Source organism: Leeia oryzae DSM 17879, assembly GCF_000376945.1.
GTDB classification, from domain to species: Bacteria; Pseudomonadota; Gammaproteobacteria; order Burkholderiales; family Leeiaceae; genus Leeia; species Leeia oryzae.
The window spans coordinates 1-57671 of the sequence record NZ_AQXU01000012.1 but is presented as its reverse complement, the minus strand read 5'-3'; the positions used below and the strand labels follow the sequence as shown (position 1 = coordinate 57671).

Sequence of the window (57671 nt, the reverse complement as noted above, 5' to 3'; positions counted from 1 at the left end):
CATTGGTGCCAGTGACGTGTCTAATGTTGTGGTGGCTCGACATGGCAAGTCATTGGATGGTCTGGCTGTAGATACTTTTGTGTAACAGATTGCACAATCCACTCGGGATGCGCATTTTTTTCAATCTGAAGCTGGCGATTGACGTTTTTTCCCCTGTTTTTGCTGCGCTGCGTATGTAATAATCGAAAGCTCCCGATGTTAAATTCAGCAGAAGAAGCATACGATTATGACCGCGCAGACGTTGTACGACAAACTCTGGCAAAGCCACGTTGTTCATCAGGAATCTGATGGTACCGCTTTGCTTTACATCGATCGCCACCTTATTCATGAGGTCACAAGCCCGCAGGCATTTGAAGGCCTGAAACTGGCTGGTCGCAAACCTTGGCGAATCAGTTCCATTGTGGCTACCGCTGACCACAATACGCCGACAACAGATTGGGACAAGGGCATTCTTGACCCTGTATCCAAACAGCAAGTAGACACGCTGGATGCCAACATCCGTGAAGTCGGCTCACTTGCCTATTTTCCATTCAAAGATAAAGGCCAGGGCATTGTCCATGTCGTTGGTCCGGAGCAGGGTGCAACATTGCCAGGCATGACCGTGGTATGCGGTGACAGTCATACATCAACGCATGGTGCCTTTGCCTGTCTCGCGCATGGTATCGGTACGTCAGAAGTCGAGCATGTCCTTGCAACACAAACCCTGGTTGCCAAAAAATCCAAAGCGATGCTGGTCAAGGTCGAGGGTGAGCTGCCTGTTGGCGTGACCGCAAAAGATATTGCTTTGGCCGTGATCGGCAAGATTGGTACTGCTGGCGGTACCGGTTATGCCATCGAATTCGGTGGTTCAGCCATCCGGTCACTCTCCATGGAAGGGCGCATGACGCTTTGCAACATGGCGATTGAAGCTGGCGCACGTGCCGGTATGGTGGCGGTGGATGAAAAAACCATCGACTATGTCAAAGGCCGCCCGTTTGCACCAAAGGCCGACCAGTTTGAAGCCGCTGCCGCCTACTGGCGCACACTGGTGTCTGACGAAGGCGCCGTGTTTGATGAGGTTGTTGAGCTGGATGCCGCCGCGATTGTTCCGCAAGTTACCTGGGGTACCTCGCCAGAAATGGTCGTCGGTATTGATGCTGCCGTACCAAACCCTGCTGCAGAGTCAAACAGCGTCAAGCGTGGTTCCATCGAACGTGCCTTGAGCTATATGGGCTTGGCCGCTGATACGCCCATATCCGATATTCCACTGGATATCGTGTTTATCGGCTCCTGTACCAATTCCCGAATTGAAGACTTGCGCGAAGCGGCTGCCATTGCCAAAGGTTACAAGAAGGCCAATAGCGTTAAAGCCGTGCTGGTGGTGCCTGGCTCTGGCCTCGTCAAGGCGCAGGCTGAGTCAGAAGGGCTGCATAAAGTCTTTATTGAAGCCGGGTTTGAATGGCGCGAGCCAGGATGTTCAATGTGTCTGGCCATGAATGCTGACCGCCTCAATCCGGGTGAGCGCTGTGCGTCAACCAGTAACCGTAACTTTGAAGGTCGTCAGGGGCAGGGTGGCCGTACGCATCTGGTGAGTCCGGCAATGGCGGCTGCCGCAGCGATCAAGGGCCATTTTGTTGATGTCCGTGACTGGCAATTCAATGCCTGACAGACAAGCGAGCTAAAGGAGATCTCTGATGAGCACAGTATTGAAATGCCTGATGGTATTGGCTTTGGGTTTCACCCTTTCTGCTTGTAATACCGTCAAAGGTGTTGGTAAGGATATTCAGAAGGGTGGCGAGGCCATCCAGAAAGCAGCAAGTTAATGCAAGCGTTTACGACACTGAATGGTTTGGTTTGCCCGCTGGATCGTGCAAACGTAGATACAGACGCCATTATTCCTAAGCAGTTTCTGAAATCAATCAAGCGTTCCGGTTTTGGCCCGAACCTGTTTGATGAGTGGCGTTATCTGGATCATGGCGAGCCCGGAATGGACAACTCAGTTCGTCCGTTGAATCCTGAGTTTGTTCTGAATTTCCCTCGTTACAAAGGTGCACAGGTTCTGTTGGCACGGGAGAACTTTGGCTGCGGCTCCAGCAGGGAGCATGCACCTTGGGCGCTGGAGGATTACGGTTTCAGGGCGGTGATTGCACCAAGCTTTGCAGACATTTTCTTCAACAACTGTTACAAAAATGGCGTGTTGCCAATCGTGTTGCCAGCCGAAGTAGTGGACAAACTGTTTGCAGCAACTGCGGGTAACGAGGGCTATAAGCTGATGATTGATCTGGCGGCTCAGACGGTTTCAACACCAGATGGTCAATCGTACGCTTTTGACATTACAGAGCATCGCAAGCATTGCATGCTTAATGGGCTGGATGAAATCGGCCTGACACTGGCACATGCAGACAAGATCAAGGCATTTGAAGATCAGCGCCGCCAACAGCAGCCTTGGTTGTTTGCCTGAACGATTCAAGTTTATTAATTACGCATTTTGATGGGTCATAAAGAATGAAGATTTGTGTATTGCCAGGTGATGGCATCGGTCCGGAAATCATTGCACAGGCCATGCGGGTGCTGGAAGTATTGCGCGCAGATGGTTTAAAGATGGAGTTTGAATACGCTCTGCTGGGCGGTGGTGCAGTGGATGAAACCGGGACGCCTTATCCGGAAGCAACACAAAAGCTGGCGCAAGCTGCTGATGCAATTTTGCTTGGCGCAGTAGGTGGCCCAAAATGGGACTCACTGCCGCGCGAGCAACGTCCGGAGCGCGGCCTGTTGGGTATTCGCAAGCAACTGGGTGTCTTTGCAAACTTGCGACCGGCCATTCTTTACCCTGAACTGGCCAATGCATCCACCCTGAAACCAGAAGTGGTTTCAGGTCTGGATATCATTATCATCCGCGAGCTGGTGGGTGACATTTACTTCGGTGAGCCTCGTGGTATCGAGATGCGTGGTGGTGAACGTGTTGGTTACAACACCATGGTTTACAGTGAGTCAGAAATTCGCCGTATTGCCAAAGTGGCTTTCGAAACAGCGCGTCGTCGCAATCGCAAAGTATGTTCAGTCGACAAGATGAACGTACTGGAGTCTACCCAGCTATGGCGTGACGTGGTCACTGAGGTTCATAAAGACTATCAGGACATCGAATTGAGCCATATGCTGGTGGATAACGCCGCCATGCAATTGGTACGTAATCCGAAGCAGTTTGATGTGATGGTGACGGGCAACATGTTTGGTGACATTTTGTCGGATGAGGCTTCCATGCTGACCGGATCTATCGGTATGCTGCCGTCTGCTTCTCTGGACGAAAACAACAAGGGTTTGTATGAGCCTTGCCATGGCTCTGCACCGGATATTGCCGGTAAAGACATGGCCAACCCGCTGGCGACCATCCTGTCTGCGGCCATGATGCTTCGTTACAGCTTTGGTCTGGAAGAGCATGCGCTCCGGATTGAAAACGCAGTCAAGAAAGTATTGGCACAAGGGTATCGTACCGGAGATATTTTCGAGCCGGGCACCAATAAGGTATCTACAACCCAAATGGGGGATGCAGTTTTGGCTGCACTCTAAGAAGTTTTAGGTTATTATCAGGAAAATCATAGATTTATCCTCTTGATCCCATCAAATACGGAAAGCACGATTAACGCGATGAACCGACTACCTGTCACATTGGCCAAACTGCTACGCAAGCATGCCCACAAGGCAGGCATTGTTGCGTCTGTAGTCGCCGTGACAGTGCTTTCCACCACCATTATTACCAAGAAAACCAAGACCACCGTCTTGGTTTAAAGTCATGCACCTTCCGTCTTGGCCCCGCAAGCGGTAGGGGCCAGAAAAGCGGGGCGACACTGACAATGTAGGGGAAAGCAATGCGAGTTGGTTTTGTAGGTTGGCGTGGTATGGTTGGTTCTGTTCTGATGCAGCGCATGCGCGAAGAACAGGATTTTGCCTTGATTGATCCGGTTTTCTTCACGACCAGTAATGTTGGCGGGCAGGCTCCAGATGTGGGCAAGACTGTACCAGTCTTGCAGGATGCACGTTCGATCGATGCCTTGAAAGGTATGGACGCCATCATTTCCTGCCAGGGTGGTGACTATACCACCGAGATTTTTCCACAGTTGCGTGCTGCAGGCTGGACAGGCTACTGGATTGATGCGGCATCTACGTTGCGGATGGATGAAGATAGCCTGATTATTCTTGACCCGGTCAACCTGAACGTAATCAAGGATGGCCTGACAAAAGGCATCAAAAACTTTATCGGTGGCAACTGTACAAATTCCATCATGTTGATGGGCGTTGGGGCTTTGTTCCGTGAAGGTCTGGTTGACTGGGTCAGTTCCATGACTTATCAAGCAGCCTCAGGTGGCGGTGCAAACCACATGCGTGAACTGCTGAAAGGGATGGGCGTTATCCATTCTGCAGTTGCTGAAGAACTGGCAACCCCATCATCTGCCATTCTGGAAATTGATCGCAAAGTTGCTAAAACCATTCGTGAAGATGTACCTCGCGAATTTTTCCCTGCCCCACTGGCCGGCGGCCTGATTCCATGGATCGACAAACAGCTTGATAATGGTCAGTCCAAGGAAGAATGGAAAGGTCAGGCGGAAGTTAACAAGATTCTGGGTAATGAGCAAATTGTCCCAGTGGACGGTTTGTGTGTGCGTATTGGTGCAATGCGCTGCCATAGCTTGGCACTGACGATCAAGCTGAAGAAGGATTTGCCACTGAGCGAGATTGAATCCATTATCAAATCCGGTAATCAATGGGTGAAGTGGGTTCCAAATGATCGCAGTATTACAGAGCAAGAACTGACCCCAGCTTCCATTACAGGTGGATTGCAAGTAGGGGTTGGCCGTGTTCGTAAATTGAACATGGGGCCAGAGTATTTGTCTGCATTTGTGATTGGTGATCAGCTGCTGTGGGGCGCAGCAGAACCACTGCGCCGGATGCTGAGAATTCTGCTGGATAAATAAGATGCAAATCTGGCTATGCTGATAGCTAAGTAACATGCAAAGGGCGCAACTTGAGGCGCCCTTTGTGCTTGTAAACGGGCTTTAAGAGACGCATGCCGGTTTTTGCCGGTAAATACGTTTTTTTGATGATTGAATTAAAGGTGGTTGGTTAATGAATAAAAAAGCTTCTCTTGCGGTAGTTGGTGCAACTGGTGTGGTCGGTGAGTCTGTGCTGGATGCGCTGGCAGACTCGACTCTTGAGTTTGATGAGGTATTTGCAGTTGCATCCGCTGAGTCGTTTGGAGAAACTTTGCACTTTCAGGGGCGGGACTTATCAGTCAGAACGCTGGATGATTTTGACTTCTCGCAAGTGGATATTTCGATTTTTGCTGTGCCGGATATTGTTGCAGATCGGTTTATCCCTCGTGCCGTCGCCAAAGGCAACAAGATTGTACGTGTATCACAGCTGTCTAATGGCGACTCCATGATGCCAGGATGTGAGTGGCCGGAAGATGCCCAAGAGGTCAGGTTTGTGACACCCGCGTTTGCAATTCTTAAACCGTTGTTGCAAGTGTTTGAAGAAGAACATGGTATTGCTGCCGTGGATGCAACTTTACTGCAACCTGCAGCTGCCAGGGGGCGAGCTGGGGTGGAAGAACTGGCGCAGCAAACCATTGGCTTGTTTAATAACCAGGACATAGAAATTGCTGCATTTCCTGTGCGTGCTGCGTTTAATGCCATTCCCCAGGTCGGGTTGTTTAATGATGAAGGTGATACGCAGCTTGAGGCTGGCTTGCTGGCAGATATTCAGCAACATTCTGATGGTAGCGAAATGGCGCTTTCAGCTACAGCCGTTCAAGTACCGGTATTTTATGGAACGGCAATCAAGTTAGTGATTGATCTTTGTTATCCTGTTGATGCCAATACCAAGCTGACGGACCTGATTGATGCTCATGCGTCATTGAAACGAATTGATGAAGCCAAAGCCGGCGGTTATATGACGCCAATTGATGTGATTGGCAAATCCAGTATTTATGTCAGCAGGCTGAAACAAGTATCCGCAACGCGTTTTACCTGCTGGCTGACAGCTGATTCGATTGCGCTAACCGCAAAAAGTGTTGTTAATTTGCTAGATTCAATCAAAGATTGAGATTAAATTTATACGTCATTTTTTCTCGGTGCTAAGCTTGAGCGCTGATTTTTAATGAAATAATGATTAAAAATAGCTTTCTGCGTGATATAACTCATGTTAATGATAAACTTGCAGCGCTAACATCATGATGTTATTTTAAAATATAACGTCTAAAAACATTTTTGCTTGGCCAAGGAGAGGCATCGTGCCCGTGAACGCTAAAACAAAAGCCGGATTAATGGCTGCCGCATTCATCGTACTGCCCTATTCAGTAAATGCTGCAGGTTTGGGTAAGTTGACGGTGCTTTCCGGACTTGGTCAACCGCTGAGTGCGGAAATTGAACTGGCCACGGCCCCGAATGAAGATCCGACAAGTTTCATGATCAGGCTGGCTTCGGCAGAAGCTTTCAAAGATGCAAAGATTGAGTTTCCGTCGCACTTGGCGGCCGCTCGATTTGCGATCGAGAAGCGTGCGAATCGCTCTTATATCCGGGTCACAACCAACCAGCCAATCAACGAACCTTTTATTGACATGCTGGTGGAGCTTTCCTGGCCTTCCGGGAAAATGGTAAAAGAATTCACCGCACTTCTTGATCCTGCTGACTATACGGCTAACACTGCAACAAGTCAGGCACAGCAACCTGTTATGGTTGATTTGCCAAAGACTACCAGCAAATCAACAGCCAAACGCAAAACCAAAGTGGTTAGCAAGCCGGCCAAAATCTCCTCAGAAGCACAGCCAAAGCCTGAAGAAAATCCGGCTGACAGTCAGTCATCGCAAACATCCGACTACAAAGTAAAACGTGGTGATACGCTTGCGGCGATTGCTGCCCGGAATAAAGCAACGGACGTGACCCTTGACCAGATGCTGGTTGGACTATACAAGGCCAATCCGACAGCATTTGATCGCCAGAACATGAACTTGCTCAAAGTGGGTAGCATCATCAAGATGCCTGACGCGAATGAAGTGAAATCTCTAAGCGCGGAAGATGCACACAAGGAAATCAAGGTTCAGGCTGAAAACTGGCAAGCGTACAAACAGAAGCTTGCAGGCGCTGTTGCTGCTAATACGCAACCTGCCGCCGCTAGCAGTAACGTTGCATCGGGCAAGGTAACGGCAAAAGTAGAAGACAAATCTGCTCCTGCACAAGCTGCCAGCAAAGACATTGTCAAACTGTCTCAGGCTGAATTGGGCAAAGCGACAAAAGACGGGCAGCAGATCAAATCCCTGCAAGATAAAATTAATGCGTTGCAGGATGAGGCCGTCGCCAAAGACCGGACAGTCAAAGAAACTGCTGCGCGGCTTGCTGAACTTGAAAGCATGAACAAAAAGCTCAAGCAATTGCTGGAGTTGAAAAGTAGTACCGGTGCAAAAGTTGAACAACAGGCTGTGAAAGAGGCTGCTGCTTCCAAGCCTGAAGGTGTTGCATCCAAACCTGTAGAACAGATTGCATCCAAGCCCGCTGAAGTAGTTGCATCGGTGCCTGTGGAAGTGGTGGCTTCTCAGCCGGCCAAGAAAAACAAAAAGCCAAAAGTTGTCTTCATGCCGGAAGAACCAGAGCCTACGCTCATGGATCAAGTGATGCAGAATTTGCCATTGGTAGGTGGTGGTGCAGGGGTAATTGCATTGCTTGGTGGCCTGCTGATATGGCGCAGACGGCGTAATGTTGCTTTTTCTGACAGCATCATCACGGGTAGCGATTTGCGCGCTAATACCAATATTGGCAGCACTGGTGGTGCAATTATCAATACCGGTGTGACTGAAAATTCGTTCCTGACGGACTTTAGTCGGGAAGGCCTTGGCGCGATTGATACAGATGAAGTGGATCCAATCGCCGAGGCAGAGGTGTATCTCGCTTACGGCAGAGATCCACAGGCAGAAGAGATTCTGAAAGATGCATTGGCAAAAGATGCGACAAGGCAGGAAGTGCGCTTGAAATTGATGGAAATTTATTTCAATCGCAAAGACGTTGGCAACTTTGAAACCCATGCCAACGAATTGCATGATCAGACCAAGGCGCAAGGCGTACATTGGGCTAAGGCTGCAGAAATGGGACGCATCCTGGATCCCGGTAATGTGATGTATGGAACCGATGCCGGAGCCGAGGCTGAACAACCTTCTTCTGGTCTTGAGGGAAGTCAGCACCAGGCTGAGGATGTGCTGGGTGTTGCGGAAGAAATTTCGCCTCTAGCATCAGCTGCGCAAGAAGAAGAGAAGCCCGTAGCGGATGATAACTCCCTGGATTTTGGCGGTTTGCCTGTATTTGATCTTCCTGTCGAGACGCAAGTACCTTCTGTAAATGAAGATGTGCCTGAACTTACTCAGGAAGAACCTGCAGTGGCGCCTGAGGTGCCTGCATCTGACAGTAGCGGCATGCTGGATTTTGATATCGGTGATCTCGGGTTTGATACGGTTGAAGAGCATACTGCTGCACCGACGCTTGAGCCAGTACCAGAATTGACGACCGAAGAAGATTCTCTGGCGTTATCAGAAGTTGAGGATGAGCCACTAGAAGATCTCGGCGGGATTGAGTTGAATACGGATGACGCGCCAGGTGAAGCTGCTGAAGAATTGTCTGCTTCACCAGCTGATGCCAATTTGCTCGACTTTGACTTTGACTTGGGTAGTGATTTTGGCGAGCCATCAAAACCAGAAGTACCTTCTTCTGAAGCTGTGGCAGTGCAAGAAGCACCACCGTCATTAGCGGTTGAAGAACCAGCGACCCCTTCCGGTGATGACTTCTCTCTGGACTTGGATAGTTTGAGTCTCGATCTGGGAGATGTGCCTGATATGGAGGAACCAAGTCTTGACGCAACTAATGCAGATGATCCTGCTGCGACCAAGCTTGACCTTGCAAAGGCTTATATCGAGATGGGGGATAATGAGGGTGCCAAAGAGATTCTGGAGGAAGTATTGACTGAGGGCTCTGCTCAGCAGCAAGCGGAAGCTAACAGGCTACTGAATACTTTAAGCTGACGATTCGGTAACAAGACGTTACAATCCAGTCTTTGCTGGATAACAAAAAAACACAGCAATTGTTTACCAATTGCTGTGTTTTTTTGTGTACGAACAGATTGGCTTCAGGTTTGAAAGACGACGGACATTCAATGCGTTGGGCTCTTGGGGTAGAATACAGAGGGAATCGTTTTGCCGGTTGGCAACGACAGCCCGATTGCCAGACAGTTCAGTCGCATCTTGAAAAGGCGATTGAAGCTATTGCTGGCCATCCGGTGGCTGTGCATGCAGCGGGTAGAACAGATCGGGGTGTGCACGCATCCATGCAGGTTGTGCATGTGGATGTTGAGGTGCATCGACCTGAAATGGCTTGGGTCCGCGGGGTTAACAGTTTTATGTCGGACGATGTGGCTGTCATGTGGGCTCGCCCTGTTGATGAACGTTTTCATGCCCGTTTCTCCGCTATCAAACGGCATTATCGTTATTTCATCTACTCTCATCCTGTTCGCCCAACGCTGCTGGCAGGGCAGGTTGGCTGGTTACATCAAAAACTGGATTTGTCTCTCATGCAGGAGGCCGCTGGTTTGCTTTTGGGTGAGCATGATTTCAGCGCATTCCGGTCTAGCGAGTGTCAGGCGAAGTCCCCCGTTAAAAATCTTGAATTATTAAATGTGGCTTTGGCTAGTACGCAGCCTTCGAATGGCGTCTTAGTAGAAGTGCAGGCAACCGCAAATGCATTTCTTCATCATATGGTCAGAAATCTGGTGGGCGCATTGATCCATGTGGGCACGCAGAAAGTACAACCAGGCTGGGTGAAAGAGGTGCTCGACGGCAAAGATCGCCACAAGGCAGCGCCTATGTTTGCAGCCGAAGGCCTGTATCTTGCCGGGGTGCTTTATCCGGATGAGTATGCCCTGCCAACCTGGAATACAACAGGCAGGCTGGCGTGGTAGCGAAGGAAACATATGTCTCTTAAACAGGCTAGGGTTCGGGTAAAAATCTGCGGGTTAACCAGAGCTCAGGATGTTCAGTCAGCGGTCAATGCCGGCGCTGATGCGCTCGGCTTTGTGTTTTATTCGCCAAGCCCGCGTGCGGTATCCGTGGATAAGGCGTGCGACCTTGTAAGGCTTGTCCCTGCGTTTGTAACCCGCGTTGGCCTGTTTGTAGATGCGGATGATGCCGATGTCTACCACACCATGGAAGAGACCGGTCTGGACCTGTTACAGTTTCATGGTGATGAGTCGCCTGCTTACTGCAGGCAATTTAAGCGACCATATATCAAAGCAGTTAGGGTCAAACCGGGGCTGGATTTGGTACAATACGCAGAAATGTATTCTGATGCTGCCGGTTTGCTGCTGGATGCTTATGTGCCCGGTGTGCCGGGTGGTACGGGTGAGCAGTTTGATTGGCAGCTTATTCCCGAGCGATTGGCCCTGCCCGTGATTTTGGCCGGTGGGCTGGACGCTGGAAATGTTGGCCGTGCAATAGCACGGGTCAGACCATGGGCAGTCGATGTGTCTGGCGGGGTTGAGGCCTCAAAAGGCGTCAAGGACGATCTCAAAATCAGTGCATTTATTAATGCAGTCATGAAAAGTGAATTAACGGAGCAAGCATGAGTCAGCCAGATTACTACAGTGTTCCTGATGCGCGTGGTCATTTCGGTACGTATGGCGGTATTTACGTCGCTGAAACCTTGATGTCCGCGTTGGACGAATTGCGTGAACGTTATGCTTTTTTTAAGAATGATGCCGAGTTCGTGCGTGAATTCGAATATGAGCTCAAGCATTTTGTCGGTCGCCCAAACCCTGTTTACCATGCGGCGCGCTGGTCAGAGCAAATTGGTGGCGCACAGATTTTTCTTAAGCGCGAAGACCTGAACCACACAGGTGCACACAAGATTACGAATGCATTGGGTCAGGCTTTGCTGGCCAAGCGCATGGGGAAAAAGCGTGTAATTGCAGAGACAGGCGCTGGTCAGCACGGTGTCGCAACAGCGACCGTTGCAGCTCGCTATGGCATGGAGTGCGTTGTTTATATGGGTGAAGAGGACGTGCAACGTCAGGCACCCAATGTATTTCGCATGAAATTACTGGGCGCAACTGTCGTGCCGGTATCCAGCGGCTCCAAGACCCTGAAAGATGCCTTGAATGAAGCCATGAGGGATTGGGTCACCAATGTGGATAATACCTTCTACATTCTGGGTACTGCCGCGGGTCCGCATCCTTATCCGATGATGGTCAGAGACTTCCTGTCCGTGATTGGTCGTGAAGCCAAAGCCCAGATGCGGGAGCTGACAGGTCATTTGCCGGATTATGTGGTGGCATGTGTGGGTGGCGGGTCTAACGCAATCGGCATGTTCCATGATTTTCTTAAGGATGAGTCTGTCAAGCTGGTGGGCGTTGAAGCGGGTGGCTTGGGACTTGAAAGCGGCAAGCATGCTGCACCGTTGTCAGCGGGGATTCCCGGGGTCCTGCATGGCGCACGCTCTTATCTGATGCAAGATGAAAACGGGCAGATCATTGAAACCCATTCAATCTCTGCAGGCCTTGATTATCCGGGGGTCGGACCTGAGCACAGCTGGCTCAAAGACATGGGGCGTGCACAGTACACGGCGGTGACGGATGATGAAGCAATGGATGCTTTCCATGATCTTTGCCGTTTTGAGGGTATAATCCCAGCTTTGGAGTCTAGTCATGCGTTAGCCTATGCCAAGAAACTGGCGCCGACGCTGGCGAAGGATCAACGGATTCTGGTGAACCTGTCTGGCCGTGGTGATAAGGATATTAATACGGTTGCGCGGATTGACGGCATTACTTTGTGATTAGAAAAAGCCCATACTCATATGTCTCGAATTGATAATGTATTCAAAAGTCAGCTAAGCCAGCGCAAGAAGGTGTTGATCCCATTCATTACTGCTGGGGATCCGTCACCTGCACATACTGTTTCGCTTATGCATGCACTGGTTGCTGGTGGTGCTGATCTAATCGAACTGGGCATCCCGTTTTCTGACCCGATGGCCGATGGCCCTGTGATTCAGCGGGCTAGTGAACGTGCCTTGAAGCATGGCGTTGGTCTGAAAGACGTTTTGGGTATGGTCCGGCAATTCCGTGAAACCAACCCGTCAACCCCTGTGGTACTGATGGGGTATGCCAATCCGATTGAGCGGATGGGGTATGAGGCATTTGCCGAGAATGCGGCGGCTTCGGGTGTGGATGGTGTCTTGATTGTAGATTTGCCACCTGAAGAAAGTGATGGACTGGTTTCTGCGTTGGTGAAAAAAGACCTGGCGCCGATCTATCTGCTTGCACCTACTACCCCGGATTTTCGTGTCAAAGCAATTTCCGAGCGCGCCAGAGGTTATGTTTACTATGTCTCCCTCAAGGGGGTCACAGGCGCCGCACACGTTGATTACAGTGCGGTAGGCCAGCGTTTGCCTGGTTTGCGCGAGAATTTGCAAGTACCTATCGGTGTGGGTTTTGGCATCAGTGATGGCGCAGGTGCAGCGGCGGTCGCAAAAGTCGCAGATGCTGTGATTGTCGGTTCACGGCTAGTGAAAGAAATTGAAAACAGCCCGGCAGATGCAATGGCGACCAATCTGGAGTCTTTGGTGCGTTCATTGCGTACGGCCATGGATGAAGCCACGGTTGTTGGCTGAAATATTAGAAATTTTGAAGTGAGGAATACCGGATGAGCTGGTTACAAAAATTGTTACCCCCAAAGATCAAAAGCAAGCCAGCGGGGAGCAAAACGGTTGTGCCGGAAGGTCTGTGGAGCAAGTGTTCTGCTTGTGAGGCGGTGCTTTACCGTACGGACCTGGAAAATAATCACCACGTATGCCCGAAGTGTAACCATCACAATCCGTTGTCAGCCAGACAACGTCTGGATTTGTTGCTGGACACGGAAGGACGCTTCGAGATTGGTGCGGAAGTGGCTCCAGTCGACAGTCTAAAGTTCAAGGATAGTCGTAAATATCCGGATCGTTTGTCTGCAGCCCAAAATGACACTGGTGAGACTGATGCGCTGGTGGTCATGCAAGGTGCAGTGCTGCGTCAGCCAATCGTGATTGCAGCTTTTGAATTCAAGTTCATTGGTGGCTCCATGGGGTCCGTGGTGGGCGAGCGGTTTGTACGTGGCGTGAATGCCGCTGTTGAACAAGGCGTGCCCTTCATGTGTGTCTCCGCATCTGGTGGTGCGCGTATGCAGGAAGGCCTTTCCTCATTGATGCAGATGTCAAAGACCAGCGCTGCGCTGACAAGATTGTCTGCTAAAGGTTTGCCATTTATCTCCTTGTTGACCGACCCGACCATGGGTGGTGTATCGGCCAGTTTTGCCTTTTTGGGTGATGTTGTCATTGCCGAGCCTGGTGCCTTGATCGGTTTTGCCGGCCCGCGCGTGATTGAGCAGACGGTTCGTGAAACCTTGCCTGAAGGTTTCCAGCGATCAGAGTTTCTGCTGGAACATGGTGCCATTGACATGATCGTGGATCGTCGTGATCTGCGTAGACAGGTTGCCGAGCTGGTTGCCTTGTTGCAACGCAATCCGGTTCTGGATGCCTGATGCCGGATACCAAGGAATTAGCCAGTTATTCGGTAGATGACTGGCTTCATCATTTGGAAGCATTGCATGCTCATGTGATTGAGCTTGGTCTGGACCGTGTGCATGCAGTGATCAGCCAAATGGGTCTAACCCCGTCAGTACCCGTGATTACGGTTGCAGGTACGAACGGTAAAGGATCCGTTTGTGCCATGATGGAACGTATATACAGCGCTGCCGGATTTAGCGTTGGTGTTTACAGTTCTCCTCATCTGATCCGCTATCATGAGCGAGTGCGGATCAACTTGGCTCCGATTACTGATCTGGCCTTGTGCCAATCGTTCCAGGCCGTCGAAGCCGGTAGAGGTGAGGTTGCCTTAACGTACTTCGAATTCGGTACGCTGGCGGCTATGGCTGCTTTTATGCAAGCCAAGGTGGATGTCATCATTCTTGAAGTTGGTCTGGGTGGGCGTCTTGATGCCGTCAATGCATTCGAGCCTTCATGCACCGTTATTACCAGCATTGATCTTGATCATCAGGCGTTTCTTGGTAATACAAGAGAGGCGATCGGGTTTGAAAAGGCTGGCATCTTCCGCAAAGACATTCCTGCCATTTGCGCCGATCCGTTACCACCTGCAACGGTAGAGGCGCATGCCCGGGCAATCGGGGCGCACTGGTTGCCGCTGGCGCAGGATGAACATGGCTTCGGGTATCGCAGAGTCGAAAACCAATGGAATGCATGGTGCGGGCAAAAGCATTACCGATCTCTGCCAATACCGGCCTTGAGGGGCAGTTACCAACTGAATAATGCTGCTGCTGCATTGGCGGCTATTGCCTGCTTGCAAACAACTTTGCCTGTGAGCATGGGGGCGATACGCAGAGGACTCTTGGAAGTTGAACTGCCTGGACGTTTTCAGGTATTGCCCGGGCAGCCGCAAGTTATTCTGGATGTCGGACATAACCCTCATGCAGCCAAAGCATTGGCAAGTAATTTGTCGCAACTGGGTTATGCAGAACGCACGTTTGCCGTGTGTGGCATGATGGCCGACAAGGATGTGGATTCTGTCATTGCACTGTTAGATGGACACATTGATGTCTGGATGCTGGCCAGCCTGCCGCCGCCCCGTGGCGCCAATGCCATTGAACTTGCAGAAAAAATAATTGCCAGAGGTGGGGTAGCCCATAGTTATGACACACCGGAACTAGCCTGGAATGCAGCATTTAAGCAAGCCGGAGAGCGAGACAGGATACTGGTGTTCGGTTCTTTTATCACTGTTGGCGAAGTGTTGCCACTGGCCCAGAAACGACATGCATCTCATTAATTCTCACATGAGGTGTTCAGGAAATATCGTCTATGAATGATAAGGTTTCAAAGATTCAGAGCTTGAATGAAGAGCAGCAGTTATTAAAGCGGCGTGCAAGAAGGCGTTTAGTTGGTGCCATCGCATTGGTTCTGCTGATGGTGATTGTACTGCCGATGGTGCTGGATACTCAGCCTAAAGCCAACAATCAGGACGTCAAGATTGAAATCCCTGATCAAAATGCAAATTCACTGCCTGCGCTGGCCACCCCTGCAAATGAAGCACCTGCAAGTAGTGATGATGTTTCAACGGTGGCGGCGGTTTCTGCACCTACACAATCGGTGACGGCAGAAATTCCGAAAGAGACCCAGGATAGCACGGCCTCTGTGCCTGCCGACAAGGCGGCCACCAAAGGCTTGAAAGAAGCTGCAGACAAACAGGCCCAACTGGATGCCGAGAAGCAGCGTCAGCTAAAGCTGGCTCAAGACAAGCAAAAGCAGCAGGATGATGCCAAAAAAGCTGCCGAGCTTAAAAAGCAGCAAGAGGCATTGAATGCATTGGCAGATAAACAGCAGACACCTCCTGCTAAAGCAGATGCGGCTAAGAGTGAGCAGCAGAAAAAGCCTTATGTGGTCCAGTTTGCCGCTTTGAATGATGGCTCCAAGGCCAAGGATTTATTGCAAAAACTGTCTGGCCATGGCATCCGTGCATTTGTTGTGACGGTCCATACCGATAAAGGTGAGTTTAGCAAGGTGAGAGCAGGCCCCTATGCATCCAAAGACGAAGCAGATTACGTCCGCAAGAAGGCAGAAGCCGCTGGCTTGCCAGCAATTATTGTGACCAATTGAGGTTTGACTTGAGCATATTTGCGGGGTTATTTGCATGACAGGTTTTGATTACCTGGCTTTGGGCATTGTTAGTGTATCCGTTGTGCTTGGTGTCATCAGAGGGTTGGTCAAAGAGGTTTTGTCACTACTCACTTGGGTAGCTGCTTACGCATTGGCACAAGCCTTTTATCTGGATGTTATACCCTGGTTGCCTGCGGAAATTCCGGGCCAACCGTTAAAAGTACTGGTTGCATTTGTGTTGCTTATGCTGGCAGGCTGGTTGTTGATGTCTTTTGTCACGATAGCGATTGGCGAGTTGGTGAAATTATCCGGACTGGGCGTAGTGGATCGAGCACTCGGGATATTGTTCGGCCTGATTCGTGGTGTGCTGATCCTGTGCTTGCTGGTCATCATGGCTGGCCTGACCAAGTTGCCTCAATCCAGCTTCTGGCGAGAAGCGGCATTCAGTGCGCCGCTAGAGGTAATTGTTGCAGACATTAAGCCATGGTTGCCTGCACATTTGGGTGCATTGGTAAAATATTGAACGGGCAGTTAGCAGTGCTCACGGAATTTTGCTTTGTGGTGTCATTTAACATGGCATTCAAAGTTTGTTTTTGACTTGAACTAGAGAACGCAAACATGTGTGGTATTTTGGGTGTTGTAGGCAAACAGCCTGTTAACCAGTTACTTTACGATGGCCTGCTGATTTTACAGCACAGGGGTCAGGATGCCGCCGGCATTGTAACTGCTAATGGCAACTCTTTTCATATGCACAAAGGTAATGGCCTCGTTCGGGATGTTTTCCGTACCCGGAATATGCGTTCTCTGATGGGGGCAAGCGGGATTGCACATGTCCGCTATCCTACTGCGGGCTCATCTTCGGTTGCCGAGTCTCAGCCGTTCTATGTGAACTCACCGTTTGGTATTGTGCTGGCGCATAACGGCAACCTGACCAATGCCGAGCAGTTGAAACGCGAGATGTATCAGCTGGATCTGCGTCACATCAACACGAACTCTGACTCAGAGGTTCTGTTGAATGTATTTGCGCACGAGTTGCAACGCCTGACCAAAAATAGCCGTATTGATGCTGATGCCGTCTTTGGTGCCATTGCGGGTGTCCACAAGCGTTGCCGCGGTGCATACGGTGTGGTTGCGATGATTGCCGGGTATGGTCTGGTGGCGTTCCGTGACCCTTACGGTATTCGTCCGCTGGTATACGGCGAGGCGAATACAGCTGCCGGTAAAGAATATCTGGTGGCATCGGAATCGGTCGCACTGGATTCGCTTGGCTTTAAGCTGGTTCGTGACATTGCACCGGGTGAGGCCTTGTTCATCGAATTTGATGGCACGTTCCATAGCCGCCAATGTGCTGAAAATCCAAGCCTGAACACCTGTATCTTCGAATATGTCTATCTTGCCCGACCTGACTCGGTGATTGATGGTGCATCTGTCCACGAAGCCCGTTTGAACATGGGTGAAGGTCTTGCCCGTAAAGTAAAAGAAGTCCTGGGTGATGAACGCATTGATGTGGTGATTCCAATTCCGGATACCAGTCGTCCAAGTGCCTTGCAATTGGCCAATAGCTTGAACTTGCCTTACCGTGACGGTTTTATCAAAAACCGTTATATCGGCCGTACCTTTATCATGCCAGGGCAGGCTATGCGCAAGAAGTCTGTCAGACAGAAGCTCAATGCCATCGGCATCGAGTTCAAAGGCAAGAATGTATTGCTGGTAGATGATTCTATTGTGCGTGGAACAACCAGCCATGAAATCGTACTGATGGCGAGAGAAGCAGGGGCGAATAAAGTGTTCTTCGCTTCTGCGGCGCCTCCTGTACGGTTCCCATATGTTTACGGTATTGATATGCCAAGCAGGCACGAATTGTTGGCTAATGGCAGAACCGATGAGCAGATTGCAGAGGAAATCGGGGCTGATGCCGTGATTTATCAGGATCTGGAATCATTGAAAGAAGCAGTGAAAGCGGCAAATCCGGCCAATGTTTCGTTTGACGCTTCCTGTTTTGATGGTATTTATACGACTGGTGACATCTCGGAAGAGTACCTGGCCCAGATTGAAAATAGCCGCTCGGATGGCAAGCAGGATAGTGCAGATGATGGTCAGACCCGGAATCTGGATTTTAATCTGGGTGTAGCTGAACAAGCATTGCGTTACGAGGAATAACATGGATCACGACCGCTCTGAACTGCTGGATAGTAACTTTGATGATGCCACGCTGGCAGTCAGGGCTGGCACCATGCGTAGTGCTTTTGGCGAGCACAGTGAAGGCCTGTTCCTTACTTCCAGCTACGTGTTTGCATCTGCAGCAGAAGCAGCAGCCCGGTTTAGCGAATCTGAACCTGGTTACACTTATTCGCGCTTTACAAATCCGACCGTCACCATGTTTGAAGAACGCTTGGCGGCGATGGAGCATGCCGAGCGTTGTGTCGCAACGGCTAGTGGCATGTCTGCCATTCTGTCTGTCTGCATGGGGCTTCTGAAGAGCGGTGATCATATTGTTGCTTCACTGAGTCTGTTTGGGTCAACCATCGGCTTATTCAACAACATCTTGTCCCGTTTTGGTATCACCACGACTTACGTGCCACTGGATGATGTCAGTGCCTGGGAAGCGGCCATTCAGCCGAATACCAAACTGTTCTATCTGGAAACGCCTTCCAACCCCCTGATGGAGTTGGCCGATATCTCTGCCATTGCCGCCGTGACAAAAGCGCGTGGCGTGATTTTGGCGGTGGATAACTGTTTTGCCACGCCCATTTTGCAAAAGCCCCTGACGATGGGGGCTGACATTGTCGTGCACTCTGCCACTAAATACATTGATGGCCAGGGCAGGGTACTGGGGGGGGCTGTACTGGGTAACAAGGATTTGATGCAGCAAGTCTTTCTGTTCTTGCGAACAGCCGGACCAACCTTGTCAGCTTTTAATGCATGGACGCTGCTCAAGTCTCTGGAAACCTTGCCATTGAGGATGGAGCGCCACTGTCAGACCGCGTTGGCATTGGCCGAATGGCTGGAGCAGCATCCTGCGGTAGAACGGGTTTATCACCCCGGGCTGGCCTCTCATCCTCAGCATGCGCTTGCAAAACAGCAGCAGACCATGGGTGGGGGCGTACTCTCGTTTATCGTGAAAGGTGGGCGAGAAGCAGCCTGGCAGGTGATAGATGCAACACGGATGATTTCCATTACAGGTAATCTTGGTGACGCTAAAACAACGATTACACACCCTGCCAGTACAACGCATTTCCGGATCAGTCCGGAAGCCAGAGAGGCTGCAGGCGTGGTTGAAGGGCTGTTGCGTGTATCGGTTGGCCTGGAGTCACTGGAGGATATCCGCCAGGATTTGAGTACCGGTCTGGATTTGTGTTTACGCTGATAGTGAAAAGGTAGTGCCATGAAATATGCGTTGCTGGCCTTGAAGGTCGTCGTATTCTTGCTGCTGTTTGGTTTTGCCATGCATAACAGCCAGACTGTCACCATGAATCTCTTTCTTGGTTACGCCTGGAATACGCCCCTGATTGTCTTGGTACTGGTTTTTTTTGTAGCAGGTGCCTTGTTCGGGTTGCTCGCAAGCCTGGTTTTTGTCATGAGGGTGCGTCGCGAGTTGCTGGCTCTCAAGCGAGAGTTGCGACATAAATCGTCACATGCGCCAGAGCCTGTTCAGCCGTTAGACGGTGTTGTGACTTCATCAGATTTACCTATCTAAGCGTTGCTAACGTTTAGCTCCGGAAAAAATTAGCGTGGAATTTAATTTCTTATGGTTGTTGTCCCTGCCGGTTTTCTTCGGGCTGGGCTGGCTGGCTGCACGGATTGATTTAAGGCAATTATTGCGGGAGTCTCGTCGTGTTCCTCAGGCCTATTTCAAAGGCCTGAATTTCTTGTTGTCCGAGCAGCATGACAAAGCGCTCGAATCGCTGGTCAGTGTGGCACACAATCATCCCGATACGGTCGAGTTGCAGTTTGCCTTGGGGAGCCTGTTTCGCCGCAAAGGGGAAATCGACAAGGCCATTACCCTTCACCAGTCGATTGTTGCCAGGCAGGATGTAACGGAAGAGATTCGCTCGGATGCATTAGAAGCATTGGGGCATGACTTTCTCAAAGCCGGTTTGTTTGACCGGGCTGAGGATGCATTTACCCGTTTGTTATCCACTAACAGATCAACAGCAGCCAAAGAAGCTTTGCTTGGCATCTACCAGCAGGAAAGAGAATGGCCCAAAGCCATTGATATGGCACGGCAATTGTCGGATACCCCGCATGCATGGCAGGCAGAGGTGGCTCAGTTTCACTGTGAACTTGCGCATCGTGCAATGTCTGAACTTGATTGGCCAACTGCAACCCTCAATCTTGAAGCGGCATTAAATGTTCATCGCAAATGTGTCAGAGCGACGATCATGTTGGGTGATCTGGCATTGGCGCAGAAATTGCCGGAAGAGGCGATCAAAATCTGGCGTCGTGTCGAGAGTCAGGATGCAGAGTTTTTGCCGATGGTAGCCGAGCGTTTATTACGAACCTACGAGCAGCAATCTCGTCTTGATGAAGGGCTGGCACTTCTGAAAGGCCTGTATCTGTCGCACCCGTCCCTAGATCTGCTGGAACATATCATTCATGGTGAACTTCAGCAGGGCAGGCTTAATGATGCTTATGTGCTCCTGAAAGATGAACTTCGCCGTCAGCCGACACTGGCGGGGCTGGATCAGCTTTTACAGGTTCAATTGCAGGTTGTGCCAGTTGAGCGCAGAGCAGATCTTGAGCAAGTCAGGCAGCTTGTGCATCAGCACGCCGATCGTTTGAACATGTATTCATGCAAGCATTGCGGATTTAAGGCCCGGCAGTATTTTTGGCATTGTCCGGGGTGTGCGACCTGGGAATCGTACTCGCCGCAACGTTATCGCGCGCTGGCATAGTGTTTAATCTTTACTTCTAAAGTATCAAAAATGAACCGTATTGATAAAAGAATCATCATTGCACTGGATTTTGCCATCGAGCAGGAAGCGATTGCATTTGTATCCCGACTGAACCCGTCAACGTGCCGTCTGAAGGTGGGTAAGGAATTATTTACGCGCTGTGGCCCTGGTTTACTCGAGAAATTTCATGCCCAAGGATTTGACGTTTTTCTGGACATGAAATTTCACGATATCCCGAATACTGTCGCCCAGGCTGTTAAAACAGCAGCTGAGCTCGGGGTGTGGATGGTGAACGTACATGCCCTGGGTGGTCGCCGGATGATGGAGACCGTTCGTGAAAGAGTAGAAGGTTTGTCATACAGACCAAAGCTGATTGCGGTCACCATCCTGACCAGTATGGAAGCTTCGGATCTTCAGGAAATCGGCTTGCAGGGTAGCCCAGCCGAGATGGTGGATCGTTTGGCTCGTTTGACCCAAGTATCCGGTTTTGATGGTGTGGTTTGCTCTGCCCTTGAAGCCGGCAAAATCAAGCAGGATTTGGGCAGTGCGTTTTTGACCGTGACCCCCGGTATTCGTCCTGCCGATGCCAGTGCTGACGACCAGGCCAGAATCATGACACCAGAAGCCGCTGTGGCCAATGGTTCGGATTATCTGGTGATTGGCCGGCCAATCACCAAAGCGGCAGACCCGGTGCTGGCACTGGATAATATTCGTAAATCGCTTGGGGAAGTGTGAGCGCTTGAGGTGAGGGCCAGTTAAACTGGCCTCCCCGACAGGAATCGAACCTGTATCTGCCCCTTAGGAGGGGGCCGTTCTATCCATTGAACTACAGAGAGTCAGCGCGCCGTAAAATCAACAATAACGGCTGCGGGCGCATGATAACACAAGCCATGATGACAGTGTTGTTTGTTTTATTCTGCCACAGACCATGTGGAAATACCGGGTATTACGTGATGCGGATAGGCTAGGCCAAGTGTTTAAGGCATAATACGGCCATCTTAGCTTGGTATCAAAGGCGACGGACCCGATGCCGGTCGATCATTACGAAAACTTCCCTGTAGCCTCATTATTGTTACCCCGGCGTCTTCGCCATCCCGTTGAAGTCATTTATGCATTTGCCCGTTCTGCGGATGACATTGCAGATGAAGGGGATGCTTTGCCGGAGGTAAGATTGGCTGCGCTGGATGCCTATCGTGAAGAGCTAAAAAAAATCTCTCAAGGGCAGACATCTGATATTCCACTGTTTCAGGCCCTGAAAAAGGTCATTGCTGACCACCAGTTGCCATTGCAACCATTTAACGATCTGCTGGATGCATTCAGTCAGGATGTGGTCAAGGTCCGCTATCAGGATTTTGGCGAGCTGGTTCAATACTGTCGCCGCTCTGCAAACCCTGTTGGGCGATTGATGCTCCATTTATTTGGATTGACCACACCGCAAGCGCTGGCCATGAGTGACGGCATTTGTACCGCCTTGCAATTGATCAATTTCTGGCAGGATGTGGCCATTGATTGGTCAAAAGGCCGGGTTTATCTCCCACAGGAAGATTTGGTGCGCTTTAACGTCAATGAGTCGCAAATTGCAGCGGGCGTCATGACGCCCCAGTGGCAAAACCTGATGCGTTTCGAAATAGAACGCACCAGGAAAATGCTGCAAGCAGGGGCGCCGCTTGGCTTAATGTTGCCCGGTCGTATGGGACTGGAATTGCGCATGATCATTCTGGGGGGGGAACGTATCCTGAAAAAGCTTTGGGATAACCAGGGTGATGTTTTTGAGCATCGACCACAGCTGAAAATGGCAGACTGGTTTTATATGTTAGGGCGGGCATTGTTTCCTCGCTCATTCAAGGTGTGAGAAATCGGTGACTCCAGATCAATATTGCGCTGATAAAGCAGCAAAAAGCGGCTCCAGTTTCTACTACGCATTTCGCTTTCTTCCCATGGAACGTCGTCAAGCCATGATGGCGCTCTATGCCTTTTGCCGGGAAGTGGATGACGTTGTCGATGAGGTCAGTGATGAACAGGTTGCCAGGGCAAAGCTGAACTGGTGGCGTACTGAACTGGCGAATGCGTTCTCTGGCCAGCCGCAACACCCTGTGACAAAAGCCCTGGTGCCAGCCATCAAGACATTTGCCTTGCCAATGAGCGAGTTTGAAGAGATTCTGGACGGCATGGAGATGGACCTGAATATGGTGCGCTATGCCACGTATCAGGATTTATTGCTGTATTGCCATCGGGTGGCGGGTGTCGTGGGGCAGCTATCTGCGAGGATATTCGGGTTTAAGGACGAGAGTACGCTTGCTTACGCACATGAGCTTGGTATCGCCTTCCAGTTGACCAATATCATCCGGGATGTGGGTGAAGATGTTCGGCGTGGGCGGATTTATCTGCCGGTTGAAGACCTGCAATCCTTTCAGGTACCAGCCTCTGAGCTGACCAGATACCAAGAGTCCGATCGTTTCACGGCGCTCATGCTGTTTGAAGTCGAGCGTGCGCGTGCATCATACAAGAAGGCGCTGTCACTATTGCCGGCAGTTGACCGAAAAACTCAGCGCCCCGGGTTGATGATGGCGGCTATCTATCATGCCACACTGGAAGAAATCGTTCTCGATGGCGCAGGTAAAGTGCTCAACCAGCGACTGAGTATCCCTGGTGGCCGGAAACTGTGGCTGGCCTTCAAAACCTGGTGTTTTGGCTTAACCTTATGAAGCCAAAGGTTGTCGTCATGGGCGGCGGCTACGCTGGTATGGCGGCTGCGGTTGTGTTGTCTGCCTCTGGTTGCCAGGTCAATGTTTTTGAAGCCGGGAAACGCCTTGGCGGACGGGCGCGACAGGTGACTTGGCACGGACACCATCTGGACAATGGACAGCATATTTTGCTAGGTGCTTACACGACGCTGCTGGGTCTGATGGCATTTGTTGATCCAGATGAACATTTGGCGCTCAAGGCCCTGCCACTCACCTGGGATATGCACGGCAAAGTCAATCTGAGCGCGAATCCATTACTCGGGCGTGCGGGGACTTTGCTTGCGCTGCTGACTGCCAAAGGATTCAACCTGCGCGACAAGATGGGCATTCTGTCCAAGCTCGTGCAGACCAGATTCTCCTCTCGGTCCGCGCCTGATGGACCCGTTTCAGACTGGTTACGGGGGCAGACAGACAATTCGATCTGCTATTTCTGGGAGCCGCTTTGCCTGGCAGCCTTAAACACACCGATCCATCTGGCATCATCGCGTATTTTCAAAAGCGTCATTCTGGATGGCCTGCTAGCAGGGGCAAACGCGTCTCGCATGCTGCTGCCCAAGGTGAACTTGTCTGCATTATGGCCGGAAAAGGCCGCTGTATTTGTGGCCAAGCATGACGGAAAGATGTTTCTCGCAGAGAAAGTGAAACATCTCCAGTGTGATGCTGACGGATTTACCCTGATTACCAGCAAGCAAGCACTATCCGCCGATGCCGTAGTCTGTGCGGTTGGCCCGCATCAGTTGGCGGATCTGGACTTGCCACATGAACTTTCATCAGCAGTTGATCATGTATCTGCATTTGCCTATCAGCCAATCCGGACAGTGTATGTACAATATGCAGAAACGGCGAGTTTGCCAAAGCCCGTGCATGGATTGCATCACTGCATAGAGAACGGCATTTGCCATTGGGTGTTTGACCGTGGGCAGTTGACTGGTGAGCATGGTTTGCTTGCGGTGGTGATTAGCGCAGAGCATCGTCAGCATGCTTCACCTAAAGAAGAACTTGAATCGAAGGTGATTCAGGAGTTAAAAGCATTTTTCCCTGAGTTGCCAACGCCACTATGGGCAAAATCCATTCTTGAGACCAGGGCAACATTTCAGGCAGATGTGGCCTTGCCACGTCCTGATGGAAAAACGTCCAATGCCCGTTTTGCATTTGCCGGGGATTATATTGAAAGTCCGTATCCGGCCACGCTGGAGTCTGCAGCAAGAAGTGGGGTAGTGGCAGCAAACAGACTGGCAACCACTCTGGGTTTGAACGTGCCCGAACATTTTAAAATATAAATGGAGTTATCTCGTGATGAGACATTATGAAGCCCCTGCAGACCTCTTGAAGGACCGCGTTATTCTGGTAACCGGGGCAAGTACAGGTGTTGGTGCTGCGGTTGCAGAAGCGTGTGCAAGCCATGGCGCGACCGTGATCTTGCTGGCAAGACGGGTCAAGTGGCTAGAGAAAGTGTATGACCGTATTGTTGCCGCGGGTAACCCGGAACCGGCTATCATGCCCATGGATCTGGCGACAGCGGGTGAACAGGAGTTCAATCATGCTGCCTCTGTGATTGAGCGACAACTGAAGCGGCTGGATGGGATTGTCCATTGTGCCGCACTGGATGATTCTTTAAGCCCGATGGAAGTTGATACGGTCGATAACTACACCAAACGCCTTCGCGTCAATGTAGTTGCACCATTTGGTCTGACCAAGGCCTGCTTGCCATTGCTGAAAGCCGCCGAAGATGCTTCAATCGTTGTGACATCCGAAAGTCATGCGGCACATCCTGCTGCTTATTGGAACGGGCTTTCTTCCACCAGGGCCGCCATGGAGCATGCCGCATTGGGCTGGTCGGACGAGTGGTCCCGGTTTGATAATCTGCGAGTCAACATTCTGGTGCCGGGCGTGATTAATTCCCCGTTCAGAAGCCGTACCCATCCTGGTGAATTCAAGGACAATCTGCCAAAGCCAGAATCCCTGGTGTCGGATTATCTGTTTTTATTGGGGCCAGATGGCAAACAAACCAGAGGTCAGCGCATTGTTGTTCACGAAGGCTAAGTGTGGTAGGTGAATCTGTTAATAACTTCTGTTATAATATTTGATTAACAGTTTGCATGTAATCTGCAAAAAGAATCACTAAAAACGCTAAGTTGGAGTAAATATAGCATGGCAATCGAACGTACCCTATCTATCATCAAGCCTGATGCAGTTGCAAAAAATGTCATCGGTCAAATCTACAGCCGTTTTGAAAACGCTGGCCTGAAGATTGTTGCTTCTAAAATGAAACAACTGTCACGTGCAGAAGCTGAAGGCTTTTACGCTGTTCACGCTGCCCGTCCATTCTTCAAAGATCTGGTTGATTTCATGATCTCTGGCCCAGTGATGATCCAGGTACTGGAAGGTGAAGGCGCCGTTCTGAAAAACCGCGACCTGATGGGCGCTACTGATCCTAAGAAAGCAGAAGCTGGTACCATCCGTGCTGATTTTGCTGATAGCATCGATGCAAACGCAGTACATGGTTCTGATGCTGCTGAAACCGCAGCAGTTGAAATTGCTTTCTTCTTCCCGCAAGCCGAAGTTTACGCACGTTAATCTTCAGTTCGGAAGATGTAGTTGAAAATTACGGCCTTGTCGCCGTATCCACAAGGCCAGCTTTGCTGGCCTTTTTGGGGTTTGTATGACCAATTTGTTAGATTTTGATCTTGCCGGTATGACGGAGTACCTGGTTAGCCAGGGTGAGAAGCCATTTCGTGCCAAGCAATTGCTTCGCTGGATTCATCATTTTGGTGAGTCTGATTTTGCGAACATGACCGACATTGCCAAAGTCACCCGAGAAAAGCTGGGCAAGGTAACGTGCATTACGCCGCCAGCACTGGTGGCCGAGCAGGCTTCTGAAGATGGTACTCGCAAATGGGCCCTGAACGTAGGGCAGGCCGGTGCTATCGAAACCGTGTTTATTCCGGAAGACGATCGTGGCACCTTGTGTGTGTCGTCGCAAGTTGGTTGTGCGCTAGAGTGCACCTTTTGCTCCACCGGGCGACAAGGTTTTAACCGCAACCTGACAGTGGCTGAAATCATTGGCCAGGTCTGGTGGGCAAACAAGTCGCTTGGAAGAGACCCAAAGGGGGAACGTATTATTTCTAACGTTGTCATGATGGGGATGGGTGAACCGCTCGCGAATTATGATAATGTAGTGACCGCTATGCGGCTTATGCTGGATGATCATGCCTATGGCCTGTCCCGCCGGCGTGTTACCCTGTCTACATCCGGCATTGTGCCGGCGATGGATCGGTTGCGTGAAGATTGTCCGGTTGCATTGGCCGTCAGTTTGCATGCACCAAACGATGCACTGCGGGACGAAATCGTCCCGATTAACAAAAAGTATCCGCTGGCCCAGCTGATGGAGGCGTGCCGCCGGTATCTTGAAAAAGCACCAAGAGATTTCATCACGTTTGAATATGTCATGCTCGACGGGGTTAACGATACGGACGAGCATGCAAGACAGTTGATCGCCCTGGTGAAAGATGTACCTTGCAAGTTCAACCTGATTCCATTCAACCCGTTCCCTAACTCGGGTTATGCGCGATCCAAGCCTGAGCAATTGAAACGCTTCAGGCAGCGCTTGATTGATGCAGGTTTTGTTGTTACGGTACGCAGGACACGGGGTGATGATATTGATGCCGCCTGTGGTCAGCTTGCAGGTCAGGTAATGGATAAAACTCAACGGCAGATAAAGTGGCAGCAACTGCAAAAGGATGAGTAAATCATGACGCTTCGATGGGCGAAATTCCTCTCAACGGGTTTGATGTGTTTTGTCATGCTCAACGCAATGGCCGATGACGAAAAGGCCTTGCAAGAACAGCGTGCAAATGTTCATGCACAACTGTCAGCCTTTTATCTTAGCGTCGGCAAGAATAAAGATGCGCTGGATGAGGCAATGACATCGAGAGAGGCTCGTCCCGACCTTGCGGTAGGCTACAACGCGCTTGGCTTGGTTTACGCGCAGCTGGAAGAAAACGAACTTGCCCAGCAGAATTTCAGCCAGGCCCTAAAAATCGAACCAAAGAATCCGGATTACAACACCAATTACGGCTGGTTTGTATGCAGAACCAATCCGGCAGCGTCGTTCCAGTACTTTACCCTGGCAGCGCACGATCCACTGTATAAAACGCCAGAAGTGGCATACACCTATGCAGGCCTTTGTGCGAAGAAAATCAATGATTTTGCAGCCGCAGAGAGTTATTTCCTGCGAGCAAATCGCCGTAGTCCGCAGATGCCATTGCCGTTATATGGTTTGGCAGAAATGCGGTACAAGGCAAAAGATTACATCATGGCAAGCCAGTATCTGCAACAGCTGGCCGAGTTGAATATTGATTCGCCAGAGGTTTACTGGCTGTCTGTCAAAGTCTATCGCAAGCTGGACAAGCAAGACGCATTGCAAAGTGCTGCAACAAGATTATTGAAGTTATTTCCAAAATCGAGAGAGGCTGACATGTATCAGCGTGGGGTGCAGGATGATTGATCAGTCCAGTCAGGCAGAAGAGTCTTTGCCTCAATCATCGACTGTAGCGCTACCCCAGTTGCTTTCGCAGGCTCGTCTTGAAAAAGGGTTGACGCTTGAAGATGTCAGCAGGCACTTGAGATTTTCTGTTACCCAACTGTCAGCCTTGGAGCAGGGGGATTTCTCTGTATTCCCTAATCGAGTGTTTCTTCAGGGAATTGCAAAAAATTACGGGAAATTCCTGGAGCTTGATCCGCAAATCTTGAAAGACGCGTTGGCCTTGGTCTTGCCGGCGGATGAGTCTCCTGTGATTGCGTTGCCATATACACAGCAAAAATTTGAAGTGTCCAGAAGTTTTACCGGCTGGAAATGGCTGATAGGCAGTATTGCTGTGTTGGGTGTGTTGGCCGTCATCGTGTTTTCACTGACGGGCCTGCTGTCATTTGGAAAACCCGGTTTGCTTCATGGGCTGCTAAGCCGTTCTGAGCAGCCGACTTCAGTCGCCATGCCCGCTTCAGAAGCCATTGTTGCTCCTGAAGCCAATGCATCATCAGATGATCTGGCACTCCAGACTGCACAAAGTCAGGAACAACTGGCCTCTGCTGTTGAGGTGCAGGGGGGGGCAGGGCATTTGGTGCTATCTGCAGACGAGGATGCCTGGGTAGAGGTCAAAGATGCCAGCGGCAAAAAACTGGCGTCCCAAATGCTAAAAGCAAATACCAAGCTGGAAGTGGATGGTCAACCACCCCTCAAGCTGAAGCTGGGCAAAGCTTCTCACGTCACTGTGAATTATGCTGGCAAGCCAGTGGATATTTCTTCGTCCATTCGCGGAGAAATTGCCCGGCTGGAAGTCCAGTAACGTCATTCGCTGAGTGATCCAATCAATATTGTGTATTAAGTGTGGTTAACATGTTGGCTCGTAGACAATCCCTGCAAGTTCGTATTGGTAATGTATTGGTAGGTGGCGATGCGCCCGTTGTTGTGCAATCCATGACCAATACCGATACAGCGGATATCCCTGCGACGGTGGCACAGATTGCAGAATTGGCTCGCGCCGGTTCAGAAATCGTCCGGATTACGGTGAATTCAGCAGAGGCAGCAGCAGCTGTCTCCGAAATCCGTAAGCAGCTGGATGATTTGGGATGTTTTGTGCCATTGGTTGGCGACTTTCATTTCAACGGTCATCGCTTGCTCAAAGACTATCCGGACTGTGCTGCTGCCTTGGCAAAGTTTCGTATCAATCCAGGTAATGTTGGTCGGGGCAGTAAAAAAGACGAGCAATTTGCTTTCATGATTCAAACGGCAATCGAGTACGACAAGCCGGTACGTATCGGGGTTAACTGGGGCAGCCTGGATCAGGCTTTGGCTAGTCGCCTGATGGATGAAAATGCCAAGCGGGCGCAACCCCTAACACCGGATGCCGTCATGCGCGAAGCATTGATTGTCTCTGCACTTGAGTCTGCTGATAAGGCCGTTGAGTTGGGGCTTGCGCCGGAAAAAATCATTCTGTCGTGCAAAGTCAGTCATGTGCAGGACTTGATTGCCGTCTACCGTGATCTGGCCGGTCGCTGCCAATATGCGTTGCATTTAGGTTTGACCGAGGCGGGGATGGGTAGCAAGGGTATTGTTGCGTCTACAGCAGCGTTAAGTGTGTTGTTGCAAGAAGGGATTGGCGACACGATTCGTGTTTCGTTGACACCAGAACCTGGTGGTGACCGGACGCGTGAAGTGATTGTTGCACAGGAAATTTTGCAGACCATGGGGATACGTTCTTTCACTCCACTGGTCACTGCGTGCCCTGGATGCGGCAGAACCACTAGTACCTTCTTCCAGGAACTAGCTGACCGTATCCAGACTTATCTGAGAGAGCAAATGCCGGTATGGCGTTTGCAGTATCCCGGTGTGGCAGACCTGAATGTGGCCGTAATGGGGTGTGTCGTCAATGGCCCTGGTGAATCACGTTTGGCTGACATCGGTATTTCATTGCCCGGCACGGGAGAAGTGCCTGTCTGCCCTGTATATGTGAACGGCGAAAAGACGGTAACGTTGAAAGGTGACAATATTGCCGAGGAATTCCAGGCTATCGTCGCTGACTATGTTACCCAGCATTACGGCCCTGGTGGTGTCAAACGGCAAAACAATACGCCCAAGGTCATTCCGGTGAAAGCTATCTGATCAGCCTTCCTGATGAAGGCTGCGACAATTTTTAAGACAAACAGATCTCATATAGATATTTTATGGCAAAAACAATTCAAGCAATTAAAGGGATGAACGATATCCTTCCTGGTGAGAGTGCGCGCTGGGAGTCTTTTGAAGCAATCGTCAGGGAAGTATTCGCTGCGTATGGTTATCGCAACATCCGCATGCCGATTGTTGAACAGACGGATTTGTTTGTCCGCTCCATTGGTGAGGTAACAGATATTGTCGAAAAGGAGATGTATACCTTTATCGACCGCCTGAACGGCGACAGCCTTACCCTGAGACCGGAAGGCACGGCATCTTGCCTGCGTGCCGTACTTGAGCATAATTTGTTGTACGATGGCCCGCAACGCGTATGGTATAGCGGTCCGATGTTCCGGCACGAGCGTCCGCAAAAAGGACGTTATCGCCAATTTCACCAGTTTGGTGTCGAGGCACTGGGGCTGGCTGGCCCGGATGTTGACGCTGAACAACTGGTGATGCTGTCCGATCTCTGGAAGAAACTGGGGCTGACAAATGTAGCGCTGGAAATCAACACGCTGGGTGATACCGAAAGCCGTGCCGCTCACAGGGCTAGTCTGATCAGCTATCTTGAATCACATGCCGAGTTGCTGGATGAAGAGGCTAAACGTCGTCTGCACACCAACCCGCTGAGGATTCTTGATACCAAGAACCCATCCATGCAGGCCATGGTGGATGCAGCACCCAAGCTGATTGATTTTGTCAGTGAAGATTCTCTCAAGCATTTCGAGAAGTTTCAGTCTTATATCCGTCAAGCCGGGATTGATTATCAGATTAACTCTCGTCTGGTCAGAGGGCTGGATTACTATAACCGGACAGTGTTTGAATGGACAACGACCCAGCTTGGCTCTCAGGGTACGATTTGTGGCGGTGGCCGCTATGATGGTCTGATTGAGCAAATGGGCGGCAAGCCAGCACCTGCCTGTGGTTTCGGCATGGGAATCGAGCGTATTTTGTTGTTGCTTGAGGCTCAGGAAATTGCGTTGCCGCTACAGACGCTGGATATTTATCTGGCGCAGCAGGGCGAGCAAGCGGCAGCTTTTGCCTGGCAGGTGGCCAGCCAGCTTCGCCAGGCTGGATTCAGTGTTCAACAGCACATGGGTGAGGCCAGTTTCAAATCCCAAATGAAGAAGGCAGATCAGTCTGGTGCCCGGTTTGCTGTTATTATTGGCGACGATGAGGCAAGTGCCCAGCAAGTGACGTTAAAACCATTGCGTCAGGCTGGCGAGCAGCAAAGACTATCTGTCAGTGATGTGATCACGACAATCAAGTAAAACCCGGCAATACTTTCTAACGATAAGAGGTTGTTATGGCGGTATATGATTTGCAAGAACAAGAGCAGCTGGACGCGCTGAAAGCCTGGTGGCAAGACAATGGAAAATTTGTCATTGGCCTCTCCTTGAGTGCATTGGTGGTTTTTGGTGGCGTACAAGGCTGGAAATACTGGAAGAACAAGCAATCTGCAGAAGCAGCGCAACAGTATGAAGTATTGCAAACCGCCATTTCTGCAAAAAAAGATTCGGTAGTTACAGCGACCAAACAGAAACTGGTTTCTGATTATGCCGGTACGGCTTATGCCAGCCGTGGCGCTATTCTGGCGGCTCATTATGAATGGGAAAAAGGCCAAACGGCCGATGTGGTTAAAGACCTTGAATGGGTGGTGAGCAATGCGACCGAGGCTCCGCTGAAGGATTTGGCCCATTTACGTCTGGCTACCGTTCTGCTGGATGGCAAGCAGTATGATAAGGCCTTGTCCGAACTGGCCCTGATTACGGTTGATCCGCTGAAAGGCCAGGTAAGCAATCTGAAGGGCGACATTCTTTGGGCTAAAGGGGATGCATCGGGTGCCAAATCCATGTATCAGGTTGCCATTGAACAGCTGGAAAAGGGTGATCCACTGCAATCGGTGGTTGAAATGAAGCTGGATGCTTTAGGCGGGGGCAAATAATGAACGCATATCTTCGAGGCCTGACAATTCTATCTGCGACGTCTATTCTGGCTGGATGCGCCATGTGGACATCGGGTGAGCGTATTAATCCCCCAACTGAATTAACCGACTTTGTTGCTCAAGCCTCACTGGAGCCTGTCTGGCAAGCATCTGTTGGTGCCGCTGGCGTTTACGGATTTTCGCCCGCAGTTGTCGATAATCATGTTTATGCAGCAGGTGCAGATGGCCAGATCAGGCAAGTTGATGGCGGGTTCTCGGTTGCGACCGGCGAGCCATTGTCTGCTGGTGTGGGGGGCGGCGCGGGCAAAGTAGCTGTCGTCAATACAAAGGGTGAACTGCTTGCCTATAATCTGGATGGCAAGCTTGCCTGGCGTTCTACCGTGGGTAGCCAGGTATTGGCAGCACCAACAATTGCAGCCAACACCGTTTTGGTCAAATCGGGTGACGGTAATCTGACCGGATACGATTTGTTGTCTGGTGCCAAGAAGTGGCAGGTCTCCAGATCTCAGCCATCGCTTTCATTGCGTTCGTCTGCACCTGCGGTTGTAGACCAGAATGTGGCGTATATTGGTGCGACCGCTGGTAAACTGCTGGCAGTGGACATGGCACGTGGGGTGGTCTTATGGGAAGCAACCGTTGCTCAGCCGCGTGGGGTGACAGATCTTGAACGTATTACCGATATTGCTAGCTCTCCGGCGGTCATTGACCAGACCGTGTGTGCTGTTGCTTATCAAGGTAAAATGTCTTGTTTTGACTCGAGAACGGGTCAATTGAAATGGACCAGAGAAGTGGCGAGCGAGCGTGGTTTGGCCGCTGATTTTCATAATGTTTATGTCACAGACTCAAATGGCAGCATTTATGCATTTGATAAAGACAATGGTGCCAGTGTATGGCGTCAGGACAGGTTGAAATATCGTGGTGTTTCTGCGCCGGCAGCCTTGGGGCGTTTTGTTGTTGTTGCAGATGCAGAAGGTTTTGCGCATGTACTTTCCAGAGATAATGGACAAATCGTTGCGCGACGACAGCTAGATGGAAGTGCGGTTGATGTTCAACCGTTAGTTAAAGATGAAACCATTGTTATTCAGACACGCAATGGCAATGTTTATGGATTCGGTATTCGTTAAGAGAACCGGAACAACGAATGAAACCGACATTAGTTTTAGTAGGTAGGCCGAACGTAGGCAAATCTACATTGTTTAACCGTTTGACCAAGTCTAGAGATGCCTTGGTCGCGGACTTGCCAGGCCTTACCCGTGACCGTCACTACGGTCAAGGCAAGGTAGGCAGCAAATCCTATCTGGTTGTGGATACCGGTGGTTTTGAGCCGGTTGCCAAAGATGGCATCATGCATGAAATGGCGCGTCAAACCCTGCAGGCCGTCGATGAGGCAGATGTTGTCCTGTTTCTGGTGGACGCTCGTCAGGGCCTGACACCGCAAGACAAACAGATTGCAGACCAGTTGAGAAAGTCTGGCAGAAAAGCCTGGCTGGCCGTCAATAAGGCGGAAGGCATGGCGCGCAATGTGGTGACGGCCGAGTTCTATGAACTGGGTATGGGTGATCCATTGGCCATTTCTGCCGCCCATGGGGATGGCCTGCGTGAACTGGTCGATCTGGTGCTGGCTGATTTTCCGGACGAGGCAGAAGAAGAAGAGCCAGATCATCCGAAAATTGCCATTATTGGTCGCCCAAACGTTGGCAAATCGACGCTGGTGAACCGCATTCTTGGCGAGGAAAGGGTGATCGCCTTTGATGCGCCAGGTACAACTCGAGACAGTATCTATATCGATTTCGAGCGCGAAGGCAATCCTTATACCATTATCGATACAGCCGGTGTGAGACGTCGTGGCAAGGTCACGGAAGCCATTGAAAAATTCTCCGTTATCAAAACGCTGCAAGCGGTAGAAGATGCCAATGTGGCGGTTCTGGTTCTGGATGCTCGTCTGGAGGTGTCTGATCAGGATGCGTCCCTGGCCGGGTTTATCCTTGAAACGGGTCGTGCTTTGGTGATTGCCGTCAACAAATGGGATAACCTGCCGGAAGAACAGCGCGAAAGAATCAAATATGAGCTGGAGCGCAAGCTAAGTTTCCTGGCGTTTGCAAAGTTGCACTTTATTTCAGCCTTGCAAGGTAACGGTATTGCCGGCTTGTTCAAGTCCATCGACAAGGCTTACACATCCGCCATGGCCAAACTGGCTACGCCAAAACTGATACGTGCACTGCAGCTTGCTGTTGAAAAGCAGCAACCGCCTCGGGCCGGGATGTTCAGGCCAAAGCTGCGTTATGCTCACCAGGGCGGTACTAATCCGCCTGTCGTCATTGTTCACGGCACATCGCTGGAACATATTCCGGACAGTTATTGGCGTTATCTGGAACATACCTTTGTGAAGATGTTCCAGCTAGAAGGTACACCGCTTAAAGTGCAGTTCAAGCGTTCTGATAATCCGTTTGCACCGAAAGTACCTGTTGTGCCAGGCAAGGCATCCAGCAAGCCGGGTGCTAGAAGAAAGCCAAAACCTGAAACTAAAGCGAAATTCAAGGGTCGAACAAAGCCATAAGCCAAACCGGGGATCAACGCAATAGCATATTCCATGCTGTTGCGTTGTGGTTTATCTACGATAATAAGCTTTGTATTTCCTGATAAATAGATTACAGTAAGAATTACTTAGATCACGCTTGCCAAAGAATAAAAGATTTTTCACATATTGACATGGAGTCAACCAACATGAGCGGCAAAGGGCAAATTTTACAAGACCCGTTTTTAAACATCTTGCGTAAAGAGCACGTACCAGTTTCGATTTATCTGGTAAACGGCATCAAATTGCAGGGGCAAATCGAGTCGTTTGATCAATATGTTGTGTTGTTGCGTAATACGGTGACACAAATGGTTTACAAGCATGCCATTTCAACCGTAGTGCCAGCGCGTTCTGTATCGATTCCATTTGATCAGCCAGCTTCAGAAGGCTGATCTATTTCGACACATCTTTCATACCCAAGTACATACTGTGTACTTGGGTATTTCTTTTGATATTTTAAGATTGAGATTCGTGCGTGTTTGATCGTCCTGATGTTGGTGATACCGCGGTACTTGTCGCGCTGGATTTTGGCGACCCGGATTTTCTGGAAAGTCTGGCAGAGTTAAGAGAGCTTGCCAGCAGCGCTGGCTTAACGGTCGTTGGTGAAATCACCGGGCGGCGCGACAGACCGGATTCCAAGCTGTTTGCCGGTTCAGGTAAAGCTGAAGAAATCGGGATGATGGTCAAGGGAACGGATGCATCGCTGGTGATCTTTAATCATCAGTTATCTCCTGCTCAGGAAAGAAACCTCGAGAAAACCCTGGAATGCAGGGTCATTGACAGAACCAGTCTGATTCTGGATATTTTTGCACAGCGGGCTAAAAGCCACGAAGGCAAGCTGCAGGTCGAATTGGCGCAGCTGGACCATTTGTCTACCCGTCTGGTCAGGGGGTGGACCCACCTTGAACGCCAGAAAGGTGGTATTGGCTTGAGAGGTCCGGGCGAAACCCAGCTGGAGACGGACAGGCGCCTGATCGGCAAAAGAGTCAAGCTGCTGAAAGACCGTCTTGCCAAGGCGAAAATGCAACGTCATGTACAGCGTGGCGCCAGGCAACGGGGTAACGTGTTCTCTGTGTCCATTGTCGGTTATACCAACGCGGGCAAGTCGACCTTGTTTAATCGGATGACCAAGGCGCAAGCTTATGCGGCCGACCAGCTATTTGCTACCCTGGATACGACAAGCCGCAAGGTTTTTCTTGCCGAAGGCGAGTCAATGGTTTTGTCTGATACGGTAGGTTTTATCCGGCAATTACCGCACAGCCTAGTTGCTGCTTTTCGTGCCACGCTGGAAGAGACCATCCATGCCGATTTGCTTCTCCACGTTGTTGATGTCAGTCACCCCATGCGGGAGCAGCATATTATTGAGGTCAACAAGGTGTTGAAGGAAATTGGGGCGTCCGATATCCCGCAAATACTTGTGTGGAACAAGCTGGATCTGAAACCGGGTCTGGAGGCAGGGGCCGAATACGATGAGTATGGTAAAATAACGGCGGTCAAAGTGAGTGCATTAAATGGCAATGGTTTTGATGTGCTGCGTGAAGTTTTACGGGAACAGGCGTTAAAAGGCAATGTCGTAGCAATACCTGTTGAACAGGTTAATGCAGACTGGACCCCTCTGGGTTGATCTGGCGTTAAACACGAACAATTATTCTGATTAGGTGAAGAGTGAATGAGTGATCCACAATGGGGTAAGCGGGGTAATGATGGCCCGCCAGATCTGGACGAAATTTTTCGCAAGCTGAATGCCCGTTTGGTCGGGTTGTTTGGTGGTGGCTCAGGTAAGCCGCAGGGACCCGCTAGCTGGGTTGGTGGTGCTGGCATCATCGCTGCAATTTTGGTGCTCCTGTGGGGCGCGACCGGTTTCTATGTGGTAGATGCCAAGGAGCGAGGCGTGGTTGTACGCTTCGGCAAGTTCAAGGAAATCACCTCGGAAGGTTTGAACTGGCATCTGCCTTATCCGTTTGAAGAAGTCGATATCATCAACCTGACGCAAGTGCGCAGTGTCGAGATCGGCTATCGGGACAATTCCAAGAATAAAGTGCCAGAAGAGGCACTGATGGTGACAGAAGACCAGAATATCGTGGATGTACAGCTTGCCATTCAATATGACATCACGGACCCTAAAGCCTTCGTGTTTAACAATGTGGCATTAAGCGATGATGCCGAAGACATTGTCAAACAGGCGGGTGAAGCGGCCATTCGTGAAGTGGTAGGCCGCAACAAGATTGATGCGGTGCTGAACGAAGGTCGTGCCAAAATATCGGTTGACGTCAAGGCTACCGTGCAATCCATTCTGGATTCATACGGCACGGGTATTCGTGTCAGCCAGGTGAGCATTAATCAGGTGCAACCACCTGAGGCCGTACAGGCCGCTTTTGATGATGCGTCACGTGCGGTGCAGGACAAAGACAAGTCCAAAAGTGAAGGTGAAGCTTACTTTAACGACAAGGTGCCTCAAGCCAAGGGTCTGGCATCTCGTTTGCTGGCAGAAGCCGAAGGTTATCGCCAGAGTATTCTTGCCAATGCAGAAGGCGAGGCAAGTCGCTTCAAGCAGGTACTGGTCGCCTACAATCAGGCGCCTGGCGTGACAAGGCAGCGTATGTATTTTGATACGATGCAAAAAATATTTGCCAACAGCAGCAAGGTCTATGTCGATCAAAAGGGCGGCAACAACTTGCTGTATCTGCCATTGGACAAACTGATTCAGCAATCAGGAACGCCATCTTCTCAAGAGACTCAGAAACCGGCGGTTGTGACGCCTCCGGCAGCGAGTGCAGATAGTAACCGTGATATCTCCATATCTCCGAACAGAGAAGGGCGTTAATTCCATGCAGCGTGTTATTTCAGCAATTATCATTGGTGCATTGCTCCTGTTTGTGGTTTCTATCAGCCTGTTTACAGTCAAGCAAACGCAATTTGCCATTGTCTTCCAGTTTGGCGAAATTGTCCGGGTGATCAAGGAACCTGGCATCCAGTTCAAGATTCCGTTTACCCAGTCGGTTCGCTTTTTTGAGCGTCGCGTCCAGACAATTGATGCCGAGGCGCCGGACCCTTTTAACACCCGTGAGAAGAAGAACGTACTGGTCGACAGCTTCGTCAAGTGGCGCGTATCGGATGTCGTACAGTTTTACAAATCCACCAGCGGTGAATTGCGTACGGCTGAAATGCGGATTCGGCAGATCGTGAATAGCGGTTTGCGTGATGAAATCGGTAATGTGACCGTTTATGAAGTGATTACTGGCAAGCGTGATCGCATCATGGCGGAGGTGCGCCGCAAGGTGAACCGTGAAGCGGTGAAGCTGGGTGTGGAAGTGCTGGATGTGCGTTTGAAGCGTGTCGACTTTCCGCAGAATATCAGTGGCGCGGTGTATGAGCGCATGAATGCAGAGCGCAAGCGGGTGGCCAATGAGTTGCGTTCCGAAGGCGCAGCAGAGGCCGAAAGGATCAAGGCGGATGCGGATCGTCAGCGCGAAGTGATTATTGCAGAGGCCTACAAGCAGGCACAGGAAATCAAGGGTGCAGGTGATGCACAGGCTGCCAAGGTTTATGCAGATGCATTTAGCCAGAATCCAGAGTTCTACAGTTTTTACAAGAGCATGGAATCGTACCAGCGTACCTTCAAGAACAAGTCGGACGTAATGGTATTGGATCCGTCATCTGATTTCTTCAAGTACCTGAAAAACCCGAATGGGACCGCTGGCAAAGCGACAAAGTAAGAAGGCTGATTTGTGGATAGTTTTCCATGGAAAGAAGCATTTGCGTTCTTACTGATATGTGAGGGTATTCTGCCATTGTGTTTGCCGAAGGCCTGGCGGGATACCTTTTCAAGGTTGGTACTGTTAAAAGATGGTCAGTTACGTTTTATTGGACTAAGCAGTCTGTTGGCTGGAATCATATTGTTGGTAATCTAGATGAAAAACCGTTGGTTGTTACCCGAGTATATCGAAGACGTGTTACCTGCTGCTGCATGGCAGATTGAAGAGGCACGTGCAAACCTGTTATCCCTGTTCAAGCGTTATGGCTATGAGTTGGTGATTCCACCCCATATTGAATATATTGAATCCCTGACGGGTGTTGATGGTGATGACCTCGATTTAAAAACCTTCAAGCTTGTTGATCAGTTGTCTGGACGGCAATTGGGCTTGCGTGCCGATATGACCCCCCAGGTGGCGCGTATTGATGCCCACTTGCTGAATCGTGATGATGTGGCGCGCCTGTGCTATGCCGGGCATGTTGTTCATACCTTGCCTGCTGGGCATTTCTCGACACGCGAGCCTTTGCAGGTAGGTGCCGAACTGTATGGTAGCAAGAGTATTTCTGCCGATCTTGAAATTATCGAGTTGATGGTGCAGGCATTGAAAGTGGCTGGCTTGCCGCAATTGCACGTGGATATAGGTCATGTGGGGATTTTCAGGGCGCTGTGCGAAGAAGCCAAGGTTGGTCCGGAGGTAAGGGCTGATCTGTTCTCTGCATTGCAAACCAAAGACGTGCCTGCTGTGAATGAAATTACGGCGGTTTGGCCGGAAGCACTGCGTGCGGGGATGCTGGCGTTGCCAGGTTTGTTCGGGCCAGCTGACATTCTTGAGAAAGCCAAGCAGGTTCTGCCAGCGTTGCCGGCAATTGTGGATGCCCTGGATACATTGACCAACGTGTGTGCTTACCTGAAAGACGTGGGTATCGAGAGCGCTATCGAACTCGCTGAATTGCGTACCGGTCATTACCATAATGGCCTTGTGTTCACGGCTTTTGCAGATGGCTGGCCAAACCCGGTTGCTCGTGGTGGTAGATACGACAATATTGGACAGCAATTTGGTCGTGGGCGTGCCGCAACTGGCTTTAGTCTGGACTTACGCGATATACTACGGGGTTTGCCGAAGCCTGATCTTGGCAAGGGCATCCTTGCGCCTGATTTGCGCGATGCGGCTCTTCGCCAGGCGATTGATGCCCTGAGAGACCAGGGTGAAATGGTCAAGGTTGACTTCAAGGGGCTGCGCAGCAGTGAGTCAGGATGCGACAGAGAGCTTGTCGCTGAAGATGGCCGCTGGGTTGTGAAAGCTTTAGGCTAATGCCTGCTTTGAGTTAAAAAGATGCTGGTTTGCTTCGTTCTGCATGCGGTTGCAGGACGATTTCTGTTTTGAAATTTGTGTTTCGAGGAATACACATGGCACGCAATGTGGTGGTAATTGGTACCCAGTGGGGTGATGAAGGCAAGGGCAAGATTGTTGACTGGCTCACCGATCATTCTCAAGGTGTTGTTCGCTTTCAAGGCGGGCACAATGCAGGTCACACCCTGGTAATTGGTGGTCAAAAGACCGTATTGCATTTGATCCCGAGTGGCATTTTGCGTGAAGGCGTTGCTTGCTACATTGGTAACGGTGTTGTGTTGTCTCCAAAAGCACTGCTGGATGAAATTACCAAGCTGGAGAATGCAGGCATTGCCGTGGCATCCCGTTTGCGTATTTCCGAAGCGTGCCCACTGATTCTGCCGTACCACAGTGCAATCGATCTGGCGCGTGAAGCCGCCAAAGGCGAGGCAAAGATCGGTACAACCGGTCGTGGTATTGGACCCGCTTACGAAGACAAAGTGGCCCGTCGTGCCATCCGTTTGCAAGACTTGTTCCATCGCGAGCGTTTTGCTGCCAAACTGGGCGAAGTGCTGGACTACCACAACTTTGTCCTGAAAAATTACTTCAAGGCTGAAACCGTTGATTTCCAGCAAACGCTGGATGAAACACTGGCGTTTGCTGATCGCATTCGTCCGATGGTGGCGGATGTGTCACGTGAGCTATATGAACTGTCTCAGGCCGGCAAGTCCATTCTGTTTGAAGGCGCGCAAGGGTCGCTGCTGGACGTTGACCACGGTACCTATCCGTTTGTGACATCGTCTAACTGTGTGGCTGGCGCTGCTTCTCCTGGTGCTGGTGTTGGTCCGCAAATGTTGCAATACGTACTGGGCATTACCAAAGCGTATACAACCCGCGTTGGTTCTGGCCCGTTCCCGACTGAGTTGTTTGATGAGACCGGCGCCTTCCTTGCGAAACGTGGTAACGAGTTTGGTGCAACAACAGGCCGTCCGCGCCGTTGTGGCTGGTTTGATGCCGCCGCCCTGAAACGCTCTATCCAGCTAAATGGTGTATCTGGCTTGTGTGTGACTAAACTGGACGTGATGGATGGTATGGAAACCATCCAGATCGGCGTGGGCTATGAGGTTGATGGTCAGCGCTATGACATTCTGCCATTTGGTGCCGAAATGGTGGCGGGTTGCAAACCGGTATTTGAAACCATGCCTGGCTGGTCTGATAGCACTGTAGGTATCAAAAACTACGACGAGCTGCCTGCAAATGCGCGCGCTTATCTGAAGCGTATCGAAGAAGTGTGCGGTGCACCGGTTGATTTGATCTCTACCGGTCCTGACCGTGAAGAAACGATTGTCATGCGTCATCCATTTGCGCATTAAGCAAATCGTTCTACTTCGGGTTCGTGCCCAAACAAAAAGCCCCATTCCGAAAGGATGGGGCTTTTTGTTTTTGTGGGTGATGACGACATCACTTATGACGAGGCGGCGGTTTCTTGTAAAGAGGCCATCCCTGTTTTCAGTGTATTCGCGAGGTTGATCACGCTAAGTGCATATAGCGTGCTTTTATTGTAGCGGGTGATGACATAGAAGTTGTTCAGGCCCAATAGGTATTCGATTTTATCGGGAGCGGTTTCTATCGGGAAAAGCACCGCTTTTTCCTGTGCATCTACTCTTTCAGCTGGTGTAACGCCAAATTTGGCCATGTCAGCAATGGTGTAGTGCAGATTGAATTTATCAGCAACCAGAGTCGGGTAGGTTTCCCCGGTAACGGTCGCTTTTACGATGGCATTCTGGTCTTTTTGCCAGCCAAACGAATGCAGATAGTTTGCGACACTGGCAATGGCATCCGCCGGGGTGTTCCAGATGTCTTTGTGCTGATCATTGGTGGCATCAACGGCATATTGATGGAACGAAGAGGGCATGAACTGGGGTAGCCCTAGTGCGCCTGCATAAGAGCTTTTAAAGCTGGCTGGGTCAAGTTTTTCGTCTCTGGCCAGAATCAGGAAAGCTTCCAGTTCCCCTTTGTAATAATCTGCTCGTCTTGGGTAGTCAAATGCAATGGTAGATAAGGCATCAATGGCCCTGAAGCTGCCTGCGTTACGGCCGTAATCTGTCTCTACGCCCAGAATGGCGGCGATCACTTCGGCGGGTACCCCATACTGTTTTTCGGCAGCGGCCAGTTCGGGGGCATATTGTTTCATGAATGCCAAGCCATGACTGATACGTGTGACATTGATGAAGTTGGGATGATACAAATACCAGGGACGTGACGTAGAAGGTTTGTCCAGGGCTTCGATAATCTTGGGTTTTTCCACGACATCATCGAAAATGCGAAAGAGTTCGCTTTTATCAAACTGATGCTTGCTGACCATGTCATTGATGAACTGGGTTACTTCTGGGCGTGCGGCCAGATCGCTGGCGATCGCTTCATGGTGTGAGACAAGGCCAAGTGTCAGCAGGAGACCCGTCAGCGCTTTGTGGCTTATTGTGCGTGTTTTCATTGTGTGTGCGGCTATGCCTTCGTGGGTTAGTGTCTGTGCCTTGTGACAATCTTTCTGTCATGTTGGTTCAATGGCGAGTCGTGGTTTAATAATTATCCGCCATGGATCACGACGAGCAGGGCACGTACTGGTGTCTCCCCTGCATTCCGGATGGCGTGGTCAATATCGGCGCGATAGCGTGCCGTTTCGCCTGCCTTTACTGTTTTTTGATGCGTCCCTTGCTCTATGGTGACTTCGCCTTCATAGACCGTCAGGTGTTCTTCTGTGCCCGGATCGTGGGCGTTGGAACATAATGCCCCGGCAACGGCGAGATCCAGTCCATACCACTCAAATTTTCCTGCAAGGTGCATGGGGCCCAGGATTTTGAGCTGGTAATTGGATTGAGGCCCATTTAGCGTGGGAGTCTCATGAATATTCATGACCTGAATGGCGGGCTCGGTGTCCAGTGTACTGGCAAACAGTTGATCCAGCCCCATTCCAAACGCATTGGCTAGTCGCCAGGTTACGGCGATGGTAGGATTGGCTTTATCTCGTTCGATTTCGGACAACATGGATTTGGAGACACCTGCAATGCGTGACAGGTCTTCCAGTGTCATCCCGCGTTCTGTGCGTAAAGACTGGATCAGTTGTCCAATGCGCGGTGGGCTATCCGGTGAGGGGAGTGTGCTTGCCATGGTGGATATCCTCGTTTACACTGTTCGATATGTTGGAATTTGGTTCTTTATAATGCAATTATCGCCCGTTTGATCCATTATACCAGTCAAACCAATCCCCTTGCTTACCAATGCATGCGGGGGCGAATCAAACAAAGGAGACACAATGAACCCGCGCTATCTGGAACATATCAATCGAACCCTGGAAGAAATTCGCCAGGATGGTTTCTACAAGTCCGAGCGGGTCATTACCTCTCCTCAAGGTACTGATGTTGCCCTTCAAAATCAGCCACATGTCATCAACATGTGTGCCAACAATTATCTGGGTCTTGCCAATGATGCGCGTCTGATTGCCAGTGCCAAACAGGCGCTCGACAGCGATGGCTTTGGCATGGCCTCTGTCCGGTTTATTTGTGGTACGCAAAGTGTGCATAAAGCATTGGAAGCCGCCATCTCTGACTATCTGAAAACAGAAGACACCATTTTGTTTTCCAGCTGTTTTGATGCCAATGCGGCCGTCTTTGAAGTGTTGCTCTCTGAAGCAGATGCCGTGATCAGTGACGCATTGAATCACGCCTCCATCATCGATGGCGTAAGACTTTGCAAAGCCGCCCGGTATCGTTACAAGAATAACGATATGGTAGATCTTGAGGCGCAGCTGCAAGCGGCGAAGGATGCCGGCGCGCGCTTCATGCTGGTGGTTACGGATGGCGTGTTTTCGATGGATGGGGCCATTGCGGACCTGGCTTCTTTGTGCGATGTGGCAGAGAAATTTGGCGCGCTGGTGATGGTGGATGATTCACATGCGGTCGGGTTTATCGGCCCTGAAGGTCGCGGGACACCTGCTATGCATGGCGTGGAAGACCGTATTGCCATTTACTCTGGCACGCTCGGCAAAGCATTGGGTGGGGCGGCAGGGGGGTATTTGTCCGGTTATGCGCCGTTGATTGCGCTGCTGCGTCAGCGTGCCCGCCCATATCTGTTCTCTAACACCCTGACACCAGCCATTGCGGCTGCATCGCTGACTGCACTTGAGTTGGTAAAAAGCGCCGAAGGTGATGCGTTGCGCAAGCAGCTAACGGCGAATGCCGAGCGTTTCCGCGCAGGCATGACCGAGTTGGGCTTTACATTGCTCCCGGGTGAGCATCCGATTATTCCTGTCATGCTGGGGGATGCCAATCTTGCACGTGAAATGGCGGATGCCTTGCTGGAAGAGGGCGTGTATGTCATTGGATTCTCTTACCCGGTTGTGCCTAAAGGGCTGGCACGTATCCGTACACAAATGAGCGCGGCGCATACTTTTGCGCAGATTGATGCGGTGGTCGCTGCGTTTGCCAAGGTTGGCCGTAAACTGGGCGTGATTTCAGGGGGAGCATGAGCATGAAAGCATTGGTAAAAACTGAAAATGCACCCGGCTTGACCATGACCCGGGTCAAACGACCTGAAGTCGGGCATAACGATGTGATGATCCGGATTCGCAAGACGGCGATTTGCGGGACGGATATTCATATCTGGAATTGGGACGAATGGGCACAGAAAACCATTCCTTGGCCGATTCAGGTAGGGCATGAATATGTTGGCGAGATTGTCGAAATTGGCCAGGAAGTACGCGGCTTCAAGATTGGTGACAGGGTATCTGGTGAAGGGCATATTACCTGTGGTTTTTGTCGTAATTGCCGTGCTGGGCGACGTCATTTGTGTCGTAATACGGTCGGTGTCGGGGTCAACCGGGAAGGGGCATTTGCCGAGTATCTGGTGATTCCGGCGTTTAACGCGTTCAAGATTCCGGATGATATTCCGGATGATCTGGCTGCCATTTTTGACCCGTTTGGCAATGCAACGCATACAGCGCTCAGCTTTGATCTGGTTGGGGAGGATGTGTTGATCACCGGTGCCGGGCCGATCGGGATCATGGCGGCGGCCATTGCCAAGCACGTGGGGGCACGCAATGTCGTGATTACCGACGTGAATGATTACCGCCTTGAATTGGCACGCAAGATGGGGGTAACCAGAGCCGTGCATGTGGGGCAGGAGTCACTATCGGACGTGATGCGGGAGCTGGGCATGACGGAAGGGTTTGATGTGGGACTGGAAATGTCTGGCGTGCCACAAGCCTTTGCCAGCATGCTGGAAAACATGAACCATGGCGGGAAGATCGCCATGCTGGGCATTCAGCCTGCGGATAGCAAGATCGACTGGACACAGGTCATTTTCAAAGGTCTGGAGATCAAGGGGATTTACGGGCGCGAAATGTTCGAGACCTGGTACAAGATGGTCTCCATGTTGCAGAGCGGACTGGATTTGTCCCCCATTATTACTCATCACTTCCAGGTCGATGATTTCACCGCAGGATTTGAGATCATGAGATCCGGCAATAGCGGGAAAGTCATATTAAATTGGGAATAGGGGTTTACAAGGCTGAATCTACTCTGTAGAATGCGCAGCTCTTGTTCTGGGGGTATAGCTCAGCTGGGAGAGCGCTTGCATGGCATGCAAGAGGTCAGCGGTTCGATCCCGCTTACCTCCACCAAGTGAACCTGAAATTCAAACAGCCTCGGTTTGGTTTCTTGTAGACAGGTTTCTGTCCCCATCGTCTAGAGGCCTAGGACACCGCCCTTTCACGGCGATAACCGGGGTTCGAATCCCCGTGGGGACGCCAGATAAAAGCCTACTGCATTTGCAGTAGGCTTTTATCATTTTTACAGTCCGTTTTGATAAGGTCAGGTTTCTATCCCGGAGATGAAACCGTTATAATGACCGGATAATATCCATGTGACGACTTCATGAATGCTGAAAAGCGCTTTCAGATTTTTGCCCGGCTGGCGGAAGCCAACCCGAATCCGACAACAGAGCTGGAATATTCCTCGCCATTTGAATTGCTGATTGCGGTCATGTTGTCTGCCCAGGCTACGGACAAGAGCGTGAATGTTTGCACCCGGAAACTGTTTCCAGTGGCGAATACACCGGCTGCGATCCATGCGCTGGGTCAGGAACAGCTGGAAGGCTACATCAACCGTATCGGGTTGTATCGCAGCAAGGCCAAGCATGTGATCGAGACATGCAGGATATTGATGGACCAGCACGATTCCGTCGTTCCTGACAATCGGGAAGCATTGGAAAAATTACCTGGTGTCGGACGAAAAACCGCCAATGTCATTCTGAATACGATATTCAGGCAGCCGGCAATGGCTGTGGATACACATATTTTCCGTTTGTCCAACCGGACCCGGATTGCGCCGGGCAAGACTGTCCGCGAAGTAGAAGACAAGCTCATCAAGGTGATACCCAAGCAGTTTATTCTGGATGCCCATCATTGGCTGATTCTGCATGGCCGCTATACCTGCATGGCACGCAAACCGTTGTGTGAAAAGTGCATCATTGCCGATTTGTGCGAATACCCGGCCAAAGTAATACAGGAACAAAAATAGAATGTTTAATCCGACCAGAGAGCAGGCCAGACAGTTTTTATTTGAGAGTTGGCAGAAGTTTCGTGATGGCATGCTGATGACGGATCTTGAGATCATGGCGGTGGATGTGATGGGGTTGCACCCTGAGTACCACCAGATGCTGGATCAGCCTGACAAATACATGGACAAGGATTTTTCGCCCGAAGCAGGGGATGCCAACCCTTTTCTGCATTTGATGATGCATTTGTCGATTCGTGAGCAGATATCGATTGACCAGCCGATGGGGGTGAAGAGCTACCATCAGCGGCTGACGTTGCGTCTGGGTGGTGTGCATGATGCAGAGCATGCGTTAATGGATTGCCTGGGTGAAATGATCTGGCATGCGCAGCGCTACCATACTGAACCGGACCCTTCCATTTATCTGGCTTGCCTTGAAGGCAAGCTGCAGTCTTGATGACCTACATCAAATGAATATGAGCCGTTTTTTTGTGAGCCATAAACAATGAAAATTACCGTAGTTGGTACTGGATATGTCGGCCTGGTTTCCGGAGCCTGCCTGGCAGAGATGGGTAATAACGTACTTTGCCTGGATGTTGATCCGCGAAAGATCGAAATTCTGGAAAATGGGGGCATACCCATTCATGAGCCTGGGTTAGACAGCGTGGTTGCACGCAACGTTGCTGCGGGGCGCTTACGGTTTACCACAGATATTGAACAGGCGGTTGCGTTCGGGACGTTGCAATTTATTGCCGTAGGGACGCCACCGGATGAGGATGGCTCCGCCGACTTGCAGTATGTGCTGGCTGCAGCCCGGAATATCGGTCGTTATATGACGGACTACAAGGTTGTAGTCGACAAAAGTACCGTACCGGTAGGGACGGCAGACAAGGTAAAAGCCGCGATTGCCGATGAGTTGGCCAAGCGCCAGAGCAAGATCGAGTTTTCTGTCGTATCCAACCCCGAGTTTTTGAAAGAAGGGGCGGCGGTTGAAGACTTCATGAAACCTGACCGGATTGTGGTGGGGGCTGAAGATGCGCGGGCCGTCGAGTTGATGCGCGACCTGTATGCGCCGTTCCAGCGCAACCATGACAAGCTGATGGTGATGGATGTTCGCAGTGCCGAGCTGACCAAATATGCTGCCAATGCCATGCTGGCAACCCGCATCAGCTTCATGAACGAACTGGCCTTGCTGGCTGAAAAAGTTGGTGCAGATATTGAGCAGGTACGGATTGGTATCGGGTCTGATACACGGATTGGCTATCACTTCCTGTACTCTGGCTGCGGTTATGGTGGTTCCTGCTTCCCGAAGGACGTAAAAGCATTGATTCGTACCGGTGAAGAAACCGGCCAGGATCTGAAAGTGCTGAATGCCGTTGAAGCGGCCAATGATGCGCAAAAGATGGTGCTGGTCAATAAACTGGTTAAACAGTTTGGCAGTGATCTGTCTGGCAAGCACTTTGCAGTATGGGGACTTGCATTCAAGCCTAACACGGATGATATGCGTGAGGCGCCAAGCCGTGTGCTGATTGAAGCCTTGTTTGAACGGGGTGCAACGGTCACTGCTTATGATCCGGTAGCGATGGAAGAAGCAAAACGCATCTTTGGAGAGGACAAGCGCCTGGCGTATGCAGAATCCCCGATGGCCGCGCTGAATGATGCGGATGCCTTGCTGATCGTGACAGAATGGAAAGAATTCCGTAGCCCTGACTTCGAGGACATGAAGCAGCGCCTGAAAAATGCCATCGTGCTGGATGGCAGAAACTTGTATGATCCAAAGGCGTTGGTGCGGGCTGGCATTGATTATCAGCCGATTGGTCGTAAAGTTAACTGAATTCTGACGAAAATGTCACTGGAACAGTTGTAAACACGGTGAGATGAGCGATAAGGAGCATAGTGTGGCAAAAGGGATGATTTTGGCGGCAGGTCAGGGGACGCGTGTCAGACCGCTGACGAAAAACACGCCAAAACCGATGATTCCGATTCTGGGAAAACCGGTGATGGAATACCTGATTGAGCACCTTGCGCGGCATGGCATCACCGAGATCATGGTGAATGTGGCCTATAACCACACTAGTATCGAAAACTACTTTGGGGATGGCAGTCGCTGGGGGGTGGAGATTGGCTATGCTTATGAGGGGACTCGTCAGCATGGTGAAATCCTGCCTAAGCCATTTGGCTCTGCGGGTGGCATGAAAAGCATTCAGGAATTTGGCGGTTTTTTTGACGATACTACGCTGGTTATTTGCGGGGATGCTCTGATTGACCTGGATATTTCTGCCGCCATTGAAGAACATAAGGCCAAAGGGGCGATTGCGAGTGTGATTGCGCTGGATGTGCCGCTGGAGCAGGTGCAGAATTACGGTATCGTGGTGGCTGATGAGGCTGGCCGGGTAAAGAGTTTTCAGGAAAAACCCAAGCCTGTCGAGGCGCGATCTACGCTTGCCAGTACCGGCATTTATATTTTCGAGCCGCAGGTACTGGATTATGTGCCTTCTGCACAGGAATATGACATCGGTAGCCAGTTGTTCCCGACACTGGTGGAGAAAGCGTTACCGTTCTTTGTGCAGAGCCGTCCGTTTCACTGGATTGATATCGGTCGCGTGAGTGATTACTGGTCTGTCCTGCAACGTGTGCTGCGTGGCGAAGTGGCAGAAATGCGTATGCCGGGTAAAGAAGTGAAACCGGGCGTCTGGGTTGGCTTGAATACGTCGGTGGCCTGGGATGAGATTACCGTCAATGGGCCGGTGTATATCGGGGCGAACGTTAAAATTGAACCTGGTGTCATCATCAATGGCCCTAGCTGGATTGGCCACGGTAGCATTCTGCGCAAGAACAGTACCGTGTCCCAGAGCATTCTGTTTGAGTACACACGGGTAGATGCCGGACAGCGTTGCCATGAGGTGATTTTGTCCCCGAACTATTGTGTTAATCGCCATGGCGAGACGATTTACCATAGTGACGAGGATTGCCAACTGAGATGGGGCGATGCCCGTGCCAGTTAAGGCAAAGTGGTTCTTGTGATTTTCAAGCGTGCCTGCGTGGCACGCTTTTTTATTTGTTAGGTACCAAAAAGGTCGTCAATGTCTGGAATGGGCATTGTGAAATGGGACAGAATGTGCTGAAAATAGTATCTGTAAAAGTTAACTCCTGATGGTAGTGCTTAAATGACAAAACTTACCGTAAAAGCTGCTTGCCCGCACGACTGCCCGGATACCTGTGCCATGCTGGTGACCGTAGAAGAGGGGCGTGTCACCAAAGTGGCGGGTGATCCGGCGCATCCGCCGACACATGGTGCATTGTGCACCAAGGTAGCCCGGTATCCGGAGCGGATATATCATCCGGACCGCTTGCTGCACCCGATGCGGCGGGTTGGTAAAAAGGGTGAGGGAAAGTTTGAGCGCATCAGTTGGGATGAGGCGTTAGATGAAATTGCCAGCCGTCTGCAGGCGGTTGCCGCCAAAGGTGGCGAGCGGATATTGCCTTATAACTATGCCGGTACCATGGGATTGGTGCAGGGCGATAGCATGTCTGCCAGGGTGTTCCACAAACTCGGTGCCAGTCTGTTGGGCAAGACCATTTGTGCCAGCGCTGGTAGCACAGCACTAAAGCATACCTATGGTGGTGGCGTTGGCATGCATATGGAGTTTTTTGAAGAGGCCCGGCTGATTCTGCTATGGGGAACGAACACGATTACCTCCAACCTGCATTTGTGGACCAAGATTCAGGAAGCGAAACGACGTGGTGCCAAAATCATTGCAATTGATCCGTACCGGACGCAGACCGCTGACAAGTGTGACCAGCATATTGCCATCTTGCCTGGGACTGATGCGGCACTGGCTTTGGGCATGATGCATGTCTTGCTGCGGGAAGGCTTGCTGGACCGTGAATATATTGACCACTATACCGTTGGTTTTGCCGAACTGGCGGAACAGGCTGGCAAGTACACGCCAGATCATGTGGCGAAGCTGTGTGGCATCGAAGCGGGCGTGGTAGAGTCGCTGGCGCTGTTGTACGGACGCTTGGCGGTGCTGGAGAAGCAGCCAGTGGCGATTCGCTTGAACTATGGCATGCAACGGGGACATGGTGGCGGTCAGGGTGTGAGGGCGGTTGCTTGTCTTCCTGCACTGGTGGGCGCCTGGCGGCATCGTGCCGGGGGGCTGCTGTTATCCAGTTCGGGATATTTCCCGGTCGACATGGCAGCTTTGCAGCGTCCGGACCTATTGCCGGACCCGGCCCATCCGCCAAGAACCATTAACATGAGTACGATTGGGAATGCGTTGCTGCACACAGGTGACGCGCATTTTGGGCCGCCAATCGAGGCATTGGTGGTGTACAACTCCAACCCGGTGGCGGTGGCGCCCGAGTCTGGCAAAGTTGCGGCCGGATTTGCACGCGAAGATTTGTTTACGGTGGTGCTGGAGCATTTTGTCACGGATACCTGTGACTATGCCGATATTATCCTGCCGGCCACCATGCAGGTGGAACATGTAGATATCCACAAGTCGTATGGGCATACCTGGTTTGTCGGGAATCAGCCTGCGGTGAGCCCCATGGGCGAATGTCTGCCTAACGCAGAGATTTTCCGTCGCCTTGCCAAACGACTGGGGTTTACCGATGCCTGCTTTGGCGATACGGATGAACAGATTGCCGATCAAGCCATCCAGACGTCGTCTCCATTGGCCAAAGGCATTAGCTGGACGCTACTAAAGGAAAAAGGCTGGGCGAGACTGAACTTGCCAGATGCACCGTTTGCAACGGGTGGATTTTTGACGGCAGATGGCAAGTGTCACTTTTATAGTGAAGCACTGGAAGGTACCGATTTGAGCCCTGTCCCGGCATTTGTACCACCGTATGAAAGTGTGCAAAGCAACCCGATGTTGGCCCAGAAATACCCGTTGGCCATGATCAGTCCGCCTTCTCGCAATTTCATGAATACCACCTTTGCCAATATCGAGAGCCTGTTGCCGAAGGAAGGTGAGCCTGTGGTGGAAATCCATCCGGTGGATGCCGAACGGCGCACCATTCGCCATGGTGATCAGGTGCTGGTACAGAACGACCGGGGTAGCCTGCAGTTGACGGCCGTGGTCACGAATCGCATCAGGGAAGGTGTGGTGTCCATTCCGTCGGTCTGGTGGAAAAAGAAAGCCAAAGATGGCAAGAATGCGAACGAGCTGACCAGCCAACTACTGACCGACATGGGGGAAGCGCCTGTGTTTTATGATTGTCTGGTAGAGGTAAAGCCTGTGACTGCCAGTGTATTGAATTAACCAGCCGGATATTGCAGATGAAGTCATTTGTATCGAAGTTGCCCAATGTAGGCACTACCATTTTTACCGTTATGAGCCAGTTGGCCGCAGAGCACAAGGCCATCAACTTGTCTCAAGGTTTTCCGGATTACCCGTGTCACCCGGATGTGACCCAGGCCCTGATGGATGCGGTGGCTGCCGGGCACAACCAGTATGCCCCCATGCCGGGCATTCCTGCCTTGCGGCAGGCCATTGCAGCAAAACTTGCCTTGCAGCATGGCGCGGCATTTGATCCGGATACAGAAATCACGGTGACCGCCGGGGCGACACAGGCCATTTATACGGTGATAGCGACTGTTTTGCATGCAGGTGACGAGGCGATTATCCTGGAGCCTGCTTACGACAGTTATGCACCCGCGATTGAAGCCCAAGGTGCCAAGGTGGTGCGTATTGGATTGTCTGCCCCGGATTACCAGGTGGACTGGTCGCAAGTGCAGGCTGCGGTAACCGGCAAAACTCGCCTCATCATTGTCAACAACCCCAATAACCCGGCTACCAGCGTCTTTTCGTCGGCTGATCTGGACGCGCTGGCCAATATTGCCGACAAGCATGACTTGCTGGTACTGGCTGACGAAGTGTACGAGCATCTGGTCTATGGTGAGAATCGGCAGCATAGTGTGTTGTCTCATCCTGCACTGCGCAGCAGAAGTTTTGCCGTCTATTCGTTTGGCAAAACCTTCCATGCAACCGGCTGGAAGGTTGGGTACTGTGTGGCGCCTGCCATGCTGACCAGTGAATTCCGCAAACTGCACCAGTTTCTGGTGTTTTCGGTGCATACACCGACCCAGCATGCGTTGGCCCACCATTTACAAACACCTGCCCACTGGCAGGGCTTGCCTGCATTTTTTGAACCCAAGCGGGATATGCTGGCAAAAGGTCTGGAAAAAGCGGGGTTTGAGCTATTGCCGAGCCAGGGCACGTATTTCCAGCTGGTTCGCTACGATGCCATCAAGCCCGGTCTGGATGACGTCAGTTTTGCACGCTGGCTGACCATGGAAGTGGGGGTGGCGTGCATTCCTGTGTCTGCCTTTTATGCCAATGGGCAAGATGATCATGTGGTGCGTTTCTGCTTTGCGAAGCAGGATGCCACGTTGCAACAGGCAATCGACAAGCTGTCCGTCTTGCGATGACATGGGCGGTTTGCCCGACAGGTTAATGCTTTTGGTTATATATAAATAAATATATAGTATTTATTGTTCTAAACTGTTTTCGCTAGACTTGCGTCCTGTGCCAGAGATTGCCGTTTGATCTCTGGCGATCTGCATACAGGGCGATGGTTGGAACATCTGGCATTTCTGTGTATGCGTATTGATGACTCATACGAGAAAACCGATGTCCAAGCCGCACAGTATCTTGCCGGGATTCCGGCTGTCTCTGGGGTACACGATCCTCTACCTGTCGCTGATCGTGCTCATCCCGCTCTCTGCCATCTTCTTCAAGACCGCCCTGATGTCGTGGCCCGACTTCTGGGCACTGGTGACTTCGCCACGGGTAGTGGCCAGCTACAAGGTCACCTTCGGTACTTCACTGGTGGCGGCGCTAATCAACTGCCTGTTCGGTCTGGTGGTGGCGTGGTCGCTGACCCGTTACCAGTTTGTCGGCAAGCGCTTCTTTGATGCGCTGGTCGACCTGCCGTTTGCGCTGCCAACCGCCGTGGCCGGCATCACGCTGTCGTCGCTGTATTCGGTCAACGGCTGGGTGGGGCAGTACCTGGAACCGCACGGCATCAAAGTGGCGTATACCCCGACCGGCATCGTGGTGGCACTGACCTTTATCGGCCTGCCGTTTGTGGTGCGTACCCTGCAACCGGTGCTGGAGGACCTGGAAGCCGAGGTCGAAGAAGCTGCCGCTTGCCTGGGTGCCACCCGCTGGCAGACTTTCCGCCGGGTGATCTTCCCGGCCATTTTACCGGCGCTGCTGACCGGCTTTACGCTGGCGTTTGCCCGGGCCATTGGCGAATACGGCTCGGTGATCTTCATTGCCGGCAACATGCCGATGATCTCCGAGATCACCCCCTTGCTGATCGTCGCCAAACTGGAACAGTACGACTACAGCGGCGCCACCGCGCTGGCACTGGTGATGCTGGTGTTCTCGTTCGTGCTGCTGTTTACCATCAACGGCCTGCAATGGTGGGCCAGCCGCCGCGGTCAGCGCGGCGCCTGAGGGAGAATCCGCATGCAACCCAAGAAATCTGCCCGTAGCACCCAGGAACCACGCTGGCTGCGCTATAGCCTGATCGGCATTGCCCTGGCCTTTTTGCTGTCGTTCCTGTTCCTGCCGCTGGTGTTTGTGTTTGTACAGGCACTGGCCAAAGGGGTAGATACCTACCTGGACGCGCTGAAAGAGCCCGACGCCTGGTCGGCCATCCGGCTGACCCTGATCACCGCCGCCATTGCCGTGCCGTTCAATCTGGTATTCGGCGTCGCCGCCTCCTGGGCCATCGCCCGGTTCGAGTTTAAGGGCAAAGCCTTTCTGGTGTCACTGATCGATCTGCCGTTTGCCGTCAGCCCGGTCATTTGCGGCCTGATCTATATCCTGCTGTTCGGCAGCCATGGCTGGATCGGCCCCTGGCTGCAAGACCACGATATCAAGATCGTGTTCGCCATCCCCGGCATCGTGCTGGCCACCGTGTTCGTCACCTTCCCGTTTGTGGCCAGAGAACTGATCCCGCTGATGCAAGCCCAGGGCAAGGATGAAGAAGAAGCGGCCATCTCGCTGGGCGCCAGTGGTTTCCAGACCTTCTGGCGGGTGACGCTGCCCAACGTCAAATGGGGGCTGATCTACGGGGTGATCCTGTGCAATGCCCGCGCCATGGGCGAGTTTGGAGCCGTCTCGGTGGTCTCCGGACATATCCGCGGCGAAACCAATACCATGCCGCTGCATATCGAGATTCTCTACAACGAATATCAGCAGGCGGCCGCCTTTGCGGTGGCCTCGCTATTGGCCCTGCTGGCGCTGGTGACACTGGTGCTCAAGAGCGTGGTCGAATGGCGCCTGCGCAAGGAGCTGGCGGCCCAGGACGAGCTGCCCCCCGATGGGCTGCCGGCCACCCCGCGTACCGCTCACGCCTGACCCCGCGTGCTTACCGAATCAAGGATGACCCCATGAGTATCGACATTCAGAACATCTCCAAACGCTTTGGCCCGTTCGTGGCGCTGGATAACATCAATCTCAGCCTGCCGACCGGCGAGCTGACCGCCTTGCTCGGCCCCTCCGGCTGCGGCAAGACCACCTTGCTGCGCATTATCGCCGGCATGGAAAGCGCCGATCAGGGGCAGGTACTGTTCTCCGGCAACGACGCCACCCACCTGCACACCCGTGACCGGCAGGTGGGCTTCGTATTCCAGCACTACGCGCTGTTCCGTCACATGACCGTGTTCGAGAACGTCGCCTTTGGCCTGCGGGTCAAACCGCGCAAGGAACGGCCGTCCGACGCCGAGATCCGCCAGAAAGTCACCCATCTGCTGCAACTGGTACAACTGGACTGGCTGGCCGACCGCTACCCGTCGCAACTGTCTGGCGGACAACGGCAGCGGATCGCCCTGGCCCGGGCGCTGGCTGTCGAACCGAAAGTCCTGTTGCTGGATGAACCGTTTGGTGCGCTGGATACCAAGGTACGCAAGGAACTGCGCCGCTGGCTGCGTCACCTGCACGACGAAGTGCACATTACCAGCGTGTTTGTGACCCACGATCAGGAAGAAGCGCTGGAAGTGGCCGACCGGGTGGTGGTGCTCAACAAGGGCAAGATCGAACAGATCGGTACCCCGGACGAGGTGTACAGCCACCCGGCCACGCCGTTCGTGTACCAGTTCCTGGGGAATGTGAATGTATTCCACAGCCGCATCCACGGCAGCTGGGCCGAGATTGCCAAGCAGGAACATCAGGGCGAGGCGGTGGCCTTTGTGCGGCCGCACGATATCGAGATCACCCGGGACGCGGGGCAGGGGGCGTTGCAAGGGACGGTGCGCTTTGTGCATCCGATCGGACCGGTGGTGCGGGTGGAGCTGGCGCACCAGAGCGAAACCATTGAGGTAGAACTATCCCGCGAACGGCAACAGCAGCTGGACCTGCGGGTGGGGGAGGTGACGTATTTCCGTCCCCGGCAGGTGCAGGTGTTTGAGGATGTGCAGGACTTTGTGATTTAGCCTGCCGGGCTTAGGGCCAAGCAGGACTAACTTAGCCCTGTTTGGCCCTAAGCTCACGCGGGGTGTAACCGAATGCGCTTTTAAATGCCCTGGCAAAGTGGGAGCCGTCACTAAAGCCGCAGTCTTGGGCAATGGTGCCAATTGACTGCTGGCTAAGTGCCAGCATCTCGTGGGCCCGGTGCAGGCGTAAATGTTTGCTGAAATTGGCCGGTGTCATGCCGGTTTCCAGCAGGAACAGACGCTCCAGATGCCGGGTAGACAGATTCACCTTTTCGGCCAGTTGCTGGCTGGTGAGTGGCTCTGCCATTTGCTGCTCGATATACAGCATGGCGCGTTTCACATGCAGATTCTTGGTAGTCTGGGTATTGATCGGCTGTGGCTGCAATTGCTGGCTCTGCAGGGACAGACTGCTGTCTTCCAGCATGATTCGCAGCGATTTGGCGGCTTCAAACCTGCTTAAATGACGTTCGATCAGATAGGCGGCCATGTGGATGACCCCGGTGCCGCCGGCACAGGTAATCCGGTCCCGGTCTGCGATATAGACCTCTTCCGAATGCGTGTCCAGATGCGGAAACTCTTCCACAAACTGCTTGTGATGGAACCAGGACACACAGCAACGCTTGCCTTCCATCAGCCCGGTTCTGGCTAGAATAAAGCTGCCGGTACAGATGCCGATCAGGGGAATTCTGGCTTGTGCAGCCCGTTTCAGATATTGGGTCAGTTCTGTCGGGATGCGTTTGCCGCTGTGGATCAGTCCGCCCACAATCACGATATAGTCAAACTCACTTGGGTCAACCAATAGGGACGTCGGGCTGACTTCCACGCCGCAACTGGCCTTGACCGGAATCCAGTTGTGATTCATGACCTTCCACTTGATGCGGATTTGCCGGCTCAGGTCATTATCGTCAGCAGCCAGCCGGAGGGCATCAATAAAATTGCCAAAAGGCCCCAGGGTAAAATTGGGGGAAAGCAGAAAACCGATATTGAGCGGTTTTTGGGTTGAGGCAGTATTTTCCACTGGATTTGGCTCACTGGCGGATGATTGTCGGTTTTAGTGTATCAAATGTCAGATTTGTCCGGTTAGTAAATGTCGGTTGTCCACACAATACGCTTAAGTTAAAAACCCTGAATGCCGTAAGCGTCGGGTTTTGTGTTTCGTGTATGACTCATGTGGGATGAACCATGTCATCAAACCGCTACTCCCTCTGGAGCCTGTTCAAGCAAGGACTCAAGCATAACAAAGGCTGGGAACCTGCCTGGACCAGCCCGCAGCTCAAGCCATCGTATGATGTGGTGATCATCGGCGGCGGCGGCCACGGTCTGGCGACGGCCTACTACCTGGCCAAGAACCACGGGGTGAAGAACATCGCCGTGCTCGAGCGCGGTTATCTGGGGGGCGGCAACACCGCCCGTAACACCACCATCGTGCGTTCCAACTACCTGTGGGATGAAGCCTCGCAGCTGTACGAGCACAGCATGAAGCTGTGGGAAGGCTTGTCCGAAGACATCAACTACAACGTGATGTTCAGCCAGCGCGGCGTGTTCAACCTGTGCCATACGCTACAGGACATGCGCGACGGCGAACGCCGCGTCAACGCCAACGCACTGAACGGCATCGACGCCCAGCTGCTGACCACCGCCGAAGTCAAGGCCCACATTCCGCTGCTGGATTGCAGCAGCCGTTCCCGCTACCCGGTACTGGGCGCCACGTACCAGCCACGCGCCGGCGTCGCCCGTCACGATGCGGTGGCCTGGGGCTTTGCCCGTGCCGCCAGCGCGCTGGGGGTCGACATCATCCAGCAATGCGAAGTACTGGGCATGGACATTGAAGACGGCCGCATCAAGGGCGTGGAAACCTCTCAGGGTTACGTGCGCACCAACCGCGTCGGCTGTGTCACCGCCGGCCACTCTTCGGTGATGGCCAAGATGGCCGGCATCCGCCTGCCGATCGAAAGCCACCCGCTGCAGGCGTTTGTGTCCGAATCCATGCGCCCGTGCCTGGACACCGTGGTGATG

At 51.7% G+C, this 57671-nt stretch carries 57 protein-coding genes and 3 tRNA genes (1 of these 60 running past the window's edge); 56 read left to right on the top strand and 4 right to left on the bottom strand.

Annotated elements, in window-relative coordinates:
- From F552_RS19865 to pyrF, 22 genes are all read left to right on the top strand, one after another.
- Positions 1-85, top strand: partial view of a flagellar hook-length control protein FliK gene (locus F552_RS19865; protein WP_083917396.1) — the 3' end only. Its footprint begins 971 nt before the window's first position; the window shows 85 of its 1056 coding nt (coding positions 972-1056); the start codon falls outside the window, past its left edge; its stop codon occupies positions 83-85.
- A gap of 141 nt (positions 86-226) precedes the next feature.
- Entirely contained in the window at positions 227-1645 is a 1419-nt protein-coding gene (leuC, locus tag F552_RS0101480) for a 3-isopropylmalate dehydratase large subunit (protein ID WP_018149940.1), read from the top strand.
- 28 nt (positions 1646-1673) lie between these two features.
- Positions 1674-1802: an entericidin A/B family lipoprotein gene (locus F552_RS20265; RefSeq protein ID WP_018149939.1), complete on the top strand. Its 129-nt coding sequence runs from the start codon at positions 1674-1676 to the stop codon at positions 1800-1802.
- Positions 1802-2440, top strand: coding sequence for a 3-isopropylmalate dehydratase small subunit (gene leuD, locus F552_RS0101470; RefSeq protein WP_018149938.1), 639 nt, complete (start codon positions 1802-1804; stop codon positions 2438-2440). The genes F552_RS20265 and leuD overlap by 1 nt, the downstream gene beginning before the upstream one ends.
- Positions 2441-2484: 44 nt before the next feature.
- Positions 2485-3546: a 3-isopropylmalate dehydrogenase gene (gene leuB / locus F552_RS0101465; protein WP_018149937.1), complete on the top strand. Its 1062-nt coding sequence runs from the start codon at positions 2485-2487 to the stop codon at positions 3544-3546.
- A gap of 78 nt (positions 3547-3624) precedes the next feature.
- Positions 3625-3765 (top strand): hypothetical protein, encoded by a 141-nt coding sequence (locus F552_RS20440; RefSeq protein WP_018149936.1) that lies wholly within the window; start codon positions 3625-3627, stop codon positions 3763-3765.
- 80 nt (positions 3766-3845) lie between these two features.
- Positions 3846-4949 carry an aspartate-semialdehyde dehydrogenase gene (gene asd / locus F552_RS0101455; protein ID WP_026182284.1) on the top strand — a complete coding sequence of 368 codons (1104 nt, stop codon included), beginning with the start codon at positions 3846-3848 and terminating at the stop codon, positions 4947-4949.
- 151 nt (positions 4950-5100) lie between these two features.
- Positions 5101-6078, top strand: coding sequence for an Asd/ArgC dimerization domain-containing protein (locus F552_RS0101450; protein ID WP_018149934.1), 978 nt, complete (start codon positions 5101-5103; stop codon positions 6076-6078).
- A 187-nt stretch (positions 6079-6265) separates the two neighbouring features.
- Positions 6266-9037 carry a motility hub landmark protein FimV gene (locus tag F552_RS0101445; RefSeq protein WP_156802189.1) on the top strand — a complete coding sequence of 924 codons (2772 nt, stop codon included), beginning with the start codon at positions 6266-6268 and terminating at the stop codon, positions 9035-9037.
- A 131-nt stretch (positions 9038-9168) separates the two neighbouring features.
- Positions 9169-9969 carry a tRNA pseudouridine(38-40) synthase TruA gene (truA, locus tag F552_RS0101440; protein WP_018149932.1) on the top strand — a complete coding sequence of 267 codons (801 nt, stop codon included), beginning with the start codon at positions 9169-9171 and terminating at the stop codon, positions 9967-9969.
- Positions 9970-9981: 12 nt separating this feature from the next.
- A complete protein-coding gene (locus F552_RS0101435; RefSeq protein ID WP_018149931.1) occupies positions 9982-10632 on the top strand; it encodes a phosphoribosylanthranilate isomerase in 651 nt (216 codons plus the stop codon).
- Positions 10629-11837, top strand: a complete 1209-nt coding sequence (gene trpB / locus F552_RS0101430) for a tryptophan synthase subunit beta (RefSeq protein ID WP_018149930.1) — start codon at positions 10629-10631, stop codon at positions 11835-11837. The genes F552_RS0101435 and trpB overlap by 4 nt, the downstream gene beginning before the upstream one ends.
- Before the next feature lie 21 nt (positions 11838-11858).
- Positions 11859-12671 carry a tryptophan synthase subunit alpha gene (trpA, locus tag F552_RS0101425; RefSeq protein WP_018149929.1) on the top strand — a complete coding sequence of 271 codons (813 nt, stop codon included), beginning with the start codon at positions 11859-11861 and terminating at the stop codon, positions 12669-12671.
- A gap of 32 nt (positions 12672-12703) precedes the next feature.
- The gene (gene accD / locus F552_RS0101420) at positions 12704-13573 is read left to right on the top strand and encodes an acetyl-CoA carboxylase, carboxyltransferase subunit beta (protein ID WP_018149928.1); all 870 of its coding nucleotides are present in this window, start codon (positions 12704-12706) and stop codon (positions 13571-13573) included.
- Positions 13573-14871, top strand: a complete 1299-nt coding sequence (gene folC, locus F552_RS0101415) for a bifunctional tetrahydrofolate synthase/dihydrofolate synthase (protein ID WP_018149927.1) — start codon at positions 13573-13575, stop codon at positions 14869-14871. The genes accD and folC overlap by 1 nt, the downstream gene beginning before the upstream one ends.
- A gap of 32 nt (positions 14872-14903) precedes the next feature.
- Positions 14904-15698: an SPOR domain-containing protein gene (locus F552_RS0101410; RefSeq protein ID WP_018149926.1), complete on the top strand. Its 795-nt coding sequence runs from the start codon at positions 14904-14906 to the stop codon at positions 15696-15698.
- A 34-nt stretch (positions 15699-15732) separates the two neighbouring features.
- Entirely contained in the window at positions 15733-16221 is a 489-nt protein-coding gene (locus tag F552_RS0101405) for a CvpA family protein (protein ID WP_018149925.1), read from the top strand.
- A 95-nt stretch (positions 16222-16316) separates the two neighbouring features.
- A complete protein-coding gene (gene purF, locus F552_RS0101400; RefSeq protein WP_018149924.1) occupies positions 16317-17858 on the top strand; it encodes an amidophosphoribosyltransferase in 1542 nt (513 codons plus the stop codon).
- A gap of 1 nt (position 17859) precedes the next feature.
- Positions 17860-19065: an O-succinylhomoserine sulfhydrylase gene (locus F552_RS0101395; protein ID WP_018149923.1), complete on the top strand. Its 1206-nt coding sequence runs from the start codon at positions 17860-17862 to the stop codon at positions 19063-19065.
- A gap of 18 nt (positions 19066-19083) precedes the next feature.
- Positions 19084-19395 carry a LapA family protein gene (locus F552_RS0101390; protein WP_018149922.1) on the top strand — a complete coding sequence of 104 codons (312 nt, stop codon included), beginning with the start codon at positions 19084-19086 and terminating at the stop codon, positions 19393-19395.
- Positions 19396-19429: 34 nt separating this feature from the next.
- A complete protein-coding gene (lapB, locus tag F552_RS0101385) occupies positions 19430-20593 on the top strand; it encodes a lipopolysaccharide assembly protein LapB (RefSeq protein WP_018149921.1) in 1164 nt (387 codons plus the stop codon).
- Positions 20594-20623: 30 nt separating this feature from the next.
- Positions 20624-21328, top strand: coding sequence for an orotidine-5'-phosphate decarboxylase (pyrF, locus tag F552_RS0101380; protein ID WP_018149920.1), 705 nt, complete (start codon positions 20624-20626; stop codon positions 21326-21328).
- A gap of 26 nt (positions 21329-21354) precedes the next feature.
- Here the strand turns inward: pyrF and F552_RS0101375 are convergent.
- Positions 21355-21429, bottom strand: a tRNA-Arg gene (locus F552_RS0101375).
- 191 nt (positions 21430-21620) lie between these two features.
- On the opposite strand from F552_RS0101375, the gene hpnC reads away from it, so the two are divergent.
- From hpnC to F552_RS0101280, 20 genes are all read left to right on the top strand, one after another.
- On the top strand, positions 21621-22445 hold the full coding sequence (gene hpnC, locus F552_RS0101370) for a squalene synthase HpnC (RefSeq protein ID WP_018149919.1): 825 nt from the start codon (positions 21621-21623) through the stop codon (positions 22443-22445).
- A gap of 7 nt (positions 22446-22452) precedes the next feature.
- A complete protein-coding gene (gene hpnD / locus F552_RS0101365) occupies positions 22453-23298 on the top strand; it encodes a presqualene diphosphate synthase HpnD (RefSeq protein ID WP_026182283.1) in 846 nt (281 codons plus the stop codon).
- On the top strand, positions 23295-24617 hold the full coding sequence (hpnE, locus tag F552_RS0101360) for a hydroxysqualene dehydroxylase HpnE (protein WP_026182282.1): 1323 nt from the start codon (positions 23295-23297) through the stop codon (positions 24615-24617). Before hpnD ends, hpnE begins: the two co-directional genes overlap by 4 nt.
- Positions 24618-24633: 16 nt before the next feature.
- Positions 24634-25380: an SDR family NAD(P)-dependent oxidoreductase gene (locus F552_RS0101355; RefSeq protein WP_018149916.1), complete on the top strand. Its 747-nt coding sequence runs from the start codon at positions 24634-24636 to the stop codon at positions 25378-25380.
- A gap of 108 nt (positions 25381-25488) precedes the next feature.
- Positions 25489-25914, top strand: coding sequence for a nucleoside-diphosphate kinase (ndk, locus tag F552_RS0101350; protein ID WP_018149915.1), 426 nt, complete (start codon positions 25489-25491; stop codon positions 25912-25914).
- An 85-nt stretch (positions 25915-25999) separates the two neighbouring features.
- Entirely contained in the window at positions 26000-27085 is a 1086-nt protein-coding gene (gene rlmN / locus F552_RS0101345; RefSeq protein ID WP_018149914.1) for a dual-specificity RNA methyltransferase RlmN, read from the top strand.
- Positions 27086-27139: 54 nt separating this feature from the next.
- Entirely contained in the window at positions 27140-27844 is a 705-nt protein-coding gene (locus F552_RS0101340) for a tetratricopeptide repeat protein (protein WP_026182281.1), read from the top strand.
- Positions 27837-28682, top strand: a complete 846-nt coding sequence (locus tag F552_RS0101335; protein WP_083917394.1) for a helix-turn-helix domain-containing protein — start codon at positions 27837-27839, stop codon at positions 28680-28682. Before F552_RS0101340 ends, F552_RS0101335 begins: the two co-directional genes overlap by 8 nt.
- 50 nt (positions 28683-28732) lie before the next feature.
- The gene (ispG, locus tag F552_RS0101330; protein ID WP_033374445.1) at positions 28733-29998 is read left to right on the top strand and encodes a flavodoxin-dependent (E)-4-hydroxy-3-methylbut-2-enyl-diphosphate synthase; all 1266 of its coding nucleotides are present in this window, start codon (positions 28733-28735) and stop codon (positions 29996-29998) included.
- Between the two features lie 62 nt (positions 29999-30060).
- Complete coding sequence (hisS, locus tag F552_RS0101325; RefSeq protein WP_018149910.1) at positions 30061-31317, top strand: histidine--tRNA ligase; 1257 nt, start codon at positions 30061-30063, stop codon at positions 31315-31317.
- Between the two features lie 35 nt (positions 31318-31352).
- On the top strand, positions 31353-31991 hold the full coding sequence (locus tag F552_RS0101320) for a YfgM family protein (RefSeq protein WP_018149909.1): 639 nt from the start codon (positions 31353-31355) through the stop codon (positions 31989-31991).
- A complete protein-coding gene (gene bamB / locus F552_RS0101315) occupies positions 31991-33115 on the top strand; it encodes an outer membrane protein assembly factor BamB (RefSeq protein ID WP_026182279.1) in 1125 nt (374 codons plus the stop codon). Before F552_RS0101320 ends, bamB begins: the two co-directional genes overlap by 1 nt.
- Before the next feature lie 17 nt (positions 33116-33132).
- On the top strand, positions 33133-34548 hold the full coding sequence (gene der, locus F552_RS0101310; RefSeq protein WP_018149907.1) for a ribosome biogenesis GTPase Der: 1416 nt from the start codon (positions 33133-33135) through the stop codon (positions 34546-34548).
- A 167-nt stretch (positions 34549-34715) separates the two neighbouring features.
- Entirely contained in the window at positions 34716-34958 is a 243-nt protein-coding gene (gene hfq / locus F552_RS0101305; protein WP_026182278.1) for an RNA chaperone Hfq, read from the top strand.
- An 83-nt stretch (positions 34959-35041) separates the two neighbouring features.
- Positions 35042-36190 carry a GTPase HflX gene (hflX, locus tag F552_RS0101300; RefSeq protein WP_018149905.1) on the top strand — a complete coding sequence of 383 codons (1149 nt, stop codon included), beginning with the start codon at positions 35042-35044 and terminating at the stop codon, positions 36188-36190.
- A 45-nt stretch (positions 36191-36235) separates the two neighbouring features.
- Positions 36236-37390, top strand: a complete 1155-nt coding sequence (hflK, locus tag F552_RS0101295; RefSeq protein WP_018149904.1) for an FtsH protease activity modulator HflK — start codon at positions 36236-36238, stop codon at positions 37388-37390.
- Positions 37391-37394: 4 nt separating this feature from the next.
- Positions 37395-38282 carry a protease modulator HflC gene (gene hflC / locus F552_RS0101290; protein WP_018149903.1) on the top strand — a complete coding sequence of 296 codons (888 nt, stop codon included), beginning with the start codon at positions 37395-37397 and terminating at the stop codon, positions 38280-38282.
- Positions 38283-38294: 12 nt separating this feature from the next.
- Positions 38295-38477 carry a DUF2065 domain-containing protein gene (locus tag F552_RS21050; RefSeq protein WP_083917393.1) on the top strand — a complete coding sequence of 61 codons (183 nt, stop codon included), beginning with the start codon at positions 38295-38297 and terminating at the stop codon, positions 38475-38477.
- On the top strand, positions 38478-39632 hold the full coding sequence (locus F552_RS0101285) for an ATP phosphoribosyltransferase regulatory subunit (RefSeq protein ID WP_018149902.1): 1155 nt from the start codon (positions 38478-38480) through the stop codon (positions 39630-39632).
- A 95-nt stretch (positions 39633-39727) separates the two neighbouring features.
- The gene (locus F552_RS0101280; RefSeq protein ID WP_018149901.1) at positions 39728-41023 is read left to right on the top strand and encodes an adenylosuccinate synthase; all 1296 of its coding nucleotides are present in this window, start codon (positions 39728-39730) and stop codon (positions 41021-41023) included.
- Positions 41024-41115: 92 nt separating this feature from the next.
- On the opposite strand, the gene mltB is transcribed toward F552_RS0101280, so the two are convergent.
- Entirely contained in the window at positions 41116-42144 is a 1029-nt protein-coding gene (gene mltB / locus F552_RS0101275) for a lytic murein transglycosylase B (protein ID WP_018149900.1), read from the bottom strand.
- A gap of 92 nt (positions 42145-42236) precedes the next feature.
- The gene (locus F552_RS0101270) at positions 42237-42818 is read right to left on the bottom strand and encodes a helix-turn-helix domain-containing protein (RefSeq protein WP_026182277.1); all 582 of its coding nucleotides are present in this window, start codon (positions 42816-42818) and stop codon (positions 42237-42239) included.
- A gap of 145 nt (positions 42819-42963) precedes the next feature.
- On the opposite strand from F552_RS0101270, the gene F552_RS0101265 reads away from it, so the two are divergent.
- From F552_RS0101265 to F552_RS0101205, 13 genes are all read left to right on the top strand, one after another.
- Entirely contained in the window at positions 42964-44175 is a 1212-nt protein-coding gene (locus F552_RS0101265) for a glycine C-acetyltransferase (protein WP_018149898.1), read from the top strand.
- Between the two features lie 2 nt (positions 44176-44177).
- Positions 44178-45203, top strand: a complete 1026-nt coding sequence (tdh, locus tag F552_RS0101260) for an L-threonine 3-dehydrogenase (RefSeq protein WP_026182276.1) — start codon at positions 44178-44180, stop codon at positions 45201-45203.
- A 48-nt stretch (positions 45204-45251) separates the two neighbouring features.
- A tRNA-Ala gene (locus F552_RS0101255) sits at positions 45252-45327 on the top strand.
- A gap of 53 nt (positions 45328-45380) precedes the next feature.
- A tRNA-Glu gene (locus F552_RS0101250) sits at positions 45381-45456 on the top strand.
- 124 nt (positions 45457-45580) lie between these two features.
- Positions 45581-46225 (top strand): endonuclease III, encoded by a 645-nt coding sequence (gene nth / locus F552_RS0101245; protein ID WP_018149896.1) that lies wholly within the window; start codon positions 45581-45583, stop codon positions 46223-46225.
- Between the two features lies 1 nt (position 46226).
- The gene (locus tag F552_RS0101240) at positions 46227-46658 is read left to right on the top strand and encodes a DUF1841 family protein (RefSeq protein WP_018149895.1); all 432 of its coding nucleotides are present in this window, start codon (positions 46227-46229) and stop codon (positions 46656-46658) included.
- A gap of 48 nt (positions 46659-46706) precedes the next feature.
- A complete protein-coding gene (locus tag F552_RS0101235; protein WP_018149894.1) occupies positions 46707-48035 on the top strand; it encodes a UDP-glucose dehydrogenase family protein in 1329 nt (442 codons plus the stop codon).
- 43 nt (positions 48036-48078) lie between these two features.
- On the top strand, positions 48079-49206 hold the full coding sequence (locus F552_RS0101230; RefSeq protein ID WP_018149893.1) for a nucleotidyltransferase family protein: 1128 nt from the start codon (positions 48079-48081) through the stop codon (positions 49204-49206).
- A gap of 162 nt (positions 49207-49368) precedes the next feature.
- On the top strand, positions 49369-51471 hold the full coding sequence (locus tag F552_RS0101225) for a molybdopterin-containing oxidoreductase family protein (protein ID WP_018149892.1): 2103 nt from the start codon (positions 49369-49371) through the stop codon (positions 51469-51471).
- A gap of 17 nt (positions 51472-51488) precedes the next feature.
- Positions 51489-52640 carry a methionine aminotransferase gene (locus F552_RS0101220; protein WP_018149891.1) on the top strand — a complete coding sequence of 384 codons (1152 nt, stop codon included), beginning with the start codon at positions 51489-51491 and terminating at the stop codon, positions 52638-52640.
- Between the two features lie 181 nt (positions 52641-52821).
- The gene (cysT, locus tag F552_RS0101215; protein WP_245546637.1) at positions 52822-53673 is read left to right on the top strand and encodes a sulfate ABC transporter permease subunit CysT; all 852 of its coding nucleotides are present in this window, start codon (positions 52822-52824) and stop codon (positions 53671-53673) included.
- A 12-nt stretch (positions 53674-53685) separates the two neighbouring features.
- Positions 53686-54582: a sulfate ABC transporter permease subunit CysW gene (cysW, locus tag F552_RS0101210; RefSeq protein ID WP_018149889.1), complete on the top strand. Its 897-nt coding sequence runs from the start codon at positions 53686-53688 to the stop codon at positions 54580-54582.
- 32 nt (positions 54583-54614) lie between these two features.
- On the top strand, positions 54615-55655 hold the full coding sequence (locus tag F552_RS0101205) for a sulfate/molybdate ABC transporter ATP-binding protein (RefSeq protein ID WP_018149888.1): 1041 nt from the start codon (positions 54615-54617) through the stop codon (positions 55653-55655).
- A 31-nt stretch (positions 55656-55686) separates the two neighbouring features.
- Here F552_RS0101205 and F552_RS0101200 read toward each other — a convergent pair whose 3' ends face one another.
- Positions 55687-56673: a GlxA family transcriptional regulator gene (locus F552_RS0101200; RefSeq protein ID WP_018149887.1), complete on the bottom strand. Its 987-nt coding sequence runs from the start codon at positions 56671-56673 to the stop codon at positions 55687-55689.
- A 164-nt stretch (positions 56674-56837) separates the two neighbouring features.
- Here F552_RS0101200 and F552_RS0101195 point away from each other — a divergent pair.
- A partial coding sequence (locus F552_RS0101195) for an FAD-dependent oxidoreductase (RefSeq protein WP_018149886.1) occupies positions 56838-57671 on the top strand: 834 nt, incomplete at its 3' end.

Coding starts and splice junctions, on each gene's coding strand:
- F552_RS0101240 (WP_018149895.1), top strand. CDS start 46,227: ATGTTTAATCCGACCAGAGAGCAGGCCAGACAGTTTTTATTTGAGAGT.
- trpA (WP_018149929.1), top strand. CDS start 11,859: ATGTCTCGAATTGATAATGTATTCAAAAGTCAGCTAAGCCAGCGCAAG.
- F552_RS20440 (WP_018149936.1), top strand. CDS start 3,625: ATGAACCGACTACCTGTCACATTGGCCAAACTGCTACGCAAGCATGCC.
- F552_RS0101285 (WP_018149902.1), top strand. CDS start 38,478: ATGAAAAACCGTTGGTTGTTACCCGAGTATATCGAAGACGTGTTACCT.
- trpB (WP_018149930.1), top strand. CDS start 10,629: ATGAGTCAGCCAGATTACTACAGTGTTCCTGATGCGCGTGGTCATTTC.
- hpnE (WP_026182282.1), top strand. CDS start 23,295: ATGAAGCCAAAGGTTGTCGTCATGGGCGGCGGCTACGCTGGTATGGCG.
- purF (WP_018149924.1), top strand. CDS start 16,317: ATGTGTGGTATTTTGGGTGTTGTAGGCAAACAGCCTGTTAACCAGTTA.
- F552_RS0101390 (WP_018149922.1), top strand. CDS start 19,084: ATGAAATATGCGTTGCTGGCCTTGAAGGTCGTCGTATTCTTGCTGCTG.
- F552_RS0101410 (WP_018149926.1), top strand. CDS start 14,904: ATGAATGATAAGGTTTCAAAGATTCAGAGCTTGAATGAAGAGCAGCAG.
- hflK (WP_018149904.1), top strand. CDS start 36,236: ATGAGTGATCCACAATGGGGTAAGCGGGGTAATGATGGCCCGCCAGAT.
- F552_RS0101220 (WP_018149891.1), top strand. CDS start 51,489: ATGAAGTCATTTGTATCGAAGTTGCCCAATGTAGGCACTACCATTTTT.
- hisS (WP_018149910.1), top strand. CDS start 30,061: ATGGCAAAAACAATTCAAGCAATTAAAGGGATGAACGATATCCTTCCT.
- F552_RS0101320 (WP_018149909.1), top strand. CDS start 31,353: ATGGCGGTATATGATTTGCAAGAACAAGAGCAGCTGGACGCGCTGAAA.
- F552_RS0101435 (WP_018149931.1), top strand. CDS start 9,982: ATGTCTCTTAAACAGGCTAGGGTTCGGGTAAAAATCTGCGGGTTAACC.
- F552_RS0101270 (WP_026182277.1), bottom strand. CDS start 42,818: ATGGCAAGCACACTCCCCTCACCGGATAGCCCACCGCGCATTGGACAA.
- rlmN (WP_018149914.1), top strand. CDS start 26,000: ATGACCAATTTGTTAGATTTTGATCTTGCCGGTATGACGGAGTACCTG.
- F552_RS0101335 (WP_083917394.1), top strand. CDS start 27,837: ATGATTGATCAGTCCAGTCAGGCAGAAGAGTCTTTGCCTCAATCATCG.
- asd (WP_026182284.1), top strand. CDS start 3,846: ATGCGAGTTGGTTTTGTAGGTTGGCGTGGTATGGTTGGTTCTGTTCTG.
- truA (WP_018149932.1), top strand. CDS start 9,169: ATGCGTTGGGCTCTTGGGGTAGAATACAGAGGGAATCGTTTTGCCGGT.
- F552_RS0101395 (WP_018149923.1), top strand. CDS start 17,860: ATGGATCACGACCGCTCTGAACTGCTGGATAGTAACTTTGATGATGCC.
- pyrF (WP_018149920.1), top strand. CDS start 20,624: ATGAACCGTATTGATAAAAGAATCATCATTGCACTGGATTTTGCCATC.
- der (WP_018149907.1), top strand. CDS start 33,133: ATGAAACCGACATTAGTTTTAGTAGGTAGGCCGAACGTAGGCAAATCT.
- F552_RS0101230 (WP_018149893.1), top strand. CDS start 48,079: ATGAGCGATAAGGAGCATAGTGTGGCAAAAGGGATGATTTTGGCGGCA.
- cysT (WP_245546637.1), top strand. CDS start 52,822: ATGACTCATACGAGAAAACCGATGTCCAAGCCGCACAGTATCTTGCCG.
- ndk (WP_018149915.1), top strand. CDS start 25,489: ATGGCAATCGAACGTACCCTATCTATCATCAAGCCTGATGCAGTTGCA.
- F552_RS0101205 (WP_018149888.1), top strand. CDS start 54,615: ATGAGTATCGACATTCAGAACATCTCCAAACGCTTTGGCCCGTTCGTG.
- hpnC (WP_018149919.1), top strand. CDS start 21,621: ATGCCGGTCGATCATTACGAAAACTTCCCTGTAGCCTCATTATTGTTA.
- cysW (WP_018149889.1), top strand. CDS start 53,686: ATGCAACCCAAGAAATCTGCCCGTAGCACCCAGGAACCACGCTGGCTG.
- leuB (WP_018149937.1), top strand. CDS start 2,485: ATGAAGATTTGTGTATTGCCAGGTGATGGCATCGGTCCGGAAATCATT.
- tdh (WP_026182276.1), top strand. CDS start 44,178: ATGAAAGCATTGGTAAAAACTGAAAATGCACCCGGCTTGACCATGACC.
- nth (WP_018149896.1), top strand. CDS start 45,581: ATGAATGCTGAAAAGCGCTTTCAGATTTTTGCCCGGCTGGCGGAAGCC.
- hfq (WP_026182278.1), top strand. CDS start 34,716: ATGAGCGGCAAAGGGCAAATTTTACAAGACCCGTTTTTAAACATCTTG.
- leuC (WP_018149940.1), top strand. CDS start 227: ATGACCGCGCAGACGTTGTACGACAAACTCTGGCAAAGCCACGTTGTT.
- F552_RS0101225 (WP_018149892.1), top strand. CDS start 49,369: ATGACAAAACTTACCGTAAAAGCTGCTTGCCCGCACGACTGCCCGGAT.
- ispG (WP_033374445.1), top strand. CDS start 28,733: ATGTTGGCTCGTAGACAATCCCTGCAAGTTCGTATTGGTAATGTATTG.
- F552_RS0101280 (WP_018149901.1), top strand. CDS start 39,728: ATGGCACGCAATGTGGTGGTAATTGGTACCCAGTGGGGTGATGAAGGC.
- bamB (WP_026182279.1), top strand. CDS start 31,991: ATGAACGCATATCTTCGAGGCCTGACAATTCTATCTGCGACGTCTATT.
- hflC (WP_018149903.1), top strand. CDS start 37,395: ATGCAGCGTGTTATTTCAGCAATTATCATTGGTGCATTGCTCCTGTTT.
- F552_RS0101235 (WP_018149894.1), top strand. CDS start 46,707: ATGAAAATTACCGTAGTTGGTACTGGATATGTCGGCCTGGTTTCCGGA.
- leuD (WP_018149938.1), top strand. CDS start 1,802: ATGCAAGCGTTTACGACACTGAATGGTTTGGTTTGCCCGCTGGATCGT.
- F552_RS0101450 (WP_018149934.1), top strand. CDS start 5,101: ATGAATAAAAAAGCTTCTCTTGCGGTAGTTGGTGCAACTGGTGTGGTC.
- F552_RS0101405 (WP_018149925.1), top strand. CDS start 15,733: ATGACAGGTTTTGATTACCTGGCTTTGGGCATTGTTAGTGTATCCGTT.
- accD (WP_018149928.1), top strand. CDS start 12,704: ATGAGCTGGTTACAAAAATTGTTACCCCCAAAGATCAAAAGCAAGCCA.
- F552_RS0101265 (WP_018149898.1), top strand. CDS start 42,964: ATGAACCCGCGCTATCTGGAACATATCAATCGAACCCTGGAAGAAATT.
- mltB (WP_018149900.1), bottom strand. CDS start 42,144: ATGAAAACACGCACAATAAGCCACAAAGCGCTGACGGGTCTCCTGCTG.
- F552_RS0101355 (WP_018149916.1), top strand. CDS start 24,634: ATGAGACATTATGAAGCCCCTGCAGACCTCTTGAAGGACCGCGTTATT.
- F552_RS20265 (WP_018149939.1), top strand. CDS start 1,674: ATGAGCACAGTATTGAAATGCCTGATGGTATTGGCTTTGGGTTTCACC.
- F552_RS0101340 (WP_026182281.1), top strand. CDS start 27,140: ATGCTCAACGCAATGGCCGATGACGAAAAGGCCTTGCAAGAACAGCGT.
- folC (WP_018149927.1), top strand. CDS start 13,573: ATGCCGGATACCAAGGAATTAGCCAGTTATTCGGTAGATGACTGGCTT.